Origin of the sequence: Pseudomonas corrugata, assembly GCF_001269905.1 — a bacterium.
Taxonomy (GTDB): Bacteria; Pseudomonadota; Gammaproteobacteria; order Pseudomonadales; family Pseudomonadaceae; genus Aquipseudomonas; species Aquipseudomonas corrugata.
In genome coordinates this window covers 1-46,442 of record NZ_LHVK01000028.1, presented here as the reverse complement: position 1 = coordinate 46,442, position 46,442 = coordinate 1, and the positions used below count along the sequence as shown (strand labels likewise).

At 59.7% G+C, this 46,442-nt stretch carries 47 protein-coding genes, 1 rRNA gene and 2 pseudogenes; 31 read left to right on the top strand and 19 right to left on the bottom strand.

Features of this window, described 5'->3' with window-relative positions; all coding sequences use genetic code 11:
* The 3 genes and pseudogenes from AD665_RS27210 to AD665_RS25170 form a co-directional block, all read left to right on the top strand.
* Window positions 1–286: pseudogene (locus tag AD665_RS27210) on the top strand (IS3 family transposase); the annotation flags it as partial.
* A gap of 385 nt (window positions 287–671) precedes the next feature.
* On the top strand, window positions 672–1,160 hold the full coding sequence (locus tag AD665_RS25175; protein WP_231995016.1) for a DUF2059 domain-containing protein: 489 nt from the start codon (window positions 672–674) through the stop codon (window positions 1,158–1,160).
* 244 nt (window positions 1,161–1,404) lie between these two features.
* Window positions 1,405–1,632 carry a hypothetical protein gene (locus AD665_RS25170; protein ID WP_024776858.1) on the top strand — a complete coding sequence of 76 codons (228 nt, stop codon included), beginning with the start codon at window positions 1,405–1,407 and terminating at the stop codon, window positions 1,630–1,632.
* Between the two features lie 220 nt (window positions 1,633–1,852).
* Here the strand turns inward: AD665_RS25170 and AD665_RS25165 are convergent, their stop codons facing one another.
* The gene (locus AD665_RS25165; protein WP_024776857.1) at window positions 1,853–2,785 is read right to left on the bottom strand and encodes a helix-turn-helix transcriptional regulator; all 933 of its coding nucleotides are present in this window, start codon (window positions 2,783–2,785) and stop codon (window positions 1,853–1,855) included.
* A gap of 403 nt (window positions 2,786–3,188) precedes the next feature.
* On the opposite strand from AD665_RS25165, the gene AD665_RS25160 reads away from it, so the two are divergent.
* The 4 genes from AD665_RS25160 to AD665_RS25145 all read left to right on the top strand — a co-directional run bounded on the left by AD665_RS25160 (window position 3,189) and on the right by AD665_RS25145 (window position 7,166).
* Window positions 3,189–4,541, top strand: coding sequence for an MFS transporter (locus AD665_RS25160; RefSeq protein ID WP_024776856.1), 1,353 nt, complete (start codon window positions 3,189–3,191; stop codon window positions 4,539–4,541).
* Between the two features lie 92 nt (window positions 4,542–4,633).
* Complete coding sequence (locus tag AD665_RS25155) at window positions 4,634–5,326, top strand: fumarylacetoacetate hydrolase family protein (RefSeq protein WP_053194291.1); 693 nt, start codon at window positions 4,634–4,636, stop codon at window positions 5,324–5,326.
* 43 nt (window positions 5,327–5,369) lie between these two features.
* Entirely contained in the window at window positions 5,370–6,128 is a 759-nt protein-coding gene (locus AD665_RS25150) for an SDR family oxidoreductase (protein ID WP_053194290.1), read from the top strand.
* Window positions 6,129–6,209: 81 nt separating this feature from the next.
* Window positions 6,210–7,166 carry a 2-hydroxyacid dehydrogenase gene (locus AD665_RS25145; RefSeq protein WP_024776853.1) on the top strand — a complete coding sequence of 319 codons (957 nt, stop codon included), beginning with the start codon at window positions 6,210–6,212 and terminating at the stop codon, window positions 7,164–7,166.
* A gap of 213 nt (window positions 7,167–7,379) precedes the next feature.
* Here AD665_RS25145 and AD665_RS25140 read toward each other — a convergent pair whose 3' ends face one another.
* Window positions 7,380–8,336 carry a LysR family transcriptional regulator gene (locus AD665_RS25140; RefSeq protein WP_024776852.1) on the bottom strand — a complete coding sequence of 319 codons (957 nt, stop codon included), beginning with the start codon at window positions 8,334–8,336 and terminating at the stop codon, window positions 7,380–7,382.
* A 122-nt stretch (window positions 8,337–8,458) separates the two neighbouring features.
* Here AD665_RS25140 and AD665_RS25135 point away from each other — a divergent pair, with 122 nt between their 5' ends.
* Window positions 8,459–9,187 carry an AzlC family ABC transporter permease gene (locus AD665_RS25135; protein WP_053194289.1) on the top strand — a complete coding sequence of 243 codons (729 nt, stop codon included), beginning with the start codon at window positions 8,459–8,461 and terminating at the stop codon, window positions 9,185–9,187.
* The gene (locus AD665_RS25130; protein WP_024776850.1) at window positions 9,184–9,510 is read left to right on the top strand and encodes an AzlD domain-containing protein; all 327 of its coding nucleotides are present in this window, start codon (window positions 9,184–9,186) and stop codon (window positions 9,508–9,510) included. The genes AD665_RS25135 and AD665_RS25130 overlap by 4 nt, the downstream gene beginning before the upstream one ends.
* A 10-nt stretch (window positions 9,511–9,520) precedes the next feature.
* On the opposite strand, the gene AD665_RS25125 is transcribed toward AD665_RS25130, so the two are convergent.
* Together AD665_RS25125 and AD665_RS25120 are read right to left on the bottom strand one after the other, a co-directional pair.
* Window positions 9,521–10,339, bottom strand: a complete 819-nt coding sequence (locus AD665_RS25125; protein WP_024776849.1) for a DUF1206 domain-containing protein — start codon at window positions 10,337–10,339, stop codon at window positions 9,521–9,523.
* A 157-nt stretch (window positions 10,340–10,496) separates the two neighbouring features.
* Window positions 10,497–11,408 carry a DMT family transporter gene (locus AD665_RS25120; protein WP_053194288.1) on the bottom strand — a complete coding sequence of 304 codons (912 nt, stop codon included), beginning with the start codon at window positions 11,406–11,408 and terminating at the stop codon, window positions 10,497–10,499.
* 144 nt (window positions 11,409–11,552) lie between these two features.
* Between AD665_RS25120 and AD665_RS25115 the strand changes: the two genes are divergently transcribed.
* Together AD665_RS25115 and AD665_RS25110 are read left to right on the top strand one after the other, a co-directional pair.
* Entirely contained in the window at window positions 11,553–12,581 is a 1,029-nt protein-coding gene (locus AD665_RS25115) for a sterol desaturase family protein (RefSeq protein WP_053194287.1), read from the top strand.
* A 136-nt stretch (window positions 12,582–12,717) separates the two neighbouring features.
* Window positions 12,718–12,906, top strand: coding sequence for a hypothetical protein (locus AD665_RS25110; protein ID WP_041024573.1), 189 nt, complete (start codon window positions 12,718–12,720; stop codon window positions 12,904–12,906).
* Between the two features lie 52 nt (window positions 12,907–12,958).
* Here AD665_RS25110 and AD665_RS25105 read toward each other — a convergent pair whose 3' ends face one another.
* Window positions 12,959–13,237, bottom strand: a complete 279-nt coding sequence (locus AD665_RS25105) for a hypothetical protein (protein ID WP_041024572.1) — start codon at window positions 13,235–13,237, stop codon at window positions 12,959–12,961.
* Between the two features lie 535 nt (window positions 13,238–13,772).
* Here AD665_RS25105 and AD665_RS25100 point away from each other — a divergent pair.
* The 6 genes from AD665_RS25100 to AD665_RS25075 all read left to right on the top strand — a co-directional run bounded on the left by AD665_RS25100 (window position 13,773) and on the right by AD665_RS25075 (window position 19,086).
* Window positions 13,773–15,962 (top strand): GAF domain-containing hybrid sensor histidine kinase/response regulator, encoded by a 2,190-nt coding sequence (locus tag AD665_RS25100; RefSeq protein ID WP_024776846.1) that lies wholly within the window; start codon window positions 13,773–13,775, stop codon window positions 15,960–15,962.
* A gap of 121 nt (window positions 15,963–16,083) precedes the next feature.
* Complete coding sequence (locus AD665_RS25095; RefSeq protein WP_231995017.1) at window positions 16,084–16,305, top strand: hypothetical protein; 222 nt, start codon at window positions 16,084–16,086, stop codon at window positions 16,303–16,305.
* 410 nt (window positions 16,306–16,715) lie between these two features.
* The gene (locus tag AD665_RS25090) at window positions 16,716–17,123 is read left to right on the top strand and encodes a glycine zipper domain-containing protein (protein ID WP_024776844.1); all 408 of its coding nucleotides are present in this window, start codon (window positions 16,716–16,718) and stop codon (window positions 17,121–17,123) included.
* A 358-nt stretch (window positions 17,124–17,481) separates the two neighbouring features.
* A complete protein-coding gene (locus AD665_RS25085) occupies window positions 17,482–17,691 on the top strand; it encodes a hypothetical protein (protein WP_053194292.1) in 210 nt (69 codons plus the stop codon).
* An 86-nt stretch (window positions 17,692–17,777) separates the two neighbouring features.
* Window positions 17,778–18,128: a hypothetical protein gene (locus AD665_RS25080; protein WP_053194286.1), complete on the top strand. Its 351-nt coding sequence runs from the start codon at window positions 17,778–17,780 to the stop codon at window positions 18,126–18,128.
* 262 nt (window positions 18,129–18,390) lie between these two features.
* A complete protein-coding gene (locus AD665_RS25075) occupies window positions 18,391–19,086 on the top strand; it encodes an HAD-IA family hydrolase (protein WP_053194285.1) in 696 nt (231 codons plus the stop codon).
* Window positions 19,087–19,154: 68 nt separating this feature from the next.
* Here AD665_RS25075 and AD665_RS25070 read toward each other — a convergent pair whose 3' ends face one another.
* Window positions 19,155–19,901 carry a 3-oxoacyl-ACP reductase family protein gene (locus AD665_RS25070; protein WP_053194284.1) on the bottom strand — a complete coding sequence of 249 codons (747 nt, stop codon included), beginning with the start codon at window positions 19,899–19,901 and terminating at the stop codon, window positions 19,155–19,157.
* 125 nt (window positions 19,902–20,026) lie between these two features.
* On the opposite strand from AD665_RS25070, the gene AD665_RS25065 reads away from it, so the two are divergent.
* Window positions 20,027–20,950 carry a LysR family transcriptional regulator gene (locus AD665_RS25065; protein WP_053194283.1) on the top strand — a complete coding sequence of 308 codons (924 nt, stop codon included), beginning with the start codon at window positions 20,027–20,029 and terminating at the stop codon, window positions 20,948–20,950.
* 144 nt (window positions 20,951–21,094) lie between these two features.
* Here AD665_RS25065 and AD665_RS25060 read toward each other — a convergent pair whose 3' ends face one another.
* The 3 genes from AD665_RS25060 to AD665_RS25050 form a co-directional block, all read right to left on the bottom strand.
* A complete protein-coding gene (locus AD665_RS25060; RefSeq protein WP_024776838.1) occupies window positions 21,095–21,823 on the bottom strand; it encodes an aspartate/glutamate racemase family protein in 729 nt (242 codons plus the stop codon).
* Between the two features lie 60 nt (window positions 21,824–21,883).
* Complete coding sequence (locus tag AD665_RS25055; protein WP_053194282.1) at window positions 21,884–23,413, bottom strand: NCS1 family nucleobase:cation symporter-1; 1,530 nt, start codon at window positions 23,411–23,413, stop codon at window positions 21,884–21,886.
* A gap of 531 nt (window positions 23,414–23,944) precedes the next feature.
* Window positions 23,945–24,685 carry a phosphoadenylyl-sulfate reductase gene (locus tag AD665_RS25050; protein WP_024776836.1) on the bottom strand — a complete coding sequence of 247 codons (741 nt, stop codon included), beginning with the start codon at window positions 24,683–24,685 and terminating at the stop codon, window positions 23,945–23,947.
* A gap of 154 nt (window positions 24,686–24,839) precedes the next feature.
* On the opposite strand from AD665_RS25050, the gene thrH reads away from it, so the two are divergent.
* Window positions 24,840–25,457: a bifunctional phosphoserine phosphatase/homoserine phosphotransferase ThrH gene (gene thrH, locus AD665_RS25045; protein ID WP_024776835.1), complete on the top strand. Its 618-nt coding sequence runs from the start codon at window positions 24,840–24,842 to the stop codon at window positions 25,455–25,457.
* A 144-nt stretch (window positions 25,458–25,601) separates the two neighbouring features.
* On the opposite strand, the gene pabB is transcribed toward thrH, so the two are convergent.
* The 4 genes from pabB to rloA all read right to left on the bottom strand — a co-directional run bounded on the left by pabB (window position 25,602) and on the right by rloA (window position 30,291).
* On the bottom strand, window positions 25,602–26,945 hold the full coding sequence (gene pabB, locus AD665_RS25040) for an aminodeoxychorismate synthase component I (RefSeq protein ID WP_053194281.1): 1,344 nt from the start codon (window positions 26,943–26,945) through the stop codon (window positions 25,602–25,604).
* A gap of 285 nt (window positions 26,946–27,230) precedes the next feature.
* The gene (locus AD665_RS25035; protein WP_024776833.1) at window positions 27,231–28,217 is read right to left on the bottom strand and encodes an alpha-L-glutamate ligase-like protein; all 987 of its coding nucleotides are present in this window, start codon (window positions 28,215–28,217) and stop codon (window positions 27,231–27,233) included.
* On the bottom strand, window positions 28,217–29,749 hold the full coding sequence (gene rloB, locus AD665_RS25030; protein WP_024776832.1) for an osmotic stress tolerance membrane protein RloB: 1,533 nt from the start codon (window positions 29,747–29,749) through the stop codon (window positions 28,217–28,219). The genes AD665_RS25035 and rloB overlap by 1 nt, the downstream gene beginning before the upstream one ends.
* Window positions 29,750–29,754: 5 nt before the next feature.
* Complete coding sequence (gene rloA / locus AD665_RS25025; protein WP_024776831.1) at window positions 29,755–30,291, bottom strand: retropepsin-like aspartic peptidase RloA; 537 nt, start codon at window positions 30,289–30,291, stop codon at window positions 29,755–29,757.
* Between the two features lie 291 nt (window positions 30,292–30,582).
* Between rloA and AD665_RS25020 the strand changes: the two genes are divergently transcribed.
* The 5 genes from AD665_RS25020 (at window position 30,583) to prpF (ending at window position 37,370) form a co-directional block, all read left to right on the top strand.
* On the top strand, window positions 30,583–31,296 hold the full coding sequence (locus AD665_RS25020) for a GntR family transcriptional regulator (RefSeq protein ID WP_024776830.1): 714 nt from the start codon (window positions 30,583–30,585) through the stop codon (window positions 31,294–31,296).
* Window positions 31,293–32,183 carry a methylisocitrate lyase gene (gene prpB / locus AD665_RS25015; protein ID WP_024776829.1) on the top strand — a complete coding sequence of 297 codons (891 nt, stop codon included), beginning with the start codon at window positions 31,293–31,295 and terminating at the stop codon, window positions 32,181–32,183. The genes AD665_RS25020 and prpB overlap by 4 nt, the downstream gene beginning before the upstream one ends.
* A gap of 40 nt (window positions 32,184–32,223) precedes the next feature.
* Entirely contained in the window at window positions 32,224–33,351 is a 1,128-nt protein-coding gene (prpC, locus tag AD665_RS25010; RefSeq protein WP_024776828.1) for a bifunctional 2-methylcitrate synthase/citrate synthase, read from the top strand.
* Between the two features lie 198 nt (window positions 33,352–33,549).
* Window positions 33,550–36,141 carry a Fe/S-dependent 2-methylisocitrate dehydratase AcnD gene (gene acnD, locus AD665_RS25005; RefSeq protein WP_053194280.1) on the top strand — a complete coding sequence of 864 codons (2,592 nt, stop codon included), beginning with the start codon at window positions 33,550–33,552 and terminating at the stop codon, window positions 36,139–36,141.
* Between the two features lie 26 nt (window positions 36,142–36,167).
* The gene (gene prpF, locus AD665_RS25000) at window positions 36,168–37,370 is read left to right on the top strand and encodes a 2-methylaconitate cis-trans isomerase PrpF (protein WP_053194279.1); all 1,203 of its coding nucleotides are present in this window, start codon (window positions 36,168–36,170) and stop codon (window positions 37,368–37,370) included.
* Between the two features lie 145 nt (window positions 37,371–37,515).
* Here the strand turns inward: prpF and AD665_RS24995 are convergent, their stop codons facing one another.
* Both AD665_RS24995 and soxR read right to left on the bottom strand, forming a co-directional pair.
* Window positions 37,516–37,974 carry a VOC family protein gene (locus tag AD665_RS24995; protein ID WP_024776825.1) on the bottom strand — a complete coding sequence of 153 codons (459 nt, stop codon included), beginning with the start codon at window positions 37,972–37,974 and terminating at the stop codon, window positions 37,516–37,518.
* Window positions 37,975–38,075: 101 nt separating this feature from the next.
* Window positions 38,076–38,528: a redox-sensitive transcriptional activator SoxR gene (gene soxR / locus AD665_RS24990; protein ID WP_024776824.1), complete on the bottom strand. Its 453-nt coding sequence runs from the start codon at window positions 38,526–38,528 to the stop codon at window positions 38,076–38,078.
* 94 nt (window positions 38,529–38,622) lie between these two features.
* Between soxR and AD665_RS24985 the strand changes: the two genes are divergently transcribed.
* From AD665_RS24985 to AD665_RS24970, 5 genes and pseudogenes are all read left to right on the top strand, one after another.
* The gene (locus tag AD665_RS24985; protein ID WP_053194278.1) at window positions 38,623–38,988 is read left to right on the top strand and encodes an antibiotic biosynthesis monooxygenase; all 366 of its coding nucleotides are present in this window, start codon (window positions 38,623–38,625) and stop codon (window positions 38,986–38,988) included.
* A gap of 109 nt (window positions 38,989–39,097) precedes the next feature.
* Window positions 39,098–39,364 (top strand): hypothetical protein, encoded by a 267-nt coding sequence (locus tag AD665_RS24980; RefSeq protein WP_024776822.1) that lies wholly within the window; start codon window positions 39,098–39,100, stop codon window positions 39,362–39,364.
* A 96-nt stretch (window positions 39,365–39,460) separates the two neighbouring features.
* Window positions 39,461–40,075: a LysE family translocator gene (locus tag AD665_RS24975; RefSeq protein ID WP_024776821.1), complete on the top strand. Its 615-nt coding sequence runs from the start codon at window positions 39,461–39,463 to the stop codon at window positions 40,073–40,075.
* 100 nt (window positions 40,076–40,175) lie between these two features.
* Window positions 40,176–40,465, top strand: a pseudogene (locus AD665_RS27965) (IscS subfamily cysteine desulfurase); the annotation flags it as partial.
* A 47-nt stretch (window positions 40,466–40,512) separates the two neighbouring features.
* Complete coding sequence (locus AD665_RS24970) at window positions 40,513–42,321, top strand: aminopeptidase P family protein (protein WP_053194277.1); 1,809 nt, start codon at window positions 40,513–40,515, stop codon at window positions 42,319–42,321.
* An 8-nt stretch (window positions 42,322–42,329) separates the two neighbouring features.
* Here the strand turns inward: AD665_RS24970 and AD665_RS24965 are convergent, their stop codons facing one another.
* Together AD665_RS24965 and AD665_RS24960 are read right to left on the bottom strand one after the other, a co-directional pair.
* On the bottom strand, window positions 42,330–42,920 hold the full coding sequence (locus AD665_RS24965; protein ID WP_024776819.1) for a 2-hydroxychromene-2-carboxylate isomerase: 591 nt from the start codon (window positions 42,918–42,920) through the stop codon (window positions 42,330–42,332).
* A gap of 31 nt (window positions 42,921–42,951) precedes the next feature.
* Complete coding sequence (locus AD665_RS24960; protein WP_024776818.1) at window positions 42,952–43,680, bottom strand: SDR family oxidoreductase; 729 nt, start codon at window positions 43,678–43,680, stop codon at window positions 42,952–42,954.
* Between the two features lie 90 nt (window positions 43,681–43,770).
* Here AD665_RS24960 and AD665_RS24955 point away from each other — a divergent pair, with 90 nt between their 5' ends.
* Window positions 43,771–44,340 carry a TetR/AcrR family transcriptional regulator gene (locus AD665_RS24955; RefSeq protein ID WP_053194276.1) on the top strand — a complete coding sequence of 190 codons (570 nt, stop codon included), beginning with the start codon at window positions 43,771–43,773 and terminating at the stop codon, window positions 44,338–44,340.
* A 10-nt stretch (window positions 44,341–44,350) separates the two neighbouring features.
* Here the strand turns inward: AD665_RS24955 and AD665_RS24950 are convergent, their stop codons facing one another.
* Both AD665_RS24950 and rhtA read right to left on the bottom strand, forming a co-directional pair.
* A complete protein-coding gene (locus AD665_RS24950) occupies window positions 44,351–44,632 on the bottom strand; it encodes a hypothetical protein (RefSeq protein ID WP_024776816.1) in 282 nt (93 codons plus the stop codon).
* A 167-nt stretch (window positions 44,633–44,799) separates the two neighbouring features.
* The gene (gene rhtA / locus AD665_RS24945) at window positions 44,800–45,687 is read right to left on the bottom strand and encodes a threonine/homoserine exporter RhtA (RefSeq protein WP_053194275.1); all 888 of its coding nucleotides are present in this window, start codon (window positions 45,685–45,687) and stop codon (window positions 44,800–44,802) included.
* A gap of 686 nt (window positions 45,688–46,373) precedes the next feature.
* Between rhtA and AD665_RS27705 the strand changes: the two genes are divergently transcribed.
* A 16S ribosomal RNA gene (locus tag AD665_RS27705) occupies window positions 46,374–46,442 on the top strand; the annotation flags it as partial.

The window sequence follows — 46,442 nt, the reverse complement described above, 5'->3', positions numbered from 1 at the left end:
ATGGCCGGCAGATGGCTTTGCCAGCCTGGACGCCGCACGCATCTGGGTCAGGGATTTCATGCGTTGGTACAACCACGAACACCGGCATAGCCGGATCCGCTTCGTGACCCCGGCGGAGCGGCATCAAGGGCAGGATCAACAGATCCTGGCTCAGCGTCATGAACTGTACGAGCAAGCCCGAAAGAAAAGCCCGGAACGCTGGTCTGGACGAACACGGAACTGGGAGCCGATAGGCACGGTGCTGCTGAATCCGGATCGAGAGCAGCAGGCCGAGAAAAGAGCAGCATGGTTAGACGGTGACGCGACAACTACCTTGAAAAACGCCGTTCTCAAGAAACGCAAACGGCCTATACGCCAGCCTTTGGGCCAGTCACCGAACAGATTCCATGGGACCGCCATGGGAACGTTTGCGCGCAAACTATCGCCTTGAAACCCTTATAAACCGGGGGGCCATCCGCCGCAAACCTCAATCGGGTGCTTTCGAATCTCTCCTTCACCGCCACATTCTGCAAACACAGACCCCTGATTTTCCTAGAGAAAGTCGGGGGTTTGTGGTTTCTGGCGTCTGGAAAAGGGCGATATGGGACCTATCTGTTTCAGGTCTCGAACAGCGCCTCTGGCATAGCTTCGAGGATGAAACTACCCTAGGACCTATTGCTACCCGATTGGAAATGGAAAAAATGAAAAGGATTTCATTAGCAGTTGTCGCACTGACACTGTGCATCGCCTGCTCAACCACCGTCCAAGCTGATGCAGCTTCGCTTAACGAGGCTCGTACATTCGTTGCCCAAACCGGGCTGGGCAAGAAGCTCTCCTCCCTTGCGCTGCTGACGGCGAAGAGCACGTCAACCTACGCGACGATCGCCGATAAGCTTGGGAATGCCAGTGCGAACAGTGCGGTATCCGACGAGATCAATGCATTGCTGCCGCAATACCAGCCCAAATGGGATGAGAGCCTTGCCGTGGCCTATGAGAAGTCCTTCTCCGAAGAAGAGTTGTCGTCGCTCGTCGCGCAAGGCCGCGCTTCAATATACGCGTCGCAAGTGAAAGAACGGCAGGTTGGAATCGGTCGCTACATGCAAGCCCATGCCCAGCCGATCCTGGTTGCACTCGTTTCGGACGCGCTTGAGGCGACCTTGTCCAAATACGCTCAGCAATAGGCTGCCAGGCGCAATTCGAATCGCAGTGATGGGTTTCGGTTCGTGGGGCTATGACAGTTTCAATTACGGATTGGCCGCTGCGTTGCCTGGGGTCGGCTATGGTCTTCACTTATTCAGTGCTAAGTGGCCTGGCTGCCCATGACGCAGATGGGGCTTACTCCCAACAACTAAGCCGGGTACAGAGCAAAAGAACTGATGAATGGTCTGTTGAGTGGCCGAAGTTCAACCCACCTGAGGTAGCGCAATGAGCCTGATCGATTGTCCCGAATGTTCTTCGCGTATTTCCGACAAGGCATACGCTTGCCCTCAATGCGGCAACCCCTTTCGCGAGCCGAGTTTTCGCCTGACGGAAAAAAACGTCGGGCAGATTGCCGGGGTGACGGGGGTCTGGCTGACAGCGCCGTGGATCGCACGCATGGTATTCGGCGTGGTGCTGGTGACAGCGGTGGCAGCGGTGTTGATTCTGCGCTGATGCATATTAGGGGCGTCCGGCACTCTTGTGAAAACGGCTCGTTGAATAACGAGCCGTTTTCACAATGACTTGGCGGGCTCCCAGGCTTTGCGCTTCGGCCTGGCTGTAGGCCGTGCGGTAGAGTGCCGGCCATCGGCAGAACCACTCTGGGATGAAGTGCTCAATTGGCTCGTTACCCACCAGTAGCAGGCCATGGGTTGAACCGATGCCCTCGGTAGGGTCACGTATTCAACGCCAACTGCGGCCTGTCCGGATCCAGTTGCGTGCGCCTGAACTGCCCGGGTGGCAGTCCATGGATCTGACGGAAGCGCCGTGAGAAATAAGCCTCGTCAGCGAACCCGCACAACCGCGCCACCTCACCCACGGGACGGGTGCCATTGAGCAGGTAGTTGCGCGCCGCATGCATCCTGCGCTCAAGCACCAGTTCGGTGAAGGTCTTGCCGATTTCCTTGCGCAGCCAGTGGGTCAGGTAGGTCGGCGACAGGTAGGTTGCAGCGGCTACCTTGATCAGATTGAGGTCGGGGTCGGCAATATTCCTGCGCAGGTATTCAGACATCCTGCCCAGTGCATCGCGGCGGCTTATTTCGGCAGCGTTCTCTTCGGCCAATTGCTTGAGCGGCTCGGCATATAAGGCACAGACACTGCCGATCAGTTGCAGCAACAACCCCTTGAGGATCTCCCGGGTGCCGAACTGACGGTTCTTGTCATGGACACGCATCTGCTCGATCAGTCCACAGACTTTGACGAAATCCTCTTGGCCCAGAATGAAATCCAGATGCTCCTGGAAACGGAACGGCGATAACTCGGGAGCCAGCAGAATCGAGACTTCTTCCAGATCCATCGGGTCGCACTGCAGATGGGGCAGCAGGAAGGTCTGGGAAAAGTTGATCACCATGAAATTGCTGTCCGCCGGGTGCGGAATCACATGCACTCGATGGGGCAGGATGAACGCCAGGGTGTTTCGCGGGAACGGACGCTCGACATGACCGATGTGCTGCACGGTGTCGCCGCCGAGGTTGATCTGGATCTGGAAATACTCGTGACGATGGAGGCTGGTTTCGGCGCGTCGACCTTTTTTGTCGCGGATGTAGAAGTCCGTCAATTCGCAGCGCTGCTGCATGAAATAGGTGGGGACTTGGCTCGGTGATGACATCTACTTGGATCCTCGACAACGGCTTGGACGTTGTAATTGTGAGGGTGTCATCAGTTTCATTTCAATAAGTCATACGATGACGTCTGGCGTGCATGGAATTTATCGACTCAAAGGAAGACAGCCCTTGTCCAAGAAATGACAGACGCAGCTGATATAAATTATTTTTTTAAAACAAATAGTTAAAGCTATTTTGATAAATCTTACGCGGATTTCTCAGCACTGATTTTTTTGGACAGCGTCATCAATCACCGTTGTTCAGGAAAAAAACGGTCTAACTCCTCAATTGATTTCGCATGGTTGTACGACCACATTGGCGGCCATGCAGCCGCTGCCTTCCCGAGGCCAATCAAGGTGTGCTGCTGGCACGTATTTCGATTCGTCTAACAATAATGAAGGGTCATCCATGTCGAATTCCCACACCTCCCAGACTACCGCGCCGCCGTTGGCAGCCAACGCCCTGGACGCCACCGTGTCTGCACGACTGCCATCGCGCCGGCGTTGGTTCATGCTGTCGCTGCTGTTGATTGCGACGATCATCAACTACATCGATCGGGTGAACATCTCGATTGCGGCGCCTTTCATGGCCAAGGACCTGGGCCTGGACAAGATCGAAATGGGCCTGATCTTTTCCGCTTTCGCCTGGACTTATGCCATCGCATTGGTGCCCGCCGGCTTCATCGCTGATCGGTTCGGCTCGCGGTTCACTTACGGGGTGTCGCTGATCAGTTGGTCGACGGTCACCGTCTGCCAGGGTCTTGCCACGGGATTCGCGTCGCTGTTTGGCCTGCGCCTGGCCGTCGGGGCGATGGAAGCACCGGCGTTTCCTGCCAATAGTCGAGCGGTCACGGTGTGGTTCCCGGCGCGGGAGCGGGGTGTGGCGAGCAGCATCTACGTCTGCGGCCAGTACCTGGGCACGGCGTTGTTTACCGGCGCACTGCTATGGCTGGCTACCACCTACGACTGGCGACATGTGTTTTACAGCACTGGTGCACTGGGGATTGTGTTCGGTGTGCTCTGGCTGTACCTGTACCGCGATCCGATGAACTGCAAGAAAGTCAGCAAGCAAGAGCTCAAGTACATCGAAGCCGGGGGAGGGCTGGTCAAGAGCAGCCAGGAGCGTACCCGTTTCAACTGGCGGCAGATCGCCGAGTTGTTCAGCTATCGGCAGGTCTGGGCGATTTGCATCGGTAAGTTCGCCAGCACGTCGGCGCTGTACTTCTTCCTCACCTGGTTCCCGACCTACCTGATCGAAGAGCGTCAACTGACCATGATCAAGGCCGGGATCTTTGCCGTGCTGCCGTTCGTGGGGGCAACGGTGGGCATTCTGCTGGCGGGGATCATTTCCGATCTGCTGATCCGCCGCGGCTATTCGCTGTCCTTTGCGCGTAAATTGCCGCTGGTGGTGGGCTCGATGCTGGGCATGTCCATCGTCTTGGTAAACTTCACCGACTCGAACGTCATCTGCATTGCCATCCTGACCATCGCTTTCTTTGCCCAGGGTATTGCTTCGTCCTCGTGGGCCGCGGTGTCGGAAGTAGCGCCCAAGGAACTCATCGGGCTCACCGGTGGGATCACCAGTCTGGCCGCCAACATCGGCGGCATCGTCACCCCCATCGTGATCGGCGCGATTGTCCAAAAGACCGGCTCGTTTGCCTTGGCCTTCTGGTTCATTGGCGGCGTGGCATTGATGGGCACTTTGTCCTACTCGTTTCTGCTTGGGCGCCTGTATCGCATAGAACTCAAGACCCGAGCCTGAACCCCTTTTTTCTCCAAGACGAGGCGGCTTTTGTCCAACTTTGCCAAGGATTGCCGCCGTACGCTGACGCTTCTATCAGGACTTTCATCAGGATGAACATGACCGAGTATGTCTTTACTCCGGACCTGCCAGTGACTCTGCCGGTTGTCGGTACCCAACAGCGTTTTCCCGTCGGCCGGGTGTTTTGCGTCGGTCGCAATTACCCATGGCCCGATGCTCAGGGGCAGAACCGCCAGCCGCCGGTGTTTTTCATGAAGCCTGCCAGTTGTGTGATGGATGCGGTCGGTGAAGTGCCGTTTCCGTCGGTGACTGAAGAGTTTGTTCATGAAATCGAGTTGGTCGTGGCCATCGGTGAAGGCGGTGCGAATATCCCCGAAAGCCAAGCGCTGGCTTATGTGTGGGGCTACGCCGCAGGGCTTGACCTGACGCGCCGTGATATCCAGCGGCTGGCCAAACGCAACGGTTTGCCATGGGAAGGCGCCAAGGTGTTCGACGGTGCCGCGCCGATGACCGCTATCGTGCCGGTTGCGAAGGCCGGTCATCCCGAGGGGGACTTGTGGTTGAACGTGAACGGCCAGGAGCGCCAGCGCGACAGCCTCGACAGCCAGATCTGGTCGGTCAGTGAAGTGATCAGCCGAATCTCGCAATCGGTGGCGCTCAGGGCGGGGGATCTGATCATGACCGGCAGCCCGGCAGGCGTCGACGAGCTGCGGCCAGGCGACATCATCAACGCCGGCATCGACGGCATCGGCCAACTGGAAATGCGTGTCGGCCAGCGGCCTTGAATGCGGCATTTGCCCTACAGATTCTGCGAAAGGAAACAACAGTATGTCCAACCCATTGAAAGTGGCCCTGGTCACCGGTGCCGGCAGCGGCATCGGCCGCGCCGTGGCCCTGGGCCTGATGGAAGACGGGTACACGTTGGTATTGGCCGGACGCCGTCCCGAACCTTTGCAGGCATTGGTTGAGCTGGCCGTCAGTGAGGGGCGGGACGCGCTGGCGGTGCCCACTGATGTGCGCGATCCGGCCAGTGTCGATGCGCTGTTTGCAACCATCACCGTGACGTTCGGACGCCTGGACGTGATGTTCAACAACGCTGGGGTCAATGCGCCCGCCGTGCCGCTGGATGAGTTGACGTTCGAGCAATGGCGCAACGTTATCGACACTAACCTCAACGGAGTTTTCCTTTGTGCCCGCGGGGCCTTCGGGCTGATGCGCCGGCAACAGCCGCAGGGCGGGCGCATCATCAATAATGGTTCGATTTCCGCCCATACCCCGCGGCCGTTCAGCAGCGCCTACACCGCCAGCAAACACGCAGTGCTGGGGCTGACCAAATCCCTGGCCCTGGACGGCCGGGCATTCAACATCGCCTGCAGCCAGATCGACATCGGCAACGCCCTGACCGAAATGTCGGTGCGCATGACCAAGGGGGTGCGCCAGGCCAACGGCAGCATCGCGGTAGAGCCGATGGTGGACGTCAAGCATGTAGCCGACGCGGTGCGCTACATCGCGAGCCTGCCGCTGTCGGCCAACGTCCTGAACATGACCGTCATGGCCACAGCCATGCCTTTTGCCGGTCGCGGTTGAGCCTGAACACAGACATCCGCAAGCCGTAAGCGGCCAGCAATACGTTTGAATCGATCTACTCTTTCGCTCCATGAGGTCCACATGAAACCAGAAGTCCTGCAACTCAGTCCGATCCTGATTCCTGAAATCAACACCCGGCTCAATGAGTTGTTTACTGTCAGGCGCTATTTCGAACAGGCCGACAAATCGGCCTATCTGCTGGAACACGGCGCTCACATTCGCGGTGTGATCACTGGCGGGCATACCGGCATCAGCCAGGCGCTCATGGCGCAGTTGCCCAAGCTGGAGGTGGTGGCGGTCAACGGCGTCGGCACCGATGCGGTGGACCTGGCCTATGCTCGGGATCGCGGGATCCGTGTAACCGCCACCATTGGTGCGCTGACCGAAGACGTTGCCGATCTGGCCGTCGGCCTGTTGATTGCCGTGTGCCGTGGCCTGTGCACCGGTGATCGCTACGTGCGCTCGGGCCAATGGCCCCACAGCGCGACGCCGTTGTCACCGTTGCCGCTGGCCCGCCAGGTGTTCGGCATGCGCATTGGTATCGTCGGCATGGGACGCGTCGGCCGGGCCGTGGCAACGCGACTTGCGGCGTTCGGCTGCACGATCAGCTACACCGACCTGCACCCCATGAGCGATGTGACGCACACTTTCATTGCCGATCTCAAGGAGCTGGCCAGCGCCAGTGATGCCCTGATACTCGCGGCCGCCGCCGATCAGGCCGAAGCCATCATCGATGCCCATGTGCTGCATGCCCTGGGCAAGGGCGGTTACCTGATCAACGTGGCCCGGGGCAAGCTGGTCAACGAAGCCGATCTGGTGGCGGCGCTGGCCGCTGGTGACATTGCGGGGGCGGGGCTGGATGTGTTCGTCGATGAACCGAATGTTCCCGACACCTTGTTTGGCAACGAGCAGGTGGTCCTGCAACCGCACCGCGCCAGCGCAACCCTGCAGACCCGCACGCGAATGGGGGAAATGGTGGTGGCGAGCCTGATGGACAGTTTTGTCGGGAAAGTGCCGCACGGGTGTGTGACGGGGTGACGCTGCCACGCAGATGTTGAATGTACCGCCGCCATCGCGGGCAAGCCCGGCTCCCACAGGGTTTGGTGGCGTATGCAGATGCTGCGGACACCCCGGCTCCCACAGGTCTGCTGGTGTCCGCAAAGGCCTCGTACCCCTAAATCCAATGTGGGAGCGAGCCTGCTCGCGATAGCGGTGGGTCAGTTTCAGAAGTGTGGGGGTGCTGTCCCACCCTCACGATTGAAATTGATCGACCAACCACCCCTTCAAGCGCACGCAAGCAGGATCCTCTTTCTTGTCCTCATTGATCATCAGGTACTGGATCGACTCCCTGAGCGACAACTCCTCCGCGACCGGCCTAACCAGACGACCTTGTTGCACGAGATGCCTGACCAGATGATCCCAGCCCAGCGCGACGCCTTGATCATCCAGGGTCATTTGCAGGAGGAGGCTGTAGTCGTTGCTGCTGAAGTAATGCGGGCTGTCCGATACGGGCAGTTGCAAATCGTGGGACTGATAGGCGAACCATACATTCCAGTCGATCTGTTCCGACTGTTGGGAACGACCATAGGGATTCAGGTCCAGCAGGGTGCTGTTACGCACGCCTTCCAATGTGCGCAGTTCAGGATGCGTCTCCAGATAGCGTGGTGTGCACACCGGATAGATAACTTCGTGAAACAGCGCCTGACGCAAGTAGCCGGGGTAGTGCTCGCTGCTTTTGGCGATGAAGATATCCGGATTGATGCCGGGCTCCATGGTCAGGAAGTGCTGGGTGGTGATGACGTTCAAGTCAATGTCGGGATTGGCGCTGAAAAAGTCCTTCAGCTTATGGGATAGCCAAAGGGTCGACATGGCGGGCGTACAGCACAGGGTGAGAATGTGTTTTTCGCTTTTTTTCCGGCGGATTCTTTCCGTGGCCTGGAAAATGTTGAGCAACGACAGCTGCGCGGCATCGAATAGCGCGGCTCCCGACGGCGTCAGCTTGAGTTCTCTTCCCGTGCGAATAAGCAACTCTGTGCCCAGGTACGTTTCCAGATCGCGAATCTGGCGGCTGATCGCCGCCTGAGTGACGCATAACGCCTCGGCCGCCCGGGTAAAGTTGCGATACCTGGCTGCTGCGACAAAGGATCTCATGGCCTTGAACGAGGGCATTTTCATCAGCGCCTGATCAGGCGGGGCGTTTCGTGCCATAACAAAAACTACCTGTTTAGCCGGAAAAAAAGTTGATTCAGCCCGGCGATCATCGATGCCTACACTCTACCGCACGATGCCCTGAGCAACGTTAGCGCGAGCACAACGAACAAGGAAAACAAATGCCCTGCCAAAGTGGAAAAGAAGCTTTCATGCAAGGTATTCGTGCGCTCCTTCCATTGACGCCGGGTGTCGTCCCGTTTGGGCTGGTGACGGGGGTCATGGCCATTGAAATGGGCTTGTCGCCCGGCATGAGCATGGGCATGACGCTACTGTTCTATTCCGGCTCCGCCCAAATGGTGGCACTCCAGTTGTTGCACAACGGCGTCGTGCCGGTGGCGATCGTGGCCACGGCCTTGGTCATCAATCTGCGTTTCATCATGTACAGCGCTTCCCTGGCGCCGCACCTGCACCACTTGCCCCGTCGCAGGACCTGGCCGATGGCTTACCTGCTTTCGGACCAGGCCTATGCACTGTGCAGCCTGAAGTTTTCATCGGGCGAATTGGGAGCGTTTGCCCATCATTACTATGCCGGTACGGCGGTGGGCATGTGGCTGGCCTGGCAACTCTCGGTGCTGGCCGGGGTGTACTTGGGCGCGAGCATCCCAGACACCTGGTCCTTGAGTTTTGCCATACCACTTTCCTTCCTGGCGTTGCTCATCCCCGGCCTGCGGAGCAAGGCAAGCTGGGGCGCCGCGGCGGTCGGCGGACTGCTTGCCGTACTGGCCGTCAAGCTGCCCTACAACCTGGGGTTGATCATGGCCTCCATCGGCGGAGTTCTGGCCGGGTTGGTGATTGAGAGCATTTCAAACCGTGCAACCGCCGATGGCATCGAAGGAGAGCCATCATGAGTGATCTTTCCTTGTGGGGCCTGTTCCTCGCGGCGGGTCTGGGAACCTTCGCCATGCGACTGTCTTTCATCGAGCTCTATGGCCGCTGGCGGATTCCACCCCTGATGCGTCGGGCCTTGATGCACGTGCCGGCGAGCGTCTTGGCGGCCCTGGTTCTGCCTGCGGTGATCTATCCCAACGGGCAAGGGGCATTGGTGTTGGAGAACCCTCAGATACCGGCAGCGATTGTGGCGGCGTGGGTGGCCTGGCGGTGGCGCAGTACGCTGTTGACGTTGGTGGTGGGGATGGTGGCGTTGTGGGGTGTGAAGTTCATCGGGCTTTGACTGCGCGTGGCTATCGGATAGCGGCAACGCCGGGCACTTCCATGTTTATCCGGCGCCAGAACGCTTCGGCAAAGCTGTAGACCGAGAAGGCGATCAACCCCAGGGCTATCAGCATCAAGACCACACTCCCGGCTGGCAGGTTCTGCAGGGCGTCGAGCGCTTCCCTCATCCCTGGTGGATCCATGGCCTGATAGCTCGAACCACTGATCATCAGCAGGAACGCGATTTCGATGAAGACCACACCGCGGGCGATAAGACCGAATCGCGACACTGGACGGACGTAGCGCATCACGTCTTCGTCCGCTTCGAAGTACTTCTCGAACGAAGCCTTCCAACCCTTGATGATATGAGCGAGGCCGGTGCCCAGAGGGACCAGTGCAACGAGATAGATCAATAAATTGGAGTGTTCCCAGGACAGCAGATGCGCCAGCAAGTCCCGGGTTTGTCCACCGCCTGAACCGCTTGAGCTTCTCATGCCGCTGATAAGCAGGCCCAACGCAAAAAAGGCCAGCGCACCGTTGACGGCGCCTCCCGCCAACAAACCTGCACGTATCACCAGCCCCTTGAAGTGTTTGCCATGATGATCGACGTCTTGCGTCGCTTGCAGAATGCGCCAGCCGGCGAAGGCGAGCAGACCCGCTACCACCAGACCGACCAATACGTGCCCGAATGGCTGGCTCAGCAACGCCTCCAGGCTTTTGTGGCTGTCCTTGGGTCGGCTCGAATCCTGGGCCGCCAGCAAAGCGAAAATGCCGATGATCAAGTAGATAACGCCTCGGGCGGCGTAACCGCCCCGAGCGAGTACAACAAGGCCCTTGTGTGCGGACATGGTCTGATTCCAGAAGCGTGATAAGGAGAAGACCTGTCGAGGAGGGAGGCGTTCGATCGAAGTGAAAGGCAGCGTAGCGGCGGCATGGGAGGACGGCTGCGCAAGCCCGTTGCAGCGCCTGGAGGTTCAGTCGTCTTTCAATGAAGCAGTTCGACAGTCATCGGCGTAACACCAATAACCCCGCACCCAGAATCAGCGACATTCCACCCCAGGTCAGCCCGTCCGGCACTTCGTCAAACAGCCAATATCCCCAGAAACAGGCAAAGACCAGGTAGGCGTAGTCAAAAGTGCCGATCAGTGCGGCCGGTGCGATTTGATAGGCCCTGGCCGTCGCGGTATTGATAGCAATCAGGGCGATGGCATACCCGCAGACAAAGACCAGCCCTTGCCAGCCGAGTGGTTGCCAGGCCGACAGCAGGAAAGGGGCCCGGTTGGCGAGGGTTCCGTTATCGAAAAAAGAGGTGATGCCGCCGAGGCTGGCGGCAATCAGGAATGCCACGTTCAGTCCCAGCGCCAACACCAGAGGATGTTCGTTGCGACAGTGACGGCGCGTCATCACCATGGCGATCGCATAGAATACGGCGCCAATGACGGGGAGGAGGGCGGCAAGGTTGAAGGCCTCCGCTCCAGGACGCAGCACCAGGGTGACGCCCGCAAAACCTGTCCCGATGGCGATCCAACCAAGAAGGGAGAGCTTCTCTCCACCATAAAAAGTCGAAAAAAGTGCAATGAACAAGGGCGTGGTGTAGATGGCTACAGCGGCTACGGACAGCGGAATGAGCGGCAGGGCTGAGTAGTAGGTCACCCACATCAGCAACAGCGAGATACTTCTGGCCGCCACCCAGCCCACCGAAGTGACCCGCAGTTGCCCGGATTTGAGCCCAAGCAGCAGCCAGCCACCCAGCAGTGGCACCGTCAGACAGGACACCAGCAGGAACAACTGCCACAGCGCCAATCGATTGCTGAAATATTTCACCGATGCATCGGCCAGCGACAGCAGCAGGACCGCGCCGACGATCAGTGCGATCCCTTGATAAACCCGATCATATCTTGCCGCGACGCTGGCCATGTTTTCGCCTCCGTGGCCGTTCCTGATCCAGCCCTGTCTGTAAGGGATCGATGCTCAAGGCCCGAAGCGCCTTGTCGGTTCTGGAACGCCATCCTCCAATCGGCTGATCTACAATGGCCTCTCTTCAGCAGAGGTCGGCCCTTCGTGGATGTGTTTTCCCTGATCTACAAGCAGTTGGTCGAGTGGGTCATCACCCCCATCACCGGACAGTTCTACAGCATTTTCAGCTTCAGCGGCCGTCTCGGGGTCTTGTTTCTCTGCGCGTCCTATGGCGTGGCCTATGGCCTGTTCCGCTTCAGAAAACAACGCGGCCTGACCGTAGCCCGTTCGTTCTGGCAGTTCATCGGTGGCAGTCGAGTGTATTTTCATCACTCTGCCTGGCTGGATTGCCGCTACTACCTGCTGCGCACAACGCTCAAGATCGCGCTCATGTTGCCTATCGTGCATCTGGTCGATCCTTACATCTTGCGGTCCGGGGACTACCTGGCATTTTTCAACAATCTCTGGGGCGCGCGGCCACGTTCGGAAGAGGCGCTTTTGCTGGCCTTGCTCTATGGGCTGGGGGTGTTCCTGGTAAAGGATTTCGTCCACTACTGGACGCACCGGGCGTTTCATTCGCGCTGGCTGTGGGCGTTTCACAAGGTTCATCATTCGGCGTCGGTGCTGGTGCCGGCGACGGCGAGCCGGATTCATTTTGTGGAGCGGATCGCCGGAAACCTCGGCATTACCGCCTGCCTTGGCCTCTATGCCGGGGTCTTCTGGTACCTGAGCGGCGGCGAGATCAGCCACTACACGCTATTCGGCATGACCTACCTGGTGTTTATCTTCAACAGCCTGGCGGCCAATCTGCGTCATACCCACGTCTGGCTGTCATTCGGCCCGGTGCTCGAGCATGTGCTGAACAGTCCCGCCCAGCATCAGATCCACCATAGCGATGCCCCTCGTCATTTCAACCGGAACTTCGGTACGAACCTGTCACTCTGGGACTGGATGTTCGGCACGCTCTACGTCACCAGCGCCCGGCCCGAGGCGCTGCGCTTTGGTACCGGGGAGCAGGATCAGCAGCGGTACCGGACGGTCTATAGTCTGATTGTCACCCCCTTTGTCGAGATCGCCGGCAAGCTACTATTGAAACGCTCGCGAGGGGGCGAGAGGGAGACGCCTTATTCATAGCGTCTGGCGTTGCACGAGCAGCGGATACAAGAAACCTCCTACTTTCCATACAGAAACGTCCAAAGCCAAGAAGAGCTATCGTGCAATCTCAACGTTTAAGGCCTTGAAATGAGGTCGCATCTTTGGGAGGTTGGGAATGGAATCGCGTGTCGTGAAGCTTGAGACCCATGTCGAATATATCCGGCATGAACTGAACGGAATGGGCGTGGACCTGCGGGAACATCGCACTGAAACCAGGCTGGACTTCAGGGTTCTGTTCGCAGCCTTGATCGTGGCCTCACTGGGACTGGCCGGGATGATGGCCAAGGGGTTTGGCTGGTTATGAATGAAAGCCCCTGATTCGAGTCGGGGGCTTCGGTTTCCAGCATGTCCACGCCTTACAGAGCAGACCCCGCGGGTGCTGCATCCAGGCGACGTGCAATCACATCCATCACATCACAGCCATCGCGCAGGGATATACAGCAAAGCTGCGCCAGATCCTGAAGTGTCGTGGGATCGATAGGGCGTTCGTCACGCATCGCGATATTTTCCAGGAACTGGGTGACGGCTCGGATTCGGTAGCCCGCTGCGTCAAGGAGTACGTGGAGCGGGGCGGTGGTGTCGACGTATAAGGGTTGGTCGTCGGCGTTGCTGGTAAGGCTCATGTAGCGGTTCATAGGTAAGCTCCACTGGTAAGTTTCGCCACCAATCGTCGCCAAACGAATGGGTGGCAACTGTACGCAGGTTGGCGAACCGGAGTGGAAGCCGGCAGACCCGAAGGTCTCCCGCGTACAGCTGCCATAACGACAACTCTACAGATGCAAGAGCGCCTGCAACAAGCAAGCGCTTTCGCATCCCACTACGGGTCGCCAAACCCGGTCGCCATCTGGACGACGCCAAAACTATAGTCGCCACGGCAAAAATGACACAAGGGGTTGATTCGGCAGACGATTCCCAATGTTATGTAGGAGGTTGCCATGGCGTATGCGAAGCTTTTTGTTGGCCGTTCACGGTGCGCCAACTCGATTATCCCAAGATATGTAGGACATCACCGTAGGCCTATCAGCCATCTCTGCCACGCCCCCACGATTTAATCCGTTTTGTCCTTCAGAATCCGTCGCACATTCCCACACTCAACGGGATAATACGCACCGGTCTGAAGCCGGAGCGCTTCGTACCTCGACTGAATGGGCGGCAGAAGGATCTAACGCAATGACAGACTGGCTGCAAAGCTATGGGGAAATGGCCGAACGGGTGCGGCGCCATGATTGGGCGAGTACGCCCCTTGGGTTGCCGGCGCAGTGGCCCGATGTACTCAAGACCACCGTGGCCCTCAGCCTCGCCTCCCACTTTCCCCAAGCCATTGTGTGGGGGCCGGACCTGATCATGTTGTACAACGATGCTTTCGTGCCCATTCTCGGTAATAAGCCCGATGCACTGGGGCGGCGGTTCGATGAAGTCTGGCGGGAAGCCTGGAGCGAGATCGGGCCGATCGTGCAGGCTGCCTTCGATGGGCAGGCGACCTATATCGAGAATTTCCCCCTCGTCATCGAACGCGGTGAGGGCCCCGAGCAAGCCTATTTCACGTTCTGCTACAGCCCCATCCGTGACCAGTTCGGCAAGGTCGTGGGCATGCTGGATACCGTTACCGAGACGACCTCGACGGTGTTCATGAACCAGCGCCTGGCTGTGCTGGATGCCATCGGTACTGCTGTGGCCAACGTCACTGATCCGCAGGCCATCATGGCGGCCACTACACGAATTCTGGCGGCGCACTTGAACCTGTCCAATTGCGCCTATGCCGACATGGATGAAGATGAAGATGGCTTCACGATTCGCGGCGACTGGGCCAGGGCGGGTTCGCCCAGTATTGTCGGGCACTATCGGTTAGCGGACTTCGGCCGACTGGCCATCTCTCATCTTCGCGCCGGCAAGGCATTGGTGGTCAACGACAACCTGGCGGAGCTGGCGCCGCAGGAGGCGGCGACGTTCCAGCTCCTTGGGATCGCGGCGACCATTTGCGTGCCGCTGATCAAGGGTGGGCGGTTGACGGCGCTGATGGCGATCCATGACCAAAAGCCCCGTTACTGGTCTGCCTACGATCTGGCGCTGCTCAAGGAAGTCACCGAGCGATCCTGGGCCCATATCGAGCGTGCCCGTGCGGACGCCGCCGTGCGTGAAGGCCTGGCGGCCCTGGCCGAGTTGAATGCAACGCTTGAGCAGCGGGTCGAGGAACGCAGCATGCGCTTGAAACAGACGGAAGCTGCGCTGCGTCAGTCGCAAAAACTCGAGGCGATCGGCCAGCTCACCGGCGGTGTGGCCCATGATTTCAACAACCTGCTGACGATCATCCGGTCCTCCGTCGACTTTCTGCGCATGCCCGATTTACCCAATGAGCGCCGCCAGCGCTACATGACGGCGGTGTCCGAAACGGTGGACCGTGCCGCCAAGCTGACCAGTCAGCTACTGGCATTTGCCCGGCGCCAGCCGTTGAAACCGGAAGTCATCAATGTCGGCAAGCAGGTGCAGAGTCTGGGAGACATGCTGGAAACCATTACGGGGGCGCGGATGCAGGTCAAGGTCGAGTTGTGCGACCGCCCTTGTTTCATACGTGCGGACCTGAGCCAGTTTGAAACGGCCCTGATCAACATGGCCTTGAATGCCCGGGATGCCATGAATTGCCAGGGCACATTGTGGCTTCGACTCAGCTGCGGCGAAGGCATGCCGCCGATTCGTGGCCATGCGGGCTCCGGCCAGCCCTTTGTCGCGGTAACCCTGGCGGACACCGGTACCGGCATTGCCGCGCAAGACCTCGAACACATTTTCGAACCCTTCTTCACCACCAAGGAGGTGGGCAAGGGCACGGGGCTGGGGTTGTCCCAGGTGTTCGGTTTTGCCAAACAGTCCGGCGGCAATGTCGACGTTTCGACCGTTGTCGGGGAGGGCACCGCGTTTACCTTGTACCTGCCGGAAGTCGAAGCCGAAAAGCGGCATGAACCTACCAGAGAAGAAACCACGCACCTGATACTGGAAAAGGGCAGGCGCCGAGTGTTGATCGTGGAAGACAACCTGGAGGTAGGGCGTTTTGCCAACCAGATCCTGCAGGATCTGGGGTACGAAACCGCCTGGGCGACCAACGCCGAGGACGCGCTGGAAATGGCCGGTCCGGACGCTGCTGCATTCGATGCGATATTTTCCGATGTGGTCATGCCAGGCATCGGTGGCATCGCGCTGGCCCGGGAGCTGCGTCAGCGCCGCAAGGACTTGCCGGTGGTCCTTACGTCGGGCTACAGCGAGGAGCTGGCCCATAGCGGTCACGAAGGTTTTGAGTTCTTGTCCAAACCTTACTCTGCTGACCAGGTTTCGCGGATTCTAAGCCGGACGATGCGCGCCGCCGATTGAGTGTTTCCCTTTTGAAACAGTGGTTTCCATTCGTCGGGCCGCGCTTGCGTGGTCGTGCGGTCTGTTGATGACCGACTAGTCTCAAGGCCGAGAAGGTCGATATTGTTCAGGTAATCGGTTGATGCCGGTATCGATCTCGATGAAAAGGGGAATGGCGATGGGAGCAACGTACAGCGAGGAAAGCGAAGCCACCTATCCGATCAATGAAGGGCTGCAGTGTGGTCAATCGGCGTATCGCTCGGATTTTGGCGACGAACCGATCAAGTCCATCCGGACGAAGGTTGCAAAGGTGCAGCGAGGGGAAAAGGCCAAGTTCCTGCCCAGGGTACCTGCCCGCAAATAGTTCGGCACAGCCCCGCCACTGAAGACACATACTGTTCATTCAAATTGGATGAGCCTGTGGCGAGGGAGCCTCTCCTGTTTGGGGCCTGGCACTCACAAGACGCTCCGCTATGCCGCCTGGCTGGGGCGAGTTCCCCCTCGCTTCAGACTATTCTTGTCTGCGATGCAGATACGTTTACTTTTTTTCCTACGAGCGATGTCTTTCACGTTTCTTTCACACTCAGGAACGTAGGCTTAGCTCATCCGTTAGAAAGCAGTACCTGCCCGTTTCCCCAGCGGGCTTTTTTTTGCCTGTCATAAAACTCCCCTTGCGTTCGTTGTCCAAGCAGCATGGTTGATGCCGTTTGGCGTAGACTCGCGCCCGCGCGCACCGGCCATCTCTCCCGATGCGGCATTCTTGAGGTTTTTATCATGCGTTTGACTTTGTCCACCCTGGTGCTTGGGTTGGTGGTCGCCCAAGGTGTGATGGCGGCTGGCGATGGTACCGCTGCAATCGGCGGTGGCCTGGGCGGTGTATTGGGTAATGTGGTCGGCCAACAGATGGGCGGCAGCACAGGCGCTGCGATTGGTGCCGGTGTCGGCGGCGCAGCTGGCAGTGCGGTGGGGGCTCGCAAGGGCAGTCGTACGGAAGCAGCCATTGGTGGCGGCCTGGGTTCGGCCGGTGGTTCGATTGTCGGTAATCGCCTGGGCGGTTCCGCCGGTTCGACCATCGGCGCGGGGATCGGTGGCGCGGCGGGTGGTGCGTTGGGCAGCAACCTGTCCAATGACAACGATGGTCATTCCGGCAAGAAGCACAAGCATAAGAGAAAGCATCGTTGAATCGATGTCTGACTGAGGAAGCCCGGCCTTGTGCCTGAGGCCAGTCAGTTAAGGATCAAACGGTGCAAACCTTGTGGGAGCAAAGCTTGCTCGCGATAGCGGCAGGTCGGTCAACGTTGTTGCTGACTGACTTACCGCTATCGCGTGCAAGTTTTGCTCCCACGGTTTTTGGGCCTTGTGCCGATTTTTTCCTTTCCTGGTATTTGTCGGAACGTTTACTGTCCCTCCGCCTCGAATTGATACATCCATTTGCAATGCGAGGTGTGCCATGACGCCGGAAACCGAAGGCAAGGAAGAAAAAGGCTCGTCGGGTCTGCCTTCCCTCAATGATCCGGGCAATGAAGACCCCGGTTCGCTGATGGATGATGCTCTGGTTCCCTTGATCGAGACCGAAGACGAAACCCCGGAATACCCGCTGCCCTCGCCAACCAATTCCCTGGACCGCGACCAGCGGCCGCCGGATGACGATAGCGGCGCAGAGCCGCTGTCCAGCGAGGACGATGATGTCGAGGCGAGCCCGGATGATCCGGATATCGCCGGTGACGATGCCTCCAGCAAGCCGAGCTGACGGCCCGGGCCGCCTGTCGATTTCCTGGCACCATCTGCACGCCCAGGTTGCCACATCAGGTAGGTACTTCGAAAAGGAGACTCACCATGATGAAGTCAAACATGACGGCACTGACCCTTGCCGGAATTCTTTCAGTCAGTTCATTGGTAGCTGTCGCCCAGTCTTCGGGCGGCAGCCCTCCCGTAGATAAAGGCGGCATGCCACCCTCCACACAGATGGATGCCGGCGGCACCTCCGACGCCAACGGCAACGCGCTACCGCCTGGTTCCGTGAGCGGCGGTAACGGTGGCGACGCCAACGGCAGCAGCACGAACCCCGGCACCGGAAGCGGCTCCACCAGCGGCAGCAGCACCATGGGCGGCGATTCCTCCAGTAGCGGAACCGGTTCCGGTAGCAGTGGCAGTGGCTCGGGCGGTTCCAGCAGCTCAAGCCAATGACCACGTCCTGATGGAACCCGGTAGGAGCTGTCGAGCGTAGCGAGGCTGCGATCTTTTCCCTATGTTCACAAGTTTTGGGAAGATCAGGATCAAAAGATCGCAGCCTCGCTATGCTCGACAGCTCCTACGGGATGTCCGTACGATTTCCCGTTGCCTCTTCCTGGCCCCTCTCGCTATTCTGCTGAATCCTTTAAGGTGAACACGTTGCTCGGTCGCACCTGAGCCATCCCTGGAATGTTGTGTTGATAACGGATCAGATGCGATGAATGCACCGCTGAAAGAGTTTGGCCCGATCAAGGCCGTGATTTTCGACATGGATGGGCTGCTGCTGGACACCGAGGGCATCTATACCGAGGTCACTTCCATCATCGCCGAGCGCTACGGGCGCACGTTCGACTGGAGCGTCAAGCAGAACATCATCGGTCGGGGTGCCGGGGATCTGGCACGCTATGTGGTCCGGGCGCTGGAGCTACCGATCACTGCGGAGGAGTTCCTGGTGATCCGCGAGCCGCTGATGCGCGAGCGTTTCCCCCATGCCCTGGCGATGCCGGGCGCCGAGGAGTTGGTGCGGCATTTCAAGGCCAGTGGCGTGCCCATCGCGGTAGGTACCAGCTCATCACGCCATACCTTCGCCTTGAAAACCACCCTGCACCGGGACTGGTTCGCGCTGTTCGACTTCATCGTCACGGCAGACGATCCGGAAGTGGGGGCGGCCAAACCTGCACCGGATATCTTTCTCGTAGCGGCCCGTCGACTGGGCGTTGATCCTCTTGATTGCCTTGTGTTCGAGGATTCTCCGTTCGGCGTCACGGCCGCGAAGGCGGCGGGCATGACGGCCATCGCCATCCCGGATCCGGCCATGGCCGATGAAAAATATGCCCACGCCGACGGGATCATCCGTTCGCTGAAAATGTTCCAGCCGGGGCTCTGTGGCCTGCCGGAGCTGGAGCGGGTCTGAAGACCGGCTGTGACGCAACGAAACGCCGGTCAGGGTTGAAGCCCTGACCGGCGTTTTTCATGCCCGGATCAAGCCCCGAAACCACCGTCGATGGTCAGGCTGGCGCCGGTAATATAGGCCGCTTCCGGGCCTGCCAGGTAGGCGACGAAGCTGGCGATTTCGTCGACCTTGCCGTAACGCCCGACGGCCATCAGTGAAGTCAGGCTGGACGCGAAGTCGCCGTCGGCCGGGTTCATGTCGGTGTCGACCGGGCCAGGCTGTACGTTGTTGACTGTGATGCCCCGAGGACCCAGGTCACGGGCCAGGCCTTTGGTCAGGCCCACCAGTGCGGATTTGCTCATGGCGTAAGGGGCTCCGCCGGCAAAGGGCATGCGGTCGGCGTTGGTACTGCCGATGTTGATCACCCGACCGCCTTCGGTCATGTGGCGCGCGGCAGCCTGGGTGGCGATGAACACACTGCGTACGTTGACGGCCAGAGTCTGGTCGAAGTCCTCAAGCTTGAACTCGTCCAGCGGTGCCATCGCCAGGACGCCAGCGTTATTGACCAGGATGTCCAGCCCGCCGAACGCCTTGGCAGTCGCTTCGACGGCGTTGCGGATGGCATCGGCGTCGGCGCTGTCGGCTTTGATCGCCAGGGCTTTGCCGCCCGTTGCCGTGATGCTGTTCTGCAGTTCTTCAGCCTTGGCGGCTGAGCTGACATAAGTGAAGGCCACTGCGGCGCCTTCTGCGGCCAAACGCTTGACGATGGCGGCGCCGATGCCGCGGGAACCGCCCTGGATCAAGGCGACTTTACCGTTCAATGTGTGAGTGCTCATGATGTTCTCCAAAATGTACCGGGGCGAGATGCCGCGGCGATGGGGTGAGTATCAGGATGCGGCGCCAGCTTGTGTAGACGGTCTTTGCTACAGTCTGTATCAACCAAAAGTTTAGAGTGGCGCCCATGGAGACTTTCAGCAGTATCGAATGCTTTGTGCGTAGCGCCGAAGTCGGCAGCTTTGCCGAAGCCGCGCGCCGCCTGAGCGTGACCCCGGCGGCGGTGGGTAAAAGCGTCGCCAAGCTTGAGGCGCGTCTGGGTGTGCGGCTGTTCCAGCGTAGCACCCGCAGCCTGACACTGACTGAAGCGGGCCAATTGTTCCTGGGTGAAGTGAGCGGCAGCCTCAATACCATCCAGAACGCCGTCGCCAACCTCGCCAGCGCCGGTGGGCAGCCGGCAGGTACCCTGAAGGTGAGCATGGGCACCGTGTTCGGCCGTTTGTATGTGGTGCCATTGCTGGGGGATTTTCTGCGGCGGTATCCGGCGATCAATCCGGACTGGCATTTCGATAACCGCCAGGTCGACTTGATCGGCCAAGGCTTCGATGCGGCCATTGGAGGCGGGTTCGAACTGCCCTCGGGAGTGGTTGCACGCAAGCTGACGGTGGCTCACCGGGTACTGGTCGCCGCGCCGTCCTATTTGCAGCAACAGGCTCCGGTGGTCGAGCCGGAAGACCTGGCACAGCACCAGGGCATCTTGATCCGTTCACCGCAAACCGGTCGCATCCGTTCGTGGCAACTGACCAGTCGTAGCCGGCAACACAGCCCGCTGACGCTCAAAGTGCGCATGACCATGAGCGATTCGGAAGCCGCCTGCGCTACCGCAAGCCAAGGGCTGGGGATTGCCTTGGTGAGCATGCCGTTCGCCGTGGCCTATCTGCAGAGCGGTGCTTTGCTGCGGGTCTTGCCGGACTGGTACGTCGACGATGGCAACATTTCCATTTATTACGCCGAGCACAAACTGCTGCCGGGCAAGACCCGGGCGTTTGTGGACTTCATCATCGAGCAGTTCGCCGCGCAGGGGTTGGGTGAGCGCTTCAGTGCGGTTTGAGCCTGGCTTCAGATTGCGTCGCCCCTATCGCGAGCAGGCTCGCTCCCACAATGGATTTGCGGTGATCAGAAGATTTTCTGACACCACGACCCTGTGGGAGCGAGCCTGCTCGCGATAGAGGCGACGCGGTCTACAGCTGTGAACTCACCGCCCAAACCGCCCCGGCCAGCCGATGATGGTCTTGGGCCGAGGTGTCGCATAGGTGCGCACCTTCGAAGTCGACAGCCCCAACCGCACCAGGGATTCGGCAATGGTCACCGCCGCCGTCACGCCATCGACCACCGGCACTCCGGTGCGTTGGCGGATCTGCTCATCGAGCCCGGCCATGCCGCCGCAGCCCAGGCAGATGACTTCGGCCTTGTCCTGGCTGACCGCCAGTTCGGCCTGGCGGACGATGGCTTCGACTGCCCGTAGCGGGTCTTCCTCCAGTTCCAGCACCGCCAGGCCACTGGCCCGCACCGAGGCGCAGCGGTCGTACAGGCCGGAAAGCTTGAGGCGGTCTTCGATCAGCGGCACGGTGCGGTCCAGGGTGGTGACCACCGAATAGGCATGGCCGAGGAACATGGCGGTGCTGGCGCCCGCGTCGGTGATGTCCACCACCGGGACGTCGAGCAGTTCCTGCAGACCTTCACGGCCGTGCTCGCCGTAGCCGGCCTGGATCACCGCGTCGAACGGTTGGTCGTAGGACAACACCCGATCCATCACGGCGATGGCGGCCAGGTAACTTTCGAAATTGCCTTCAACGGAGTCGGCACCGAAATGCGGTGTGAGCCCTACGATTTCGGTGCCGGGGGCGGCCACGGCCTGGGCTTGTCGGGCGATGGCCTCGGTGATGGATTCGGTGGTGTTGACGTTGACCACAAGAATTCGCATGAGCAGTTTCCTTTAACGCAGAAAAGACGGCGGCCCGGACCGGCGGGACGCCTTGAACGATCAATGACTGACGTTATCCACAGCGATGGATTCACCGCTGATGTCCTCGTAATACGCTTGGCGCTTGGCGATGATCAGGTACAGCAGGCCGGCAATCGAAGCGCCGATCAGCCAGGAGAACGGTGAAACGCTGTCGAAGCCGGGCACCAGCGCCAGGACGATCGCGATCAGCGCCGCCGGGATGAATGCCGCCACGGCCCGCAGGTTGACGCCGTTGCTGTAGAAGTACGCTCCGTTCGGGTCCTCGCTATACAGCTGCGGCACGTTGATACGACCTTTGCGCAGCAGCCAGTAGTCGACCATGATCACGCCGTACAGTGGGCCGAGCAGGGCACCGAGCCCGGACAGGAAGTACACGATCACCAGCGGGCTGTTGTAGAGATTCCACGGCAGGATCAGCACGGCGATGGCGGCGCTGATCAATCCGGCGCGGCGGAAGTTCAGATACTTGGGCGCCAGGTTGCTGAGCACGAAGGCCGGGGCGACGAAGTTGGCCATGATGTTCACTGCCACGGTGACGATCAGGAATGCCAGGCAGCCGAGCACCAGGAAAAAGGTGTTGGGGATCGAGGCGATCACCTGGGTCGGGCTCTCGATTATCTGTCCGTTGATCTGGAACTGCGCACCGCACAACAGGACAGTGATGGCGGCAAACACCAGGATATTCACCGGCAGGCCCCAGAAGTTGCCGACGATGATGGTCCGACGGCATGGTGAGGAGCGGGCGAAGTCGCAGAAGTTGAGCACCAGCGTGCCGTATATCGCCAGCCACAGCGCGCCGCCGGCGAATATGTTGCGCCACATCTCGCCGCCGGTCAGCGGCTCGCGGATCGACCAGGCAATGGTTGCGTCGGCCTGGGTGTACATCCATCCGGCCAGGGCCGCGACGGTCACCAGGATCACCGGCCCGGCGAAGCCTTCGTAGCGGCGCACCGTTTCCATGCCGTAGGCCAGGATCAGCAGTTGCACGAACCAGATCGCCACGAAACACATCCAGCCCAGGCTCGACAGGCCAAGGATCGAGTTGTGGTCGTAGTCGGCGAAGCCTGGATGAATCGCCGTCAGCAACACTCGGAAAACCACTGACGCGAGATAGGTCTGGATGCCAAACCAGGCGATCGCGATGACGGCCCTGATCAATGCGGGAATCTGTGCGCCGTGGATGCCGAAGCTGATCCGACTGATCACTGGAAACGGCACTCCGGTCTTCTGGCCCATGTAGCCGGACAGGTTCATGAAACCGTACACCAGGGCCGCGCCGATCCCCAGGGACAACAGGATCTGCCAGCCACCCAGGCCCAGCGCATACAGGCCGATGGCGAAGGAGTAGTTGGCTATGTTGTGTACGTCGTTGGTCCACAGGGCAAAAATGCTGTAGCGACCCCAACGTCGACCTTCGGCCTTGGTCGGCGCCAGGTCCTTGTTGTGCAACCTCGGACTCAAGGCCAGGGTGGCTGCAGTCTTATCATCGGAGGCAGTGGTTGAAGAGGGTAGATCCAGCGCGATGTTATTGGAGAGACTTGTACGCATTCCGGCAGGCTCCTGATTCTCGGCGCGGCGATGACTGTGCGTGAGCGTGGGGCTCGGCAATCTTCGTCGCGGCGCGGCGAGCATCATTGGTTATGGGGCATCTGCAGCCTGTACGGGATAGGGCGCTTCAGGCTTGCGGATCGAAAGTGTGTGTATGTTTTATTTGCTTTGTATACAAAACACTTGTCGTCTCAAGCCAGATTTATGCCAGTCTGAGATCTAACGGAAATGCCCCTGATTTCGATTAGTTATCGATGCCAGATAAGTTGCTGAAATTCTGTGCTTATAAATTGACCGTTTGAACAGGTATTTATTTTCGAGAAGAATGCTGGAGGGGAAGTGACGGGGAGTTGGAACGGGAAGGAGTGTAACTTTTCGGGGCGACACTGAATAAGTGCACACAAAACTGGCACTTGTGGTGACAGTTTTGTGTACAGATTCACGCTGTAGGAAGTGGCGAAGCCTGCAATCTTTCCGCTGACAGTTGAGTCTCAAGCGAAAAATCAAAAGATCGCCGGCTCCTGCGCAGTATCAGGCCTTGGATTTGCTGATGATGTTACCGGCGTGAAGCCCGCATTCCTTCTGCGTGGCTTCCTCCCACCACCAGCGGCCTTCGCGTTCGTGCTGGTTCGGCAGTACCGGGCGGGTGCAGGGTTCGCAGCCGATGCTGATGAAACCGCGCTCATGCAGGCTGTTGTAGGGCAGCTCCAGCATGCGGATGTAACCCCAGACTTCCTCGCTGGTCATCTGCGACAGCGGGTTGAATTTGTACAGGGTACGCTCGGGCGTGGAGAACGCCGTATCGATTTCCAGCACGGCCACCTGGCTGCGGGTGCCCGGGCTCTGGTCGCGGCGCTGGCCGGTGGCCCAGGCGCGGACGTCGGACAGCTTGCGGCGCAGCGGCTCGATCTTGCGGATGCCACAGCACTCGCCATGGCCGTCCTTGTAGAAACTGAACAGACCCTTTTCTTTCACGAAAGGCTCCAGTTTCGTAGGGTCCGGTGAGATCAGTTCGATGTCGATCTTGTAGTGCTCACGGACCTGATCGATGAACCGATAGGTTTCCGGGTGCAGGCGACCGGTGTCGAGGCTGAACACCTTGACGTTCTTGTTCAGCTTCCAGGCCATGTCCACCAGCACCACATCCTCGGCGCCGCTGAAAGATATCCACAGGTCATCGCCGAACTCGGCGAAGGCCAGTTTGAGGATGTCTTGTGGAGACTTGTTGGCATAGGTCGTGGCGAGTTCCACGACGTCAAACGTTGGGCTCATCAGGCGGTTTCCTACAGGTCGGTGGCGCTGTGCGCTCTATAGGCGCTGATGGTAACAAAAGTGGCCGGGGCTGGCGCGTTCCTGTGCGTTGCGGCTAGAGTCGTCAGGCCTTTTGTTCGCTCAACCGATAAACATCAAAAAATGGGAGTGTCTTGTGGAAATTGCCTGTCTCGACCTGGAAGGGGTGCTGGTCCCGGAAATCTGGATCGCTTTCGCCGAAAAAACCGGGATTGAATCCCTCAGGGCAACCACTCGGGACATTCCCGACTACGACGTGCTGATGAAGCAACGGTTGCGCATCCTCGACGAGCATGGCCTCAAACTCTCCGACATACAGGAAGTCATTGCCACCCTCAAGCCGCTGGATGGCGCTATAGAGTTTGTCGACTGGCTGCGCGAGCGCTTCCAGGTGGTGATTCTTTCTGACACGTTCTACGAATTTTCCCAACCCCTGATGCGCCAATTGGGTTTCCCGACGTTGCTGTGCCATCGTCTGATCACGGATGAAGGCGGGCGGGTGACCGGCTATCAACTGCGTCAGAAAGATCCCAAGCGCCAGTCGGTCCTGTCCTTCAAGAGCCTGTATTACCGGGTGATCGCGGCGGGGGATTCCTACAACGACACCACCATGCTCGGCGAAGCCGACGCCGGGATTCTGTTCCATGCGCCGGATAATGTGATCCAGGAATTCCCGCAGTTCCCGGCGGTGCACAGCTTTGCCGAGTTGAAACAGGAGTTCCTCAAGGCCTCGAATCGCAACCTGAGCCTGTAACCCCATACGCTGTTGATCGATCGTTCCCACGCTCCGCTTGGGAATGCATCCAGTGACGCTCTGCGTCACAAGCGGACGCTGAGCGTCCAGGGGCGGCATTCCCACGCAGAGCGTGGGAACGATCAAACAGGACTGTATTGAGGCTCAGAGGCTCTGCAAGGTATCGAGCAGCACTTTGACCTTGGTAATCGACTCCTGATACTCCGCCTGCCAGTCCGAGTCCGCGACGATCCCGCCGCCACCCCAGCAACACACCTGTCCATCCTTGACCAGCAGGCTGCGAATGGCGATGGAGCTGTCCATTTCTCCGCGCACGTCCAGGTACAGCAAGGAGCCGCAGTACAGTCCGCGCCGGGTTGGTTCGAGTTCGTCGATGATCTGCATGGCGCGGATCTTCGGGGCGCCGGTGATGGAGCCGCCGGGGAAGCTGCCGGCGATCAGGTCCAGAGCGTCTTTACCGTCGGCCAGCTCACCGGTCACGCTGCTGACCAGGTGATGCACGTTCGGGTAGCTTTCCAGGCTGAACAGTTCCGGTACGCGCACCGAACCGATCCGGCAGGTGCGGCCCAGATCGTTGCGCAGCAGGTCGACGATCATCAGGTTTTCCGCCCGGTCCTTGGGGCTGGCCAGCAGTTCGGCGGCGTGGGCCGCGTCTTCGACGGGCGATGGGCTACGTGGCCGGGTGCCCTTGATCGGGCGGGTTTCCACATGGCTTTTGCTGACTTTAACGAAACGTTCGGGCGACAGGCTCAGTACCGCACCGCCGTCGGGCAGGCTTTGGAAACCGGAAAACGGCGTCGGGCACGCTGCGCGCAGCGCCTGGTAGGCGGTCCAGGCATCCCCCCGGCAGGGAGCCCGGAATCGCTGCGCAAAGTTGACCTGGTAACAATCGCCGGCCTGGATATAACCGTGGATGCGCTCGATTGCCTGCCGATATTCGTCGGTATTGAGATCGGGGGCCATCGAGCTTTCAAGTCTGAAGCCGGCCTCTGTCGCCGGGACCGGCTGGCTGAACAGCGCGATCAGGCGCTGGCGTTCACTTTCGCGGCAATGCGGATGGAACACCAGTTGGCTGGTGCCGGCCTGGTGGTCGCTGACCAGCGCCCAGTCGTACACGCCGAACCGGGCGTCGGGCAGTTGCAGGTCGTCTTTGGCGTGGGAGGGCAGGGCTTCAAGGTGTCGGCCGAAATCATAGCTCAGGTAGCCGATCAGGCCGCCAGCGAAGGGCAATTGCAGCATGCCCGGTAATACAGCGTGCCCCAACTGCGTCAGTTGCGCGCGCAATCGTTGCAAGAAATCGGCGCCACTCTCTTCCGGCAGCACCACCAGCTGCTCCAGCGGCCAGGCACTGAGCAGATCATAGCGTCCGCGTTCGGCGCTTGGCCGGCCGCTGTCGAGCAGAACGCTTCCGGGGGCATGACGAATCGCCGCGAAATACTCGGCGGGGTTGGCGCGGTAGGGTAATGGGTGTACGGAACAGGTCGGCATGGGCGGGGTGGGTCGGCCATTCAGGCGGGGTAGCGATTGTAATCCCTGTGTAGGATTTGCTCCTAGAGGGATGTCGGAGATGAGCAAGTCCAGGGTTATCGAGACTCCTGCGGTGTGAACCCTTGTGGCGAGGAGATTTATCCCCGCTGGGGCGCGCAGCGGCCCCCTCATAACAGCTGAACGCGGGCAATCTGATGTACAGAGGTGACTGGTTTTGGGGCTGCTGCGCAACCCAGCGGGGATAAATCCCCTCGCCACAGGTTTTCTATTAAGTCGGTTGAGTGCTCAGCCTTCAACCGGCGGAATATGCCCAAACAACGCCTGGGCAAACGCCACCCGCTCCTCCACGGTCTCAACCACCCCCCGGGCCTTGAGCTCTTCCAGGTGTGCTTCCACGGCGTGGGTGCGCAGGGTCAGGCCGCAGTCGTTGGCGATCTGGATGTTCAACCCCGGCCGGGCGTTCAGCTCCAGGATCAACGGGCCTTTCTCCTGGTCCAGTACCATGTCCACGCCGATGTAGCCCAGCCCGCACAGCTCATGGCAGCCGGCGGCCAGTTTCATGAAACCGTCCCAGTATGGCAGTTGCACTCCATCTACCGCGTTGGTGGTGTCGGGGTGTTTGGCGATGATGTTGTTCAGCCAAGTGCCGCGCAGCGTCAGGCCGGTGGCAAGGTCAACACCCACGCCGATGGCGCCTTGGTGCAGGTTGGCCTTGCCACCGGACTGACGGGTCGGCAGACGCAGCATGGCCATCACCGGATAGCCCATCAGCACGATGATGCGGATGTCCGGCACGCCTTCGTAACTGATGCTCTTGAAGATCTGGTCCGGCACCACGCGGTATTCGATCAGCGCCCGGTCGCGGTGTCCGCCCAGGGAATAGAGGCCGGTGAGGATGCTGGAAATATGGTGCTCGATTTCCTCGTGGCTGATGATCTTGCCGGACACGGTGCGATAGCGGCCTTCGAAGCGGTCGGCAATCACGATGATGCCGTCGCCACCGGCGCCCTGGGCCGGCTTGATCACGAAGTCGGTGCGCCCGCCGATGATCCCGTCGAGTTTGTCGATCTCCTTTTCGGTGGAGATGATGCCGTACAGTTCCGGCACATGGATGCCGGCGATGATGGCCCGTTCCTTGGTGATGATCTTGTCATCGACGATGGGGTACAGGCTGCGTTTGTTGTACTTGAGCACGTAGTCGGCATTGCGCCGGTTGATCCCCATGATCCCCCGGGCTTCCAGGGCCTTCCAGGTTTTCCAGAAACCGAACATTACGAGTCAGCCTTGAGGAAGGCCTTGAACCGCACCAGCTCGGTCAGGCGGTAGCCGCGATAGCGACCCATGGCCAGCATGAAGCCCACCAGAATCAGCAGGATCGCCGGGAAGGTGAAGACGAAGTACACCAGCTCCGGCACGCTCATGATCAGGTGCGCCAGGGACGCGGCGAACAGAGTGCCGACGGCGACCTTCATGGCATGGCCGCCGCCGCGCTCTTCCCAGGTAATGGACAGGCGTTCGATGGTCATGGTCAGGATCACCATCGGGAACAGCGCCACCGACAGGCCACGCTCCAGGCCCAGCTTATGGCTGAACAGGCTGATGGCGGCGATCAGCACCACCACGAACGTCAGTACCACCGAAAGCCTCGGCAACATCTGCAACTTGAGGTGTTCCAGGTAGGAGCGCAGTGACAGGCCCAGGGCCGTGATCACCGTGAACAGAACAATCCCGAAGCCCAGCTGGGTTTCGCGGAAAGCCAGGGCAATCAGCACCGGGGTAAAGGTCCCCAGGGTCTGCAGGCCGATCAGGTTGCGCAGAACCAGGATCACCAGCACGCCGATGGGGATCATCACCATGATCATGAATGTCTGCTGGGTTTGCAGTGGCAAGCCGTAGAGCGAATATTCGAGGAAGTTGGCGTCGGTGTTCTCGTCCGTCAGCTTGGCCAGGCGAATGGCGTTCATTTCGCTGTTGTTCATGCTGAAGGTGACGGTGGCTTTCTTGCCTCCATCGATGCTGATCAGGTTTTCATCGCCGGTCCACCACAGCAGGCGGTCGGTGGGCAGACCCTGTTCGCCGGTGTCGGGGTTGAAATACAGCCAGTCGTTGCCGTTGAAGCTGCGCAGCCACAGTTCCGGCGTTTGCGGCTGATCGGCCACCAGACGGATGGTGTGGACCTTCTCCACCGGCACGTGGGCGATGGACAGTACCAACTCCACGATTCTCGCCTTGTTGCTCGAAGACGGGTCGCCTGCCAGCAGCAGCTTGACGTTGTCGTCGTTGAGGTTGTTGACCCGCTTGATGGCTTCGCCGATGAAGGTTTCGACGTCGGCCGAATGCTGGCGGATCGGCGCGAGCAGGGCTTCGGCGGCGATCTTCTCCGGGCCTTCAATGGCGATGCTGTCGCGGAAGGTCGGTCCCTTGAGCTTGGTTTTTTCGGCGCTGTAGCGCTTGGTCAACACCAGGCGGTAATAAAGTGTCTGGTTACCCTTGGCCCGACGAGCGGACCACGTCACCTTGCGGTTGCCGTCGATCCGGTTCACCGCTACGCCATAATTGTTGGAAATGAAACTCTCGTTGAGGCTGACGTAATCGCGGCTCAGCGGCGGCACGAACATCTGGATCTTCACCGGATCCTTGGCGTTGGGCACGAATTCGACCTTGGCATCGATGTTCCACAGATCGTCCGTGGCATCTTCGGTCACCGGGATGCCGAGCACGAAAATCTGATAAGCCGTCACCGACAGGCCCAGCGCCACCAGGATGGCGATCAGCATTTTCAAATGGAGGGTAAGAGCGCGCATTGGAATTACTCTGCGGTAAGAGCGGCATTGGTGCAGGCGGGTTTGCCGGCAGCGTATTTGAGACTGGGGTCGACCAGTGCGTCGAAGCGCTTGAGCGCCTCGGAACCGATCAGCAACGGGTATTGGAAGGCGCTGCGGTCGGTCAGGTTCACTTCAATGCTGCGCAGGGCCGAGCCCATGCAGATATCCAGTTCGATGACCGGCCGGGCCGTGTATTTCTTGCCTTCGTCCGGGTCATAGTCACCGGCGCGGCGTTTGATTTTGCTGACTCGGGCCAGCGGACGTTCGATGGGGTGCGAATGGGCAGCGTCGATGGCGAGGTAAAAACGCACCCAGGATTCGCCGTTGCGTTTAAAGCGCTTGATGTCGCGGGCACTGAGGGAGGCGGTCTTGGCCCCGGTGTCCAGCTTGGCGGCGACTTCCAGGTCGATGCCCTGCAGCGCTGCATATTCGTTGAGGCCGTACACGGTCTTTTCACCCGCCGCAGCGAGCCCCGGCAGGCAGATGAAGCAGAGAACAGCGGATAAGGGCTTGAATGTCATAGATCCTGGTGCACGGCGTTCCGTTTATCGGTTCAGGCCCTGGCATTACTGCACAAGCTCCTTCGGTAGCCTTTTCTCTCCTGCAAGAAGAGCAGGGGGCGGCCAACAGCCGCGGCATTCTAGCACGGTGGTTTTCTGACGCCACCGCTGGCCGGATGCTGCGAACCTGACAAAAAGACGGCCGGGATGGAGCGCTCTATTAGACGATTGTCGACAATGTTGTTTTTTGTTTTGACGAATACGCTTTGATTGTTTAGTTTTTGTCGTATTGATTCTGAAGGTGTCGACAATATGCTCGATCAGCTCGAAGTGCCGGTGCTGGCCCAGGACGATTCGGAAACCCTTTCCGAAAACGTCTTCCGACGTATCCAGGCCGCCATCGTCAAGGGTGAAATCGCCCCTGGCAGCAAGATCTCCGAGCCCGAGCTGGCCCGTACCTACGGCATCAGCCGTGGCCCGCTGCGCGAAGCGATCCATCGTCTGGAAGGTCAGCGCCTGCTGGTGCGGGTGCCTCATGTCGGTGCCAGGGTCGTGTCCCTGAGCCATGCCGAGTTGCTGGAGCTCTACGAAATCCGCGAGTCCCTGGAAGGTATGGCCTGCCGCCTGGCAGCCCAGCGCATGACCCTGGCGGAAATCGACGAACTGCGCCAGGTCCTGGAAACCCATGAGCGCGACGCGGCATTCCAGGCCGGCGTCGGCTATTACCAACAGGAAGGCGATTTTGATTTTCACTACCGGATCATCCAGGGCAGCGGCAACCGCACCCTGACGCAGATGCTCTGCGGTGAGTTGTATCAACTGGTACGCATGTACCGCATCCAGTTCTCCACCACACCCAATCGTCCGCGTCAGGCCTTTGCCGAGCATCACCGGATTCTCGATGCCATCGCCGACCGTGACGGCGAATTGGCTGAATTATTGATGCGCCGGCACATCGGCGCTTCCAAACGCAACATTGCGCGTCATTTCCAGGACAGCGCCGCCACTGAACGAGGTGAGTCATGAGTTCCAGCAAGAGCACGCCAGGCCAGCGATTCCGCGATGCGGTCGCCACCGAACACCCGTTGCAGGTGGTCGGCACGATCAACGCCAACCACGCGCTGCTTGCCAAACGCGCCGGTTTCAAGGCGATCTACCTGTCGGGCGGTGGCGTGGCAGCCGGTTCCCTCGGCGTGCCGGACCTGGGCATTACCGGCCTGGATGACGTGCTGACCGATGTGCGCCGGATCACCGACGTGTGCGACCTGCCGCTGCTGGTGGACGTGGACACAGGTTTTGGTTCCTCGGCGTTCAACGTGGCTCGCACCGTCAAGTCGATGAGCAAGTTCGGCGCGGCGGCGATCCACATCGAAGACCAGGTCGGTGCCAAGCGTTGCGGCCATCGGCCGAACAAGGAGATCGTCTCGCAGCAGGAAATGGTTGACCGCATCAAGGCTGCCGTTGATGCCCGCACCGACGACAGCTTCGTGATCATGGCCCGCACCGATGCCCTGGCGGTGGAAGGCCTGGAGTCCGCGCTGGACCGTGCGGCCGCCTGCATCGAAGCCGGTGCGGATATGATTTTCCCCGAAGCGATTACCGAACTCGAGATGTACAAGCTGTTCGCCAGCCGCGTGAAGGCGCCGATCCTGGCCAACATCACCGAGTTCGGCGCGACGCCGCTCTATACCACCGAGCAGTTGGCCGGTGCCGACGTGTCCCTGGTGCTGTACCCGCTGTCGGCGTTCCGTGCCATGAACAAGGCCGCCGAAAACGTCTACACCGCAATCCGTCGCGACGGCACGCAACAGAATGTGATCGACACCATGCAGACCCGCATGGAGCTCTACGATCGTATCGACTACCACACCTTCGAGCAGAAGCTCGATGCGTTGTTCGCTGCGAAAAAATAACGGGCCGATTCCCTACAAATTCAAGAACTGGAGACAGCAAATGGCCGAAGCAAAAGTACTCAGTGGCGCCGGGCTCCGTGGCCAGGTAGCCGGGCAAACCGCCTTGTCCACCGTGGGCCAGTCCGGCGCCGGCCTGACCTATCGCGGCTATGACGTTCGTGACCTGGCGGCTGATGCGCAATTCGAAGAAGTGGCCTACCTGTTGCTGTACGGCGAACTGCCGACCCGGGCGCAGTTGGATGCTTACATCGGCAAACTGCATCAATTGCGCGACTTGCCCCAGGCGCTGAAGGAAGTGCTGGAACGCATTCCCGCCAACGCCCACCCGATGGACGTGATGCGCACCGGCTGCTCGTTCCTGGGCAATCTGGAGCCCGAGGAAAGTTTCTCCGAACAGCACGACAAGACCGATCGCCTGTTGGCCGCGTTCCCGGCGATCATGTGCTACTGGTATCGCTTCAGTCACCAGGGCCAGCGCATTGAATGTGTGACCGACGAAGCGTCCATCGGCGGCCATTTCCTGCACCTGTTGCACGGCAAGAAACCGAGCGAGCTGCACGTCAAGGTGATGAACGTGTCGCTGATCCTCTACGCCGAGCACGAATTCAACGCTTCGACCTTCACCGCACGGGTCTGTGCCTCGACCCTGTCGGACCTGTTTTCCTGCATCACCGCGGCGATTGGCTCGCTGCGCGGCCCGCTGCATGGCGGCGCCAATGAAGCGGCCATGGAAATGATCGAACGCTTCGATTCGCCGGAAGCGGCGATCAAGGGCACCCTGGCGATGCTGGAGCGCAAGGACAAGATCATGGGCTTCGGCCACGCGATCTATAAGGACAACGACCCGCGCAACGAGGTGATCAAGGGCTGGTCGAAAAAACTCGCCGATGAAGTGGGCGACACCGTGCTGTTCCCGGTTTCCGAAGCCATCGACAAGACCATGTGGGAACAGAAGAAGCTGTTCCCCAACGCCGATTTCTACCATGCCTCGGCGTACCATTTCATGGGCATCCCGACCAAGCTGTTCACGCCGATCTTCGTCTGCTCGCGCCTGACCGGCTGGGCCGCCCATGTGTTCGAACAACGCGCCAACAACCGCATCATCCGCCCGAGCGCCGAGTACACCGGCGTCGAACAGCGCAAGTTCGTGCCAATCGAACAACGCTGAGCTGGAGGGGTTTAACCGCAGGTACTGGAGAAACCCAGAACCCTGTGGGAGCGAGCCTGCTCGCGATAGCGTCGGGTCAGCAACCTCATGGTTGGCTGACACACCACAATCGCGAGCAGGCTCGCTCCCACAGAAGAACAGGCTCACTTCAATGGCTGCACCAGCCCCTTCTGAACCCACCGTGACCGAGTCCTGACGATGAACACAGAATTTCGCAAACCGCTGTCCGGCACTTCGCTGGATTACTTCGACGTTCGCGGGGCCGTGGATGCCATCCGTCCCGGCGCCTACGACGGCCTGCCGTACACTTCGCGCGTGCTGGCGGAAAACCTGGTGCGTCGCTGCGACCCGGCCACTCTGGGCGAGTCGCTGCTGCAACTGATCGAGCGCAAGCGCGACCTGGACTTCCCATGGTTCCCGGCGCGAGTGGTCTGCCATGACATTCTCGGCCAGACCGCCCTGGTGGACCTGGCTGGCCTGCGCGATGCCATCGCCCAGCAGGGTGGCGACCCGGCACAGGTCAACCCGGTGGTGCCGACCCAACTGATCGTCGACCACTCCCTGGCAGTGGAAAGCGCGGGCTTCGATCCTCAGGCATTCGCCAAGAACCGTGCGATTGAAGACCGCCGCAACGAAGACCGCTTCCACTTCATCAACTGGACCAAAAAGGCCTTCAAGAATGTCGATGTGATTCCGCCGGGCAACGGGATCATGCATCAGATCAACCTGGAAAAAATGTCCCCGGTGATCCAGCAACGGGACGGCGTAGCCTTCCCTGATACCTGCGTGGGCACCGACAGTCATACGCCCCATGTCGACGCCTTGGGCGTGATCGCCATTGGCGTCGGTGGGCTGGAAGCCGAGAGTGTCATGCTCGGTCGCGCCTCGTGGATGCGCCTGCCGGAGATCGTCGGTGTCGAGCTGACCGGCAAGTTGCAACCCGGCATCACGGCCACCGACATGGTGCTGGCGCTGACCGAATTCCTGCGCAAGCAAAAGGTCGTTGGCGCCTGGCTGGAGTTTTTCGGTGAAGGCGCGCGGGCGCTGACCCTGGGCGACCGTGCAACCATCTCCAACATGGCTCCGGAATACGGCGCCACGGCGGCGATGTTCTACATCGACCAGCAGACCATCGACTACCTCAAGCTCACCGGCCGTGAAGACGCGCAGGTGCAATTGGTGGAAACCTACGCCCGGCAAGTAGGCCTGTGGGCCGACAGCCTCAAGGGCGCACAGTACGAGCGAGGCCTGACCTTCGACCTGTCCTCGGTGGTGCGCAACATGGCCGGGCCGAGCAACCCTCATGCCCGCGTCGCGACCGCCGATCTGGCGGCCAGCGGCATCGCCGGGCAATGGACCGATGTGCCAGGGAAGATGCCCGACGGTGCAGTGATCATCGCCGCCATCACCAGTTGCACCAACACCAGCAACCCGCGCAACGTCATTGCTGCTGGCCTCTTGGCACGCAATGCCAATCGCTTGGGCCTGGCCCGCAAACCGTGGGTCAAATCGTCCCTGGCACCGGGTTCGAAAACCGTGGCGCTGTACCTGGATGAAGCCGGTCTGACCAAGGAGCTGGAGCAACTGGGCTTCGGCGTGGTGGCTTTCGCCTGCACCACCTGCAACGGCATGTCCGGCGCTCTGGACCCGGTGATCCAGCAGGAAATCATCGACCGCGACCTGTACGCCACCGCTGTGCTGTCGGGTAACCGCAACTTCGATGGACGTATCCATCCATACGCCAAACAGGCGTTCCTTGCTTCGCCGCCATTGGTAGTGGCCTACGCCATCGCCGGGACCATCCGTTTCGACATCGAGAAGGATGTGCTGGGCGTGGTGGACGGTCGGGAAATCCGTCTCAAGGACATCTGGCCGAGTGACGAGGAAGTCGAAGCGGTGGTCAAGGCCTCGGTGAAACCGGAACAGTTCCGCCAGGTGTACATCCCGATGTTTGCCATCCAGGAAGACACCGGGCCGAAAGTCACGCCGCTGTACGACTGGCGTCCGCAAAGCACCTACATCCGGCGTCCGCCTTACTGGGAAGGCGCGCTGGCGGGGGCGCGACCGCTCAAAGGCATGCGTCCGTTGGCGGTGCTGCCGGACAACATCACCACCGATCACCTGTCGCCGTCCAACGCGATCATGCTGGACAGCGCCGCCGGCGAATACCTGGCGAAAATGGGCTTGCCGGAGGAAGACTTCAACTCCTACGCCACGCACCGGGGCGACCATTTGACCGCCCAGCGCGCCACCTTCGCCAACCCGAAACTGTTCAACGAAATGGTCCAGGAAAACGGCAAGGTCAAGCAGGGTTCCCTGGCACGGGTCGAGCCCGAAGGCAAGGTCATGCGGATGTGGGAAGCCATCGAAACCTACATGGAACGCAAGCAGCCGCTGATCATCATCGCCGGTGCCGACTACGGCCAGGGTTCGTCCCGGGACTGGGCCGCAAAGGGCGTACGCCTGGCCGGTGTCGAGGCGATTGCCGCCGAAGGCTTCGAGCGTATCCATCGCACCAACCTGGTGGGCATGGGCGTGTTGCCGCTGGAGTTCAAGCCTGGCACCGATCGTAAGACCCTGGGCATCGATGGCAGCGAAATCTATGACGTGATTGGCGAGCGCACCCCACGCGCGACGCTGACCCTGGTCATCACTCGCAAGAGCGGCGAGCGTGTTGAAGTGCCGGTGACCTGCCGTCTCGATACGGCTGAAGAGGTGTCGATCTATGAAGCGGGTGGCGTGTTGCAGCGCTTTGCCCAGGATTTTCTTGAATCGGCGGTCGCCGTTTAAATCTCACGATAGGGAGTAGGTGCTTCATGTCTCATGCACCACGCTTTTCACCACAGATCAGAATCCCCGCCACCTACATGCGCGGTGGCACCAGCAAGGGCGTGTTCTTCAATTTGACGGACCTGCCCGAAGCCGCCCGTGTCCCCGGCGCGGCGCGCGATGCCTTGCTGCTACGGGTCATTGGCAGTCCCGATCCGTACGAGAAACAGATCGACGGCATGGGCGGCGCGACGTCCAGCACCAGCAAGACGGTGATCCTGTCCAAGAGCAACCGGGCCGACCACGATGTCGATTACCTGTTCGGCCAGGTCTCCATCGACAAGCCGTTCGTGGACTGGAGCGGCAACTGCGGCAACCTGTCGGCAGCGGTGGGTTCGTTTGCCATCAGCAGTGGCTTGGTGGCGTCCAGCCGCATTCCACAAAACGGCGTGGCCGTGGTGCGGATCTGGCAGGCCAACATCGGCAAGACCATCATTGCCCATGTGCCGATGACCGATGGCGCGGTGCAGGAAACCGGTGATTTCGAACTCGACGGGGTGACTTTCCCGGCGGCAGAAGTGCAACTGGAGTTCATGGACCCGGCCGCCGAGGAAGAAGGTGGGGGTGGTTCGATGTTTCCCACCGGCAACCTGGTGGACGACTTGGAAGTACCCGGCGTCGGTACGCTCAAGGCGACCCTGATCAACGCCGGCATTCCGACGATTTTCATCAATGCCCGGGACATCGGCTATACCGGCACTGAGCTGCAGGGCACTATCAATGGCGACCCCAAGGCCCTGGCGATGTTCGAAACCATCCGCGCCCACGGTGCCCTGCGCATGGGGCTGATCAAGCAACTGGACGAAGCCGCCCAACGTCAGCACACGCCGAAGGTGGCGTTTGTCGCGCCGCCAGCGGACTACGTTTCATCGAGTGGAAAAGCCGTAGCGGCGGGGGACGTCGACTTGCTGGTGCGGGCGCTGTCCATGGGCAAGCTCCACCACGCCATGATGGGCACCGCCGCAGTCGCCATCGGCACCGCCGCCGCTATTTCGGGCACCCTGGTGAACCTGGCCGCAGGCGGTACCGAGCGCAACGCTGTGCGTTTCGGCCACCCGTCCGGCACCTTGCGCGTCGGCGCCGAGGCGAGCCAGGCCAATGGCGAATGGACCGTAAACAAAGCCATCATGAGTCGCAGCGCGCGGGTGTTGATGGAAGGGTTCGTGCGGGTACCGGCAGACACGTTCTGATCCACCGCAGGGATCTGGATTGAGTCATTGTGGGAGCGAGCCTGCTCGCGATAGCGGTGTGTCAACCAACAATGATGTTGCTGACCCGACGCTATCGCGAGCAGGCTCGCTCCCACAAGGTTGTGGTTTGACTGATCGAGGCGGTTCAGCCCTGTTGGAACATCTCCCTGGCCCGTTGCTCGATCTGTTCCTGCGTCAGATCCTCCTTGTGGGTCGCCAGGAACCACACATGCCCATAGGGATCCTTCAAGCTGCCGGAGCGATCACCATAGAATTGATCCTTGACCTCGGCGATCACCGTGCCACCGGCGGCAATCGCCTGGGCATACACACGGTCCACGTCCTCGACATATAAATGCAGGCCCACCGACGGCGATTGGTCTGGATTGCTCAGGGGGCCCTGATCGCAGGGCGTGCCGAGCATGATCGGACTGCCGCCGATCCGCAGTTCGGCATGACCGATGCCTCCGTCGGGCATTGCCAGACGCATGACCTCGATGGCATTGAAGGCTTTTTTGTAGAACTCGATGGCTTCGGCGGCTTTATGAATGCCCAGGTAGGGCGTAATGCTGTGGAAACCTTCGGGAATGGCTTTGACGCCCATGACGTTTCTCCTTTTTTATCGGGCGAAGAGAGGCTTCGACGATTTGCGCCCATTCACTATAGGCCAGTGATTTCGAGTCGCTCCAGGTCCCGACGAACGCCTCATGACTCGTCCAGCAGATGCGCGCCCGGTCCACGCTCGCCCAGCACATCGCCTTGGTTACGCAGTGGGCAGGCTTCCATCGACAGGCAGCCGCAGCCTATACAACCGTTCAGCCGGTCGCGCAAAGCCATCAATTGGTTGATACGTTTATCCAGGTCCTGGCTCCATTGCGCCGACAGGACCTGCCAATCGGCAGCCGTTGGGGCGCGGTTGTCTGGCAGGGTCTTCAATGCCTCGCCAATCTCCGCCAAGGGAATACCCAGGCGCTGGGCCACCTTGATCAGCGCCACACGCCGCAACACCCCACGCGGGTAGCGGCGTTGGTTGCCTTGGTTGCGGGTACTTTTGATCAGCCCCTTGGCTTCATAGAAGTGCAGGGCGGTGACGGCCACGCCGCTGCGAGCGGCCACTTGGCCCACGGTGAGTTCTTTATGGATATCTATCTGTGCCATAGCGGATACGTTGCTTGACCTTGACTTAAGTAGAGGTTTTACGCTGCACGCCTTCGGATCGCAAGATTCACCTTACGTGTGTCGAGGACCTTTCATGCAATCGCCAAGGAACAATCGCAGCTTCACCCAACTGATCGAATTCGAGATCGAGCCCCTCTGGCAACAGGCGTTGATCACCGCCCTGTCGGAGCAGACCGAATGCCTGGCGCGGGAGCATCAAGGCTTCCTGAGTGCCAGTATCCAGGTCAGCGAGGACGGCAGGCGTGTACTCAATTATTTGCAGTGGCAAACCCGCGAAGCGGGCGAGGCGGCTTTTCGACGGTTTGAAAGCGGTGAGCAGGATTTCTGGTGGCTGATCCAGACCCACCGAGCCAAAGCCGTAACGTTTGGTTCGTTCCAGGTGATCCGCAGCATCGAACGCAGTCCGGATAATGCGCTGCAGTGTCAGCTGGTTGGTTGAGCGTAATGGGATCCGGAGGGGCGATACCCACTATCAAGAGGGTTGATTTCTGCCGTGCAGGGCCGGCGGGTAGCCTTTGTTCATCGCCCCACGACACCGGACACTCGCCATGAATCGTATCTTTGCCGTTTCGCTGCTGTTGGCCGCCACTGTATTGAGCGGTTGCGCCGCCTCGTCGCCAGAACTGCGCCCCTACACCGCCGAGGAAACCCGCGAACTGGCCCTTGAAGCCTTGAATCGCCGGGGCCTTTCGTTCGATGAATACCACGCGAAGAAAGCCGAGCTGCTTGGCCCATCGCAGAAAAACAGTGGCTTTGACGATCGTGGTGAAATGAGCGCCGGACAGCCGGTGCAATTGTCCGGGAAGCCAAGCTGAGAGACTGTACCGCCGGAAGTTTTACCCAACTGTCCATGGGTTTGCGACAGCACCAAGAGTAGGGTCATCACCTGACCACACGACGGACTGATCGCCATGACCCTTTCGCTGGACCTGCTGCTGGGCTTTGCCCTGTTTGCCCTTGTCACCTCGATTACACCGGGTCCCAACAACACCATGTTGCTGGCCTCTGGAGTGAATTTCGGCTTCAACCGTACCATCCCCCATATGCTGGGTATCAGCTGTGGTTTCTTCGTCCTGGTGCTGGCGGTGGGCTTTGGCCTGGGCGCAGTGTTCCAGGCATATCCGCTGCTCTATACCGTGCTGCGCTACGTTGGCGCCGCGTACCTGTTATACCTGGCGTGGAAAATTGCCCACTCTGGACCGGTCTCGGAAAGCGGATCAGGAGAACGCACGCCGATCAGCTACTGGGGCGCCGCGGCATTTCAATGGGTCAATCCCAAGGCCTGGATCATGGCCATCGGCGCCATCAGCACCTACACGCCGCTTCAAGGCTACTTCTTCAATGTAGTGGTGATCGCAGCGGTGTTCGCTCTGATCAACCTGCCCAGTGTCAGCCTGTGGGTGGTCTGCGGCAGCCTGTTGCGCAACTTGCTGCGTGATCGTCGCTGGCTGCGTCTGTTCAACTGGGGAATGGCGCTGTTGCTGGTGGCCTCGCTGTATCCGTTATTGCTCGAAAGCATCAGATGAGGGGCTGAGCTTCGATTGGATGCCTGCTAAGCTCGCTGTTCAGATGCGTTCCTCCGCACTTTTAAACGAAGTCTCACTTCTTTAAGGTGGATCAGGAAAAATCACCCGTTTGCGCAATCGTTTGCTCCAGCCGTTGTTGGCGCTGCCCGGTGTGTGTATCAACGGCAGTGCGACCCAGTGAATTCCCGATACGTCGAGCCTGACGTTCAACGAGGGGGAGTTCAATCCGGCTGCGCTGACTGCTTCGCTTGCCTTTTCCACCACGTCAGTCTGCAATTCGGCGAACACGCCGTCCCATGTGCTGCTGGCATGGCACACGATGCTCGCGCGGCCGGGCGGATCAAGGCTTGCTGTGTGGCAACACCGGCTTTCTGGGCCAGTACCCCCTGAGCCGGATGTTTGAGCACCGAACAATAATATTGATAACAGGAGAAACAATGAGTACCGAGCCTCTGTCCCATGAGCGGGTTCCCCAGCGCCTGGCCCGCATCCGCCAACTGATGAGCCGGGAGGGCATCCACGCGCTGCTGGTGCCGTCGGCTGATCCGCATCTGTCGGAATATTTGCCGGGCTATTGGCAAGGGCGGCAATGGTTGTCGGGTTTCCACGGCTCGGTCGGGACCTTGGTCGTGACGAAAGACTTCGCCGGGGTCTGGGCCGACAGTCGTTATTGGGAACAGGCCACCCAGGAACTGAAGGGCAGTGGTATCGAACTGGTCAAGCTCATTCCGGGTCAGCCCGGTCCGCTGGACTGGCTGGCCGAACAGACGCCCGAAGGCGGCGTGGTCGCGGTCGACGGTGCGGTAATGGCCGTGGCACCGGCCCGGACCTTGGCGAGCAAACTCGAAGAGCGAGGCGCGCGCTTGCGCACCGATCTGGATCTGCTCAATGAGGCCTGGTCCGACCGCCCAAGCCTGCCCGATCAGCCGGTGTACGCGCACTTGCCACCCGAGGCGACCGTCAGCCGGATCGAGAAAATCGCCAGGTTGCGTGAAACCCTCAAGGCGCGCGGCGCCGACTGGCACTTCATCGCCACGCTGGACGACATTGCCTGGTTATTCAACCTGCGCGGCGCAGACGTATCGTTCAATCCCGTGTTCGTCTCTTTTGCCTTGATCAGCCAGCAGCAGGCAACGTTGTTCGTGGCCCTGGACAAGGTCGATGAAGCATTGCGTGCGGTTCTCAAGCAGGACGGCGTGACCCTGCGTGATTACAACGACGCAGCGAGCGCTCTGCGTGAAGTGCCTGCCGGCGCGAGCCTGCTGGTCGATCCGGCGCGGGTCACGGTCGGTTTACTGGATAACCTGGACAGTGGCGTGAAGCGGGTGGAAGGGCTCAATCCCACGACGCTGGCCAAGTCCTGCAAGAGCCTGGCCGATGCCGAGCATATCCGTCGCGCGATGGAGCAGGATGGCGCAGCGCTCTGTGAGTTCTTCGCCTGGTTGGAAGGCGCCTGGGGGCGGGAGCGCATCACCGAACTGACCATTGATGAGCACCTGACTGCGGCACGCAAACGCCGGCCGGATTTTGTCTCCCTGAGCTTCAACACCATTGCAGCTTTCAACGCCAACGGTGCGATGCCCCATTACCACGCCACGGAAGAGGCGCACGCGGTCATCGAGGGCGATGGGTTGTTGTTGATCGATTCGGGCGGCCAATACCTGGGCGGCACTACCGACATCACCCGCATGGTGCCGGTTGGGATGCCCAACACTGAACAGAAGCGTGACTGCACGCGTGTGCTCAAGGGCGTCATTGCCTTGTCCAGGGCCCGATTCCCGCGTGGCATTCTGTCGCCGCTGCTGGATGCCATCGCACGGGCGCCGATCTGGGCCGAACAGGTGGATTACGGTCACGGTACCGGTCACGGTGTCGGTTATTTCCTGAACGTCCATGAGGGGCCGCAGGTCATCGCCTACCAGGCGGCTCCCACGCCACAGACGGCCATGCAGCCAGGCATGATCACCTCCATCGAGCCGGGGACTTACCGTCCGGGACGCTGGGGTGTACGCATCGAGAACCTGGCCTTGAACCGCGAGGCAGGGAGCAGCGAGTTCGGTGAATTCCTTGAGTTTGAAACCCTGACCTTATGTCCAATCGACACGCGCTGCCTGGAACCGTCGTTGCTGAGCCAGGACGAAAAGACTTGGCTCAATGCCTATCATGCCGAGGTTCAGCGTCGCCTGAGCCCGTTGCTGGAAGGCAGTGCGCTTCAATGGCTGGACACGCGAACGAAGGCGATCTGACGTCGGAATCAGCCAAGGGCTTCACGGACGAAGTCCAGCCGATCCTGGCCAAAGAACAACTCATCGTCGACGAACATGCTGGGGGCACCGAACACGCCCCGGGCAATGGCTTCGTCGGTGGTTGTCTTGAGGGCTGCCTTGACCTGCTCGTCAGTTGTCAGTGCCAGCACATGGCCGGGGTCGAAACCACCTTCCTCCAGTACTGTTGCTACGGTCTGCGGATGGCCGAGATCACGGGCGTCGACCCATAAGGCGCGGAACAGACAGTCGATGAACGCAGTGAAGCGTTCAGGATGACGCAGTTGCATGCCGGTTGTGGCGCGCATCAACGACAGCGTATTGATCGGAAAGTACGGATTGAGTTTGAAAGCCACGCCGTAGCGCTTGGCGAAGCGCTCCAGGTCCCTGGTCATATGCGCACCTTTGGCCGGCACCGTAATCGGCGATGCATTGCCAGTTGCCTTGAAGACACCTCCTAGCAACATGGGTCGGTAAACCAGTTCGCTGCCGGTGTGTGCGCAAAGCAGCGGCAATTGGGTGTATGCCAGGTAGGCCGCCGGGCTGCCAAGATCAAAGAAAAACTCCACCGATTTGCTCATGGTCACAGCTCTCTTTTTGTTATGGGGGGGCTTACCAGCGTTCGTTCCAGGGGCGCAGGTCCAGCTCGAAGGTCCAGGCGTCACGTGGTTGGGTATGCAGGTACCAATAGTTTTCGGCGATGTGTTCGGGATTGAGGATGCCGTCTTCATCCCTGGTTGCGTATTTCTCTGGAAAGTTATCGCGGATGAAGTCGGTATCGATGGCGCCATCCACCACCACATGCGCCACATGAATGTTCAGCGGCCCCAATTCGCGAGCCATGCTCTGGGCCAGCGCACGGATGCCATGTTTTGCTCCTGCGAATGCAGCGAACCCCGAGGCGCCCCTTAAACCCGCCGTGGCACCGGTAAACAGAATGGTCCCGCGCTGGCGCTCGACCATGCGTTTAGCCACTTCCCGAGCATTGAGGAAACCCGAGAAACAGGCCATCTCCCAGATCTTGAAGTATTTACGGGCGGTCTCTTCAAGAATGCTGCAGGGCACGTTGGCGCCGATGTTGAAAACAAATGCCTCGATGGGGCCGATCTGACTCTCGATTTGCTCGATGAGCGCGATCACGTCGTCTTCCTTGCGCGCGTCACAAACAAAACCGTGGGCTTCGCCGCCCTGGGTGCGTATCGATTCGACCAACGGAGCGAGTTTGTCGGCGCTACGGCGGGTTACGCACGCTACAAATCCTTCCTGCGCGAAACGTTTGGCAATCGCGCCACCTGTGGCATCCCCCGCGCCAACTACCAGTACGACCTTCTTGTTATCCATGATCAGCCTCATTGGTAAACGATCGTTAGCTGAACGAACGTTATGCTACGCTCCGGTGTACGTCAAGTTGAGCGATCAGAGGCAGGACTCATGCGTTATTCAGCCAATCACAAAATGGAGACCCGGGAAAAGCTGCTCGCCAGCAGTGCCGTATCGGCCAAGAAATCCGGGTTTTCGACGGTAGGCGTTGATGGCCTGATGAAGGCGATCGGGTTGAGCGGCGGGGCGTTCTATAGCCATTTTTCCTCCAAGGACGAGCTTTTCAAGGCCATCGTCGAGCGGGAGTTGACCCAAAGCCTGGAGCGACTGAGCGGTGACCATGTCCTGGACTCTGCCAGGCTGGAGCGGTGTCTCAAGCAGTACCTGAGCATGAGTCACTTAGAACAGCCTGAGGCCGGCTGCGCGCTGCCGGTGCTTGGCGCTGAAATCGCACGCTCGGATGTACAGGTGCGGGAGGCTGCGCAAACGTGGATCTGTCGTTTGCATGAGAGCTGGGCACGGATACTGGAAAACGACAGTCTGGCCTGGGCCATCCTGTCGCAATGCGTTGGGGCGCTGGTCGTTGCGCGCATGCTGGTCGCGCCAGAGATCCAGCGTAATGTCCTCAAGTCCAGCCAGCAGGAGATAAGTCGTCGAATAGCCGAGGAGCAGGTTGGTTGAGGACCGTTCGCTACTTGCAGATGACGATCATGCTGCGGCTGGTGTAGCCGGCGGGGTTGAGTCCGAAAGGATAATCCCCCGGCTCTTCGACCGCATCTCCTGACTTGGCAATGACCTTGTAACTCTTGGGAGCGCAGGAGTTGGCGGCACTGGCGATGCACTGGTCCCAGGACGAAGTCAGGCCGGAGCAATTGATGTGCAGAGCTTTCTTACCGCGTTTCACTTCAGTTTTAGTCGTCGCCGCGCAGCCCGCAACTGCAAGTACGGCGACCAATATCAAGATTCGTTTCATTCCCGTCCTTAACGCCGTCGTGAATCTCTGTCCACGTATGACTACATTCGCTTGCGCTTGAAGCGTTCGTGACGTCCTGTATGAAAAATTCCATGTTTGACATTGGGTTACCGACCTAAACATGGCCTAAATGCGCGGCAAATGCCAGAGCTTCGTTAAATCCTGCTTCAATCCGCTGCGATGGCGGGCTTTACGGCGTTATTCAGGGTCAGAGTTGCGCCGATTGATGCAAGAATGATGCAGGCAATCGCCATCCACTGGGCCAATGACAAGTACTCCTGGAGGAATACAAATCCTGAAAGGGCCGCGACGGCGGGTTCGACGCTCATCAAGGTGCCAAAGGTGCGGGCAGGCAGGCGGGTCAAGGCAATCATTTCGAGGGTGTAGGGCAGGGCCGTGGAAAGGATGGCTACACCAATGGTGACTGGAATCAGGCTCGGTGTCAGCAACGCGGCTCCGGCATGGACGATTCCTATAGGGGCTACGAACAGGGCTGCGATCACTACCCCCAGCGCGGCAGTCTGTACGCCATTGTCTGCGCCGGCTTTCTGGCCAAACAGGATATAGAGCGCCCAGCAGACGCCCGCGCCCAATGCATAGCTGGCGCCGATTGGGTCGATGCCGGTGGTGGTGGCTCCTGTCGGTATCAGCAGGAGCAGGCCGATCACTGCCAAGGCAATCCAGAGAAAGTCGATTGCCCGCCGCGAATTATAGATTGCCACCGCCAGAGGGCCGGTAAACTCCAGTGCCACGGCAATTCCCAACGGCGTCGTGCGCACTGACATATAGAAGAGGAAGTTCATGCCGCCCAGCGCCATTCCATAGACAATTACGGTGCGCAGGGATTGGGCTGTCAGTTTGGCGCGCCAGGGACGCAGCAGTAGCAGCATGATGATGCTGGCAAAAATGAGTCGTAGCGTCGTAGTGCCTTGGGCGCCTATTAGAGGGAACATACTTTTGGCCAGGGATGCTCCAGACTGAATGGATGCCATGGCGACTAAAAGCAGGGCAACCGGGTAAAGAGTGGAGGCCAGGCTGCGATGTGGGGGATTCATTGCGAAGGTTTGTCCAGAGTAAGGGCGGGGAAGACGACGGTTTTGAGCAATATATTGCGCACTTTGAGCGTCAGCGTCTATATATAGGGCGGATTTCATTGGCCAGATGTCGCGAATAGATAGAAATACGCAATTAGGTGTTGACGGCAGATTCTGAGTCTCTATAATTCGCCCCACTTCCGGCGCAGTCGAAACGGAAAACTCCTTGAGTTTCAATGAGTTAGAAGGTTTCAGGCGAGGCGGGGCTTCAGTTCATCGAAGTCGCGGAAGGAGTTGGCAGGGCAGGTTGTCTGGCTCGGTTGACGGTTCGATCTTCTCGGTCGAAAGCGGTGAAAAAGAGGTGTTGACAGCAGCGACTAACGCTGTAGAATTCGCCTCCCGCTAACGAGAGATCGAAAGCGCAAGTGCTTGAAGTTGTTGAGGTTTTGAAAAACAAAACTTTGAAAACTTCCAAAATAATCGCTTGACAGATACACGGGGCGCTGTAGAATGCGCGCCTCGGTTGAGACGAAAGGCTCAACCCACCGCTCTTTAACAACTGAATCAAGCAATTCGTGTGGGTGCTTGTGGAGTCAGACTGCTAGTCAACAGATTATCAGCATCACAAGTTACTCCGCGAGAAATCAAAGATGTAACCAACGATTGCTGAGCCAAGTTTAGGGTTTTCTCAAAACCCAAAGATGTTTGAACTGAAGAGTTTGATCATGGCTCAGATTGAACGCTGGCGGCAGGCCTAACACATGCAAGTCGAGCGG

What these genes read in the sequence shown, in the direction of transcription:
- AD665_RS25175 (WP_231995016.1), top strand. Translation starts at nt 672, where the DNA reads ATGGAAAAAATGAAAAGGATTTCATTAGCAGTTGTCGCACTGACACTG.
- AD665_RS25170 (WP_024776858.1), top strand. Translation starts at nt 1,405, where the DNA reads ATGAGCCTGATCGATTGTCCCGAATGTTCTTCGCGTATTTCCGACAAG.
- AD665_RS25165 (WP_024776857.1), bottom strand. Translation starts at nt 2,785, where the DNA reads ATGTCATCACCGAGCCAAGTCCCCACCTATTTCATGCAGCAGCGCTGC.
- AD665_RS25160 (WP_024776856.1), top strand. Translation starts at nt 3,189, where the DNA reads ATGTCGAATTCCCACACCTCCCAGACTACCGCGCCGCCGTTGGCAGCC.
- AD665_RS25155 (WP_053194291.1), top strand. Translation starts at nt 4,634, where the DNA reads ATGAACATGACCGAGTATGTCTTTACTCCGGACCTGCCAGTGACTCTG.
- AD665_RS25150 (WP_053194290.1), top strand. Translation starts at nt 5,370, where the DNA reads ATGTCCAACCCATTGAAAGTGGCCCTGGTCACCGGTGCCGGCAGCGGC.
- AD665_RS25145 (WP_024776853.1), top strand. Translation starts at nt 6,210, where the DNA reads ATGAAACCAGAAGTCCTGCAACTCAGTCCGATCCTGATTCCTGAAATC.
- AD665_RS25140 (WP_024776852.1), bottom strand. Translation starts at nt 8,336, where the DNA reads ATGGCACGAAACGCCCCGCCTGATCAGGCGCTGATGAAAATGCCCTCG.
- AD665_RS25135 (WP_053194289.1), top strand. Translation starts at nt 8,459, where the DNA reads ATGCCCTGCCAAAGTGGAAAAGAAGCTTTCATGCAAGGTATTCGTGCG.
- AD665_RS25130 (WP_024776850.1), top strand. Translation starts at nt 9,184, where the DNA reads ATGAGTGATCTTTCCTTGTGGGGCCTGTTCCTCGCGGCGGGTCTGGGA.
- AD665_RS25125 (WP_024776849.1), bottom strand. Translation starts at nt 10,339, where the DNA reads ATGTCCGCACACAAGGGCCTTGTTGTACTCGCTCGGGGCGGTTACGCC.
- AD665_RS25120 (WP_053194288.1), bottom strand. Translation starts at nt 11,408, where the DNA reads ATGGCCAGCGTCGCGGCAAGATATGATCGGGTTTATCAAGGGATCGCA.
- AD665_RS25110 (WP_041024573.1), top strand. Translation starts at nt 12,718, where the DNA reads ATGGAATCGCGTGTCGTGAAGCTTGAGACCCATGTCGAATATATCCGG.
- AD665_RS25105 (WP_041024572.1), bottom strand. Translation starts at nt 13,237, where the DNA reads ATGAACCGCTACATGAGCCTTACCAGCAACGCCGACGACCAACCCTTA.
- AD665_RS25100 (WP_024776846.1), top strand. Translation starts at nt 13,773, where the DNA reads ATGACAGACTGGCTGCAAAGCTATGGGGAAATGGCCGAACGGGTGCGG.
- AD665_RS25095 (WP_231995017.1), top strand. Translation starts at nt 16,084, where the DNA reads ATGCCGGTATCGATCTCGATGAAAAGGGGAATGGCGATGGGAGCAACG.
- AD665_RS25090 (WP_024776844.1), top strand. Translation starts at nt 16,716, where the DNA reads ATGCGTTTGACTTTGTCCACCCTGGTGCTTGGGTTGGTGGTCGCCCAA.
- AD665_RS25085 (WP_053194292.1), top strand. Translation starts at nt 17,482, where the DNA reads ATGGATGATGCTCTGGTTCCCTTGATCGAGACCGAAGACGAAACCCCG.
- AD665_RS25080 (WP_053194286.1), top strand. Translation starts at nt 17,778, where the DNA reads ATGATGAAGTCAAACATGACGGCACTGACCCTTGCCGGAATTCTTTCA.
- AD665_RS25075 (WP_053194285.1), top strand. Translation starts at nt 18,391, where the DNA reads ATGAATGCACCGCTGAAAGAGTTTGGCCCGATCAAGGCCGTGATTTTC.
- AD665_RS25070 (WP_053194284.1), bottom strand. Translation starts at nt 19,901, where the DNA reads ATGAGCACTCACACATTGAACGGTAAAGTCGCCTTGATCCAGGGCGGT.
- AD665_RS25065 (WP_053194283.1), top strand. Translation starts at nt 20,027, where the DNA reads ATGGAGACTTTCAGCAGTATCGAATGCTTTGTGCGTAGCGCCGAAGTC.
- AD665_RS25060 (WP_024776838.1), bottom strand. Translation starts at nt 21,823, where the DNA reads ATGCGAATTCTTGTGGTCAACGTCAACACCACCGAATCCATCACCGAG.
- AD665_RS25055 (WP_053194282.1), bottom strand. Translation starts at nt 23,413, where the DNA reads ATGCGTACAAGTCTCTCCAATAACATCGCGCTGGATCTACCCTCTTCA.
- AD665_RS25050 (WP_024776836.1), bottom strand. Translation starts at nt 24,685, where the DNA reads ATGAGCCCAACGTTTGACGTCGTGGAACTCGCCACGACCTATGCCAAC.
- pabB (WP_053194281.1), bottom strand. Translation starts at nt 26,945, where the DNA reads ATGCCGACCTGTTCCGTACACCCATTACCCTACCGCGCCAACCCCGCC.
- AD665_RS25035 (WP_024776833.1), bottom strand. Translation starts at nt 28,217, where the DNA reads ATGTTCGGTTTCTGGAAAACCTGGAAGGCCCTGGAAGCCCGGGGGATC.
- rloB (WP_024776832.1), bottom strand. Translation starts at nt 29,749, where the DNA reads ATGCGCGCTCTTACCCTCCATTTGAAAATGCTGATCGCCATCCTGGTG.
- rloA (WP_024776831.1), bottom strand. Translation starts at nt 30,291, where the DNA reads ATGACATTCAAGCCCTTATCCGCTGTTCTCTGCTTCATCTGCCTGCCG.
- AD665_RS25020 (WP_024776830.1), top strand. Translation starts at nt 30,583, where the DNA reads ATGCTCGATCAGCTCGAAGTGCCGGTGCTGGCCCAGGACGATTCGGAA.
- prpB (WP_024776829.1), top strand. Translation starts at nt 31,293, where the DNA reads ATGAGTTCCAGCAAGAGCACGCCAGGCCAGCGATTCCGCGATGCGGTC.
- prpC (WP_024776828.1), top strand. Translation starts at nt 32,224, where the DNA reads ATGGCCGAAGCAAAAGTACTCAGTGGCGCCGGGCTCCGTGGCCAGGTA.
- acnD (WP_053194280.1), top strand. Translation starts at nt 33,550, where the DNA reads ATGAACACAGAATTTCGCAAACCGCTGTCCGGCACTTCGCTGGATTAC.
- prpF (WP_053194279.1), top strand. Translation starts at nt 36,168, where the DNA reads ATGTCTCATGCACCACGCTTTTCACCACAGATCAGAATCCCCGCCACC.
- AD665_RS24995 (WP_024776825.1), bottom strand. Translation starts at nt 37,974, where the DNA reads ATGGGCGTCAAAGCCATTCCCGAAGGTTTCCACAGCATTACGCCCTAC.
- soxR (WP_024776824.1), bottom strand. Translation starts at nt 38,528, where the DNA reads ATGGCACAGATAGATATCCATAAAGAACTCACCGTGGGCCAAGTGGCC.
- AD665_RS24985 (WP_053194278.1), top strand. Translation starts at nt 38,623, where the DNA reads ATGCAATCGCCAAGGAACAATCGCAGCTTCACCCAACTGATCGAATTC.
- AD665_RS24980 (WP_024776822.1), top strand. Translation starts at nt 39,098, where the DNA reads ATGAATCGTATCTTTGCCGTTTCGCTGCTGTTGGCCGCCACTGTATTG.
- AD665_RS24975 (WP_024776821.1), top strand. Translation starts at nt 39,461, where the DNA reads ATGACCCTTTCGCTGGACCTGCTGCTGGGCTTTGCCCTGTTTGCCCTT.
- AD665_RS24970 (WP_053194277.1), top strand. Translation starts at nt 40,513, where the DNA reads ATGAGTACCGAGCCTCTGTCCCATGAGCGGGTTCCCCAGCGCCTGGCC.
- AD665_RS24965 (WP_024776819.1), bottom strand. Translation starts at nt 42,920, where the DNA reads ATGAGCAAATCGGTGGAGTTTTTCTTTGATCTTGGCAGCCCGGCGGCC.
- AD665_RS24960 (WP_024776818.1), bottom strand. Translation starts at nt 43,680, where the DNA reads ATGGATAACAAGAAGGTCGTACTGGTAGTTGGCGCGGGGGATGCCACA.
- AD665_RS24955 (WP_053194276.1), top strand. Translation starts at nt 43,771, where the DNA reads ATGCGTTATTCAGCCAATCACAAAATGGAGACCCGGGAAAAGCTGCTC.
- AD665_RS24950 (WP_024776816.1), bottom strand. Translation starts at nt 44,632, where the DNA reads ATGAAACGAATCTTGATATTGGTCGCCGTACTTGCAGTTGCGGGCTGC.
- rhtA (WP_053194275.1), bottom strand. Translation starts at nt 45,687, where the DNA reads ATGAATCCCCCACATCGCAGCCTGGCCTCCACTCTTTACCCGGTTGCC.